Origin of the sequence: Streptococcus parasanguinis (assembly GCF_015557775.1) — a bacterium.
Taxonomy (GTDB): domain Bacteria; phylum Bacillota; class Bacilli; order Lactobacillales; family Streptococcaceae; genus Streptococcus; species Streptococcus parasanguinis_AA.
In genome coordinates this window covers 1-57,671 of the sequence record NZ_JADNOY010000008.1, presented here as the reverse complement: position 1 = coordinate 57,671, position 57,671 = coordinate 1, and the positions used below count along the sequence as shown (strand labels likewise).

Annotated in this window: 55 protein-coding genes, 1 tRNA gene and 2 pseudogenes; 11 read left to right on the top strand and 47 right to left on the bottom strand. The window is 41.4% G+C overall.

Annotated features, from left to right (window positions below; genetic code table 11):
• Positions 1 to 49 precede the first annotated feature (49 nt).
• The 9 genes from trxB to rsmH all read right to left on the bottom strand — a co-directional run bounded on the left by trxB (position 50) and on the right by rsmH (position 9,113).
• Positions 50 to 961 (bottom strand): thioredoxin-disulfide reductase, encoded by a 912-nt coding sequence (gene trxB / locus I2F76_RS09740; RefSeq protein WP_195487756.1) that lies wholly within the window; start codon positions 959 to 961, stop codon positions 50 to 52.
• Between the two features lie 58 nt (positions 962 to 1,019).
• Positions 1,020 to 1,247 (bottom strand): DUF4059 family protein, encoded by a 228-nt coding sequence (locus I2F76_RS09735; protein WP_003003995.1) that lies wholly within the window; start codon positions 1,245 to 1,247, stop codon positions 1,020 to 1,022.
• A gap of 81 nt (positions 1,248 to 1,328) precedes the next feature.
• On the bottom strand, positions 1,329 to 2,072 hold the full coding sequence (locus I2F76_RS09730) for an amino acid ABC transporter ATP-binding protein (RefSeq protein ID WP_070664876.1): 744 nt from the start codon (positions 2,070 to 2,072) through the stop codon (positions 1,329 to 1,331).
• The gene (locus tag I2F76_RS09725; protein WP_195487755.1) at positions 2,072 to 2,872 is read right to left on the bottom strand and encodes an amino acid ABC transporter permease; all 801 of its coding nucleotides are present in this window, start codon (positions 2,870 to 2,872) and stop codon (positions 2,072 to 2,074) included. The genes I2F76_RS09730 and I2F76_RS09725 overlap by 1 nt, the downstream gene beginning before the upstream one ends.
• Positions 2,873 to 3,068: 196 nt before the next feature.
• Positions 3,069 to 4,412 carry a DEAD/DEAH box helicase gene (locus tag I2F76_RS09720; RefSeq protein WP_195487754.1) on the bottom strand — a complete coding sequence of 448 codons (1,344 nt, stop codon included), beginning with the start codon at positions 4,410 to 4,412 and terminating at the stop codon, positions 3,069 to 3,071.
• A 134-nt stretch (positions 4,413 to 4,546) separates the two neighbouring features.
• On the bottom strand, positions 4,547 to 5,539 hold the full coding sequence (mraY, locus tag I2F76_RS09715) for a phospho-N-acetylmuramoyl-pentapeptide-transferase (protein ID WP_195487753.1): 993 nt from the start codon (positions 5,537 to 5,539) through the stop codon (positions 4,547 to 4,549).
• Position 5,540: 1 nt separating this feature from the next.
• A complete protein-coding gene (gene pbp2X / locus I2F76_RS09710) occupies positions 5,541 to 7,823 on the bottom strand; it encodes a penicillin-binding protein PBP2X (protein ID WP_195487752.1) in 2,283 nt (760 codons plus the stop codon).
• The gene (gene ftsL / locus I2F76_RS09705) at positions 7,816 to 8,151 is read right to left on the bottom strand and encodes a cell division protein FtsL (RefSeq protein ID WP_021154536.1); all 336 of its coding nucleotides are present in this window, start codon (positions 8,149 to 8,151) and stop codon (positions 7,816 to 7,818) included. Before ftsL ends, pbp2X begins: the two co-directional genes overlap by 8 nt.
• 11 nt (positions 8,152 to 8,162) lie before the next feature.
• Positions 8,163 to 9,113 carry a 16S rRNA (cytosine(1402)-N(4))-methyltransferase RsmH gene (rsmH, locus tag I2F76_RS09700; RefSeq protein WP_024054758.1) on the bottom strand — a complete coding sequence of 317 codons (951 nt, stop codon included), beginning with the start codon at positions 9,111 to 9,113 and terminating at the stop codon, positions 8,163 to 8,165.
• 150 nt (positions 9,114 to 9,263) lie between these two features.
• Here rsmH and I2F76_RS09695 point away from each other — a divergent pair, with 150 nt between their 5' ends.
• Positions 9,264 to 9,443, top strand: coding sequence for a hypothetical protein (locus I2F76_RS09695; RefSeq protein WP_195487751.1), 180 nt, complete (start codon positions 9,264 to 9,266; stop codon positions 9,441 to 9,443).
• A gap of 260 nt (positions 9,444 to 9,703) precedes the next feature.
• Here I2F76_RS09695 and I2F76_RS09690 read toward each other — a convergent pair whose 3' ends face one another.
• From I2F76_RS09690 to I2F76_RS09600, 20 genes and pseudogenes are all read right to left on the bottom strand, one after another.
• Positions 9,704 to 11,086, bottom strand: coding sequence for an amino acid permease (locus tag I2F76_RS09690; protein ID WP_195487750.1), 1,383 nt, complete (start codon positions 11,084 to 11,086; stop codon positions 9,704 to 9,706).
• A 163-nt stretch (positions 11,087 to 11,249) separates the two neighbouring features.
• Positions 11,250 to 11,507, bottom strand: coding sequence for a DUF896 family protein (locus I2F76_RS09685; RefSeq protein ID WP_023920274.1), 258 nt, complete (start codon positions 11,505 to 11,507; stop codon positions 11,250 to 11,252).
• A gap of 33 nt (positions 11,508 to 11,540) precedes the next feature.
• On the bottom strand, positions 11,541 to 13,577 hold the full coding sequence (gene glyS / locus I2F76_RS09680; protein WP_195487749.1) for a glycine--tRNA ligase subunit beta: 2,037 nt from the start codon (positions 13,575 to 13,577) through the stop codon (positions 11,541 to 11,543).
• A 208-nt stretch (positions 13,578 to 13,785) separates the two neighbouring features.
• Positions 13,786 to 14,703, bottom strand: a complete 918-nt coding sequence (glyQ, locus tag I2F76_RS09675) for a glycine--tRNA ligase subunit alpha (RefSeq protein ID WP_002886077.1) — start codon at positions 14,701 to 14,703, stop codon at positions 13,786 to 13,788.
• A gap of 509 nt (positions 14,704 to 15,212) precedes the next feature.
• Entirely contained in the window at positions 15,213 to 19,631 is a 4,419-nt protein-coding gene (locus I2F76_RS09670; protein ID WP_195487748.1) for a S8 family serine peptidase, read from the bottom strand.
• A 269-nt stretch (positions 19,632 to 19,900) separates the two neighbouring features.
• A complete protein-coding gene (locus I2F76_RS09665; protein WP_195487747.1) occupies positions 19,901 to 20,743 on the bottom strand; it encodes an aldo/keto reductase in 843 nt (280 codons plus the stop codon).
• Entirely contained in the window at positions 20,740 to 20,958 is a 219-nt protein-coding gene (locus I2F76_RS09660) for a hypothetical protein (protein ID WP_003018530.1), read from the bottom strand. The genes I2F76_RS09665 and I2F76_RS09660 overlap by 4 nt, the downstream gene beginning before the upstream one ends.
• A 131-nt stretch (positions 20,959 to 21,089) precedes the next feature.
• Positions 21,090 to 22,247, bottom strand: coding sequence for an N-acetylglucosamine-6-phosphate deacetylase (nagA, locus tag I2F76_RS09655; protein WP_042760248.1), 1,158 nt, complete (start codon positions 22,245 to 22,247; stop codon positions 21,090 to 21,092).
• 153 nt (positions 22,248 to 22,400) lie between these two features.
• Positions 22,401 to 24,032, bottom strand: a complete 1,632-nt coding sequence (locus tag I2F76_RS09650) for a Na/Pi cotransporter family protein (protein ID WP_195487746.1) — start codon at positions 24,030 to 24,032, stop codon at positions 22,401 to 22,403.
• A gap of 449 nt (positions 24,033 to 24,481) precedes the next feature.
• Positions 24,482 to 24,832 (bottom strand): 30S ribosome-binding factor RbfA, encoded by a 351-nt coding sequence (gene rbfA / locus I2F76_RS09645; protein ID WP_003003976.1) that lies wholly within the window; start codon positions 24,830 to 24,832, stop codon positions 24,482 to 24,484.
• A 73-nt stretch (positions 24,833 to 24,905) separates the two neighbouring features.
• Positions 24,906 to 27,401 (bottom strand): annotated as a pseudogene (gene infB, locus I2F76_RS09640) (translation initiation factor IF-2); the annotation flags it as partial.
• A 95-nt stretch (positions 27,402 to 27,496) separates the two neighbouring features.
• Positions 27,497 to 27,620 (bottom strand): annotated as a pseudogene (locus tag I2F76_RS10730) (translation initiation factor IF-2 N-terminal domain-containing protein); the annotation flags it as partial.
• Positions 27,621 to 27,636: 16 nt separating this feature from the next.
• Positions 27,637 to 27,936 carry a YlxQ-related RNA-binding protein gene (locus tag I2F76_RS09635; RefSeq protein WP_045760253.1) on the bottom strand — a complete coding sequence of 100 codons (300 nt, stop codon included), beginning with the start codon at positions 27,934 to 27,936 and terminating at the stop codon, positions 27,637 to 27,639.
• A complete protein-coding gene (gene rnpM / locus I2F76_RS09630) occupies positions 27,929 to 28,225 on the bottom strand; it encodes an RNase P modulator RnpM (RefSeq protein WP_003010401.1) in 297 nt (98 codons plus the stop codon). Before rnpM ends, I2F76_RS09635 begins: the two co-directional genes overlap by 8 nt.
• Positions 28,226 to 28,239: 14 nt before the next feature.
• Positions 28,240 to 29,382, bottom strand: coding sequence for a transcription termination factor NusA (gene nusA / locus I2F76_RS09625; protein ID WP_031575236.1), 1,143 nt, complete (start codon positions 29,380 to 29,382; stop codon positions 28,240 to 28,242).
• Between the two features lie 44 nt (positions 29,383 to 29,426).
• On the bottom strand, positions 29,427 to 29,906 hold the full coding sequence (rimP, locus tag I2F76_RS09620) for a ribosome maturation factor RimP (protein WP_023920253.1): 480 nt from the start codon (positions 29,904 to 29,906) through the stop codon (positions 29,427 to 29,429).
• Positions 29,907 to 30,003: 97 nt separating this feature from the next.
• Entirely contained in the window at positions 30,004 to 30,639 is a 636-nt protein-coding gene (gene trmB / locus I2F76_RS09615; protein WP_003010406.1) for a tRNA (guanosine(46)-N7)-methyltransferase TrmB, read from the bottom strand.
• Entirely contained in the window at positions 30,636 to 31,430 is a 795-nt protein-coding gene (gene ccrZ / locus I2F76_RS09610) for a cell cycle regulator CcrZ (RefSeq protein WP_003003852.1), read from the bottom strand. The genes trmB and ccrZ overlap by 4 nt, the downstream gene beginning before the upstream one ends.
• Positions 31,431 to 31,470: 40 nt before the next feature.
• The gene (locus tag I2F76_RS09605; RefSeq protein ID WP_195327271.1) at positions 31,471 to 32,526 is read right to left on the bottom strand and encodes an ABC transporter permease; all 1,056 of its coding nucleotides are present in this window, start codon (positions 32,524 to 32,526) and stop codon (positions 31,471 to 31,473) included.
• Complete coding sequence (locus tag I2F76_RS09600) at positions 32,523 to 33,254, bottom strand: ABC transporter ATP-binding protein (protein ID WP_024056396.1); 732 nt, start codon at positions 33,252 to 33,254, stop codon at positions 32,523 to 32,525. Before I2F76_RS09600 ends, I2F76_RS09605 begins: the two co-directional genes overlap by 4 nt.
• Positions 33,255 to 33,321: 67 nt before the next feature.
• Here I2F76_RS09600 and I2F76_RS09595 point away from each other — a divergent pair, with 67 nt between their 5' ends.
• A complete protein-coding gene (locus I2F76_RS09595) occupies positions 33,322 to 33,735 on the top strand; it encodes an HIT family protein (RefSeq protein ID WP_024056395.1) in 414 nt (137 codons plus the stop codon).
• Between the two features lie 12 nt (positions 33,736 to 33,747).
• The gene (locus I2F76_RS09590) at positions 33,748 to 34,038 is read left to right on the top strand and encodes a hypothetical protein (protein WP_003012641.1); all 291 of its coding nucleotides are present in this window, start codon (positions 33,748 to 33,750) and stop codon (positions 34,036 to 34,038) included.
• A gap of 21 nt (positions 34,039 to 34,059) precedes the next feature.
• Here the strand turns inward: I2F76_RS09590 and brpA are convergent, their stop codons facing one another.
• From brpA to I2F76_RS09570, 4 genes are all read right to left on the bottom strand, one after another.
• Entirely contained in the window at positions 34,060 to 35,253 is a 1,194-nt protein-coding gene (gene brpA / locus I2F76_RS09585) for a biofilm formation/cell division transcriptional regulator BrpA (RefSeq protein WP_195487744.1), read from the bottom strand.
• Positions 35,254 to 35,266: 13 nt separating this feature from the next.
• Positions 35,267 to 35,797 (bottom strand): GNAT family N-acetyltransferase, encoded by a 531-nt coding sequence (locus I2F76_RS09580; RefSeq protein WP_070594437.1) that lies wholly within the window; start codon positions 35,795 to 35,797, stop codon positions 35,267 to 35,269.
• Positions 35,790 to 36,245 (bottom strand): tRNA (adenosine(37)-N6)-threonylcarbamoyltransferase complex ATPase subunit type 1 TsaE, encoded by a 456-nt coding sequence (gene tsaE / locus I2F76_RS09575; RefSeq protein WP_031575203.1) that lies wholly within the window; start codon positions 36,243 to 36,245, stop codon positions 35,790 to 35,792. The genes I2F76_RS09580 and tsaE overlap by 8 nt, the downstream gene beginning before the upstream one ends.
• Before the next feature lie 178 nt (positions 36,246 to 36,423).
• Entirely contained in the window at positions 36,424 to 37,845 is a 1,422-nt protein-coding gene (locus I2F76_RS09570) for an NCS2 family permease (protein ID WP_049471728.1), read from the bottom strand.
• A gap of 175 nt (positions 37,846 to 38,020) precedes the next feature.
• Here I2F76_RS09570 and I2F76_RS09565 point away from each other — a divergent pair, with 175 nt between their 5' ends.
• The 7 genes from I2F76_RS09565 to serS all read left to right on the top strand — a co-directional run bounded on the left by I2F76_RS09565 (position 38,021) and on the right by serS (position 45,114).
• The gene (locus I2F76_RS09565; protein WP_070586275.1) at positions 38,021 to 38,833 is read left to right on the top strand and encodes a Cof-type HAD-IIB family hydrolase; all 813 of its coding nucleotides are present in this window, start codon (positions 38,021 to 38,023) and stop codon (positions 38,831 to 38,833) included.
• Between the two features lie 190 nt (positions 38,834 to 39,023).
• Entirely contained in the window at positions 39,024 to 40,046 is a 1,023-nt protein-coding gene (gene adhP / locus I2F76_RS09560; protein ID WP_003003874.1) for an alcohol dehydrogenase AdhP, read from the top strand.
• A 373-nt stretch (positions 40,047 to 40,419) separates the two neighbouring features.
• Complete coding sequence (locus I2F76_RS09555) at positions 40,420 to 41,409, top strand: PTS sugar transporter subunit IIB (protein WP_003010431.1); 990 nt, start codon at positions 40,420 to 40,422, stop codon at positions 41,407 to 41,409.
• A gap of 27 nt (positions 41,410 to 41,436) precedes the next feature.
• A complete protein-coding gene (locus I2F76_RS09550; protein WP_048789380.1) occupies positions 41,437 to 42,240 on the top strand; it encodes a PTS mannose/fructose/sorbose transporter subunit IIC in 804 nt (267 codons plus the stop codon).
• A gap of 18 nt (positions 42,241 to 42,258) precedes the next feature.
• Positions 42,259 to 43,170 (top strand): PTS system mannose/fructose/sorbose family transporter subunit IID, encoded by a 912-nt coding sequence (locus I2F76_RS09545; RefSeq protein WP_061604608.1) that lies wholly within the window; start codon positions 42,259 to 42,261, stop codon positions 43,168 to 43,170.
• Positions 43,171 to 43,250: 80 nt separating this feature from the next.
• Entirely contained in the window at positions 43,251 to 43,619 is a 369-nt protein-coding gene (locus I2F76_RS09540; RefSeq protein WP_195487743.1) for a DUF956 family protein, read from the top strand.
• A gap of 217 nt (positions 43,620 to 43,836) precedes the next feature.
• Entirely contained in the window at positions 43,837 to 45,114 is a 1,278-nt protein-coding gene (gene serS, locus I2F76_RS09535) for a serine--tRNA ligase (RefSeq protein WP_195487742.1), read from the top strand.
• Positions 45,115 to 45,156: 42 nt separating this feature from the next.
• Here the strand turns inward: serS and I2F76_RS09530 are convergent, their stop codons facing one another.
• From I2F76_RS09530 to I2F76_RS09470, 13 genes are all read right to left on the bottom strand, one after another.
• A complete protein-coding gene (locus I2F76_RS09530) occupies positions 45,157 to 45,927 on the bottom strand; it encodes an acetyl-CoA carboxylase carboxyl transferase subunit alpha (RefSeq protein ID WP_021154504.1) in 771 nt (256 codons plus the stop codon).
• Positions 45,920 to 46,786 (bottom strand): acetyl-CoA carboxylase, carboxyltransferase subunit beta, encoded by an 867-nt coding sequence (accD, locus tag I2F76_RS09525; RefSeq protein ID WP_003003810.1) that lies wholly within the window; start codon positions 46,784 to 46,786, stop codon positions 45,920 to 45,922. Before accD ends, I2F76_RS09530 begins: the two co-directional genes overlap by 8 nt.
• A gap of 103 nt (positions 46,787 to 46,889) precedes the next feature.
• On the bottom strand, positions 46,890 to 48,254 hold the full coding sequence (locus I2F76_RS09520) for an acetyl-CoA carboxylase biotin carboxylase subunit (RefSeq protein WP_045760281.1): 1,365 nt from the start codon (positions 48,252 to 48,254) through the stop codon (positions 46,890 to 46,892).
• Positions 48,255 to 48,267: 13 nt separating this feature from the next.
• Entirely contained in the window at positions 48,268 to 48,693 is a 426-nt protein-coding gene (fabZ, locus tag I2F76_RS09515; protein ID WP_003004019.1) for a 3-hydroxyacyl-ACP dehydratase FabZ, read from the bottom strand.
• Positions 48,690 to 49,178, bottom strand: coding sequence for an acetyl-CoA carboxylase biotin carboxyl carrier protein (gene accB, locus I2F76_RS09510; RefSeq protein ID WP_049485573.1), 489 nt, complete (start codon positions 49,176 to 49,178; stop codon positions 48,690 to 48,692). Before accB ends, fabZ begins: the two co-directional genes overlap by 4 nt.
• Positions 49,179 to 49,181: 3 nt before the next feature.
• Entirely contained in the window at positions 49,182 to 50,414 is a 1,233-nt protein-coding gene (fabF, locus tag I2F76_RS09505; RefSeq protein ID WP_003010454.1) for a beta-ketoacyl-ACP synthase II, read from the bottom strand.
• 61 nt (positions 50,415 to 50,475) lie between these two features.
• Entirely contained in the window at positions 50,476 to 51,210 is a 735-nt protein-coding gene (gene fabG / locus I2F76_RS09500; RefSeq protein ID WP_003010456.1) for a 3-oxoacyl-[acyl-carrier-protein] reductase, read from the bottom strand.
• A gap of 12 nt (positions 51,211 to 51,222) precedes the next feature.
• Positions 51,223 to 52,143, bottom strand: a complete 921-nt coding sequence (fabD, locus tag I2F76_RS09495; RefSeq protein WP_195487741.1) for an ACP S-malonyltransferase — start codon at positions 52,141 to 52,143, stop codon at positions 51,223 to 51,225.
• Positions 52,144 to 52,165: 22 nt separating this feature from the next.
• Positions 52,166 to 53,131 (bottom strand): enoyl-[acyl-carrier-protein] reductase FabK, encoded by a 966-nt coding sequence (fabK, locus tag I2F76_RS09490; RefSeq protein WP_037608323.1) that lies wholly within the window; start codon positions 53,129 to 53,131, stop codon positions 52,166 to 52,168.
• Between the two features lie 114 nt (positions 53,132 to 53,245).
• The gene (locus tag I2F76_RS09485) at positions 53,246 to 53,470 is read right to left on the bottom strand and encodes an acyl carrier protein (RefSeq protein WP_003003892.1); all 225 of its coding nucleotides are present in this window, start codon (positions 53,468 to 53,470) and stop codon (positions 53,246 to 53,248) included.
• A 58-nt stretch (positions 53,471 to 53,528) separates the two neighbouring features.
• Positions 53,529 to 54,503 (bottom strand): beta-ketoacyl-ACP synthase III, encoded by a 975-nt coding sequence (locus I2F76_RS09480; RefSeq protein ID WP_070659615.1) that lies wholly within the window; start codon positions 54,501 to 54,503, stop codon positions 53,529 to 53,531.
• Positions 54,503 to 54,937: a MarR family winged helix-turn-helix transcriptional regulator gene (locus tag I2F76_RS09475; RefSeq protein ID WP_009732277.1), complete on the bottom strand. Its 435-nt coding sequence runs from the start codon at positions 54,935 to 54,937 to the stop codon at positions 54,503 to 54,505. The genes I2F76_RS09480 and I2F76_RS09475 overlap by 1 nt, the downstream gene beginning before the upstream one ends.
• A gap of 96 nt (positions 54,938 to 55,033) precedes the next feature.
• A complete protein-coding gene (locus I2F76_RS09470; RefSeq protein WP_195487740.1) occupies positions 55,034 to 55,825 on the bottom strand; it encodes an enoyl-CoA hydratase in 792 nt (263 codons plus the stop codon).
• A 240-nt stretch (positions 55,826 to 56,065) separates the two neighbouring features.
• Here I2F76_RS09470 and I2F76_RS09465 point away from each other — a divergent pair, with 240 nt between their 5' ends.
• Positions 56,066 to 57,421, top strand: a complete 1,356-nt coding sequence (locus I2F76_RS09465; RefSeq protein WP_195487739.1) for an aspartate kinase — start codon at positions 56,066 to 56,068, stop codon at positions 57,419 to 57,421.
• Between the two features lie 94 nt (positions 57,422 to 57,515).
• Here the strand turns inward: I2F76_RS09465 and I2F76_RS09460 are convergent.
• A tRNA-Asn gene (locus tag I2F76_RS09460) sits at positions 57,516 to 57,589 on the bottom strand.
• Positions 57,590 to 57,671: the final 82 nt, after the last annotated feature.

Genomic DNA, 57,671 nt, shown 5'->3' with positions numbered 1-57,671 from the left:
AAGGAAAGCACAAAAAAATCTGAGACACAAACCTCAGATTTTTAAAAGATTAAAAGTTTTCTGTGATATATTTATAAACTTCTTGGCCAGCAATCGCACCGTCTCCGACGGCTGTCGTCACTTGACGTAGGTCTTTTTGACGAACATCACCAACCGCAAAAATACCTGGGACTGTGGTTCTCATATGATCATCCGTCACCACCCAGCCATTTTCATCTAAAATACCAAGTTCCGTCGCAAAATCACTGACAGGATCTAAACCGACATAGATAAAGACACCACCAAAGGCCTGCTCTCTAACCTCTCCTGTCTTCACATCTTTTAAAAGGACAGACGTTACTTTTGGTTCCCCCTTAATTTCTTCAACAACCGTATTCCAAGCAAAGTGAATTTTATCATTGGCAAAGGCACGGTCTTGAAGAACTTTTTGGGCACGCAACTGATCACGACGATGGGCAATGGTCACTGTTTTTGCAAACTGAGTCAAAAAGACAGCTTCTTCTACCGCAGAATCGCCACCACCAACGACCAAGAGATCCTCGTCTCTAAAGAAAGCACCATCACAAACAGCACAGTAGGAAACCCCTCTACTATTCAGCTCCTCTTCACCAGGGACATTTAATAAACGGTGGTTGGAACCTGTTGCAATCACAATAGTTTTAGCTTCAAATTCTCCGTCATCTGTGACAATCTTTTTGGTTGCTCCGTGGTCTTCGATGCGCTCTACCTGTCCAAACAAATGTTCTACACCAAGATTCTCTAAAGGCTCGAACATTTTTTCAGCCAAGTCTGGACCACTAATATTCGCATAGCCAGGATAGTTTTCAATGTCAGACGTATTGTTCATTTGACCGCCTGGAATTCCTCTCTCAATCAATGCGACTTTTAAATTGCTTCGTGCTGCATAAAGGGCAGCAGTCATCCCTGCAGGACCTGCCCCAATAATCACTGTATCAAACATACACAACCTCTTTCTGTTTCGTTGTAATCATTATAATTCTAACACGGTCTTTTTGCAATTATCGTGCTTGAAAGATAAACAAAATCCCTATGACCGCAAAGGTTAAAATAGGAATCGTCATGATATCAATTAAAAGGATATCATACAAATGGGCTTGTCGTTGCTTGGCTGTTTTATCTTTCTTCTTAAGGGCACGGTAGCCAATCCAAATACAAGAAGCGATCCCAACTAAAATCGTTGTCGTCACTAAACTTTGTAAATATAAGGACAATAATTTATTTAACATCACGACTCCAAATATTTTTACATTTTCAGAAAACAAACCCAGCTAGCATCGCCAGCTGAGTCTTACCTCTCCTCTATTATATCAAACATAGGTCCGTTTGTAACTAGCAAAGAATTCTTTTGTCCGTTCTTCTTTTGGATGTTGCATGATTTCCTCTGGTGTTCCAGATTCAATAATCCGTCCTTTATCCAAAAATAAGACCTTATCTGCTACTTGCGCTACAAAAGACATATCATGACTGACCAGTACCATGGTTTGTCCTGATTTTGCTGCATTGGCAATGGATTTTTCAACTTCTCCAACCAATTCTGGATCCAAGGCTGAAGTCGGTTCATCCAACAAAAGAACTTCTGGTTTCATAGCCAAGGCACGGGCCAAAGCCACCCGTTGTTTTTGTCCACCTGAGAGGTGACGAGGATAGTGATTTTCACGATCCGATAAACCGACTTTTGCCAGTTCTTCTCGAGCAATTTTCGTTGCTTCTTGATCGGATAAGCCCTTCACAACAACGAGCCCTTCTTTCACATTTTCAAGGGCTGTTTTTCTACCAAACAAATTAAACTGTTGGAACACCATGGCCAATTTTCTTCTTAAGGTTAAGATTTGATCTTGAGTAATGTGCTCAAAATCAACTTCGAAATCATCAATCTTAATTCTACCACTATCTGGTGCTTCCAAATAGTTTAAACTGCGTAAGAAGGTTGATTTACCAGCTCCCGAAGACCCGATTAGGGCCACGACTTCCCCTTTTTGAATTTCTAAACTTAGATTATTTAAAACCTTTTGACCTGAAAATGTCTTTGATAATTCTGAAATATAAATCATTAGATCCGGACCTCCTGATCTGGTAAATCAATTGCTACGGGAGTCTCAATATCCAGTCGACGTTCAATGTGTCGGCCTAGCATTTCTATGAGGATATTCACAATCCAGTAAACAATCGATACCGTGATAAAGCGTTCAAAATACTTCAAATCGCTCCCCCCAATAATCCGTGCTTGGGCAAAAATTTCAACCACACTGGCACTAAAGGCTAGCGATGTCCCCTTGGTTAAACCAATGAGAGAGTTGATTAAGGTCGGGGTTGCAACAACTGCTGCATTGGGAATAATAATCCGGCGGTATACTTGACGGTTAGTCATCCCAAGACTACGTGCTGCCTCTATCTCACCAGGATCCACCGATAAAATCGCTGCCCGGATGGTCTCGCTCGCATACGCCGCCTCATTAAAGGCAAGGGCCACAATTGCAAATAGCTCAGCTGGAATGGCATTAATATTAAAAGCTGTTCCATAAGACTGATTGATCGCTTTTAAAATAAGAGGAATCCCATAATAGGTCAACATCAATTGAACCAACAAAGGAGTCCCACGTAAAAAGCTGACAAAAACAGCTTGAAGCGGGTAGAGGATTCGTACACGATTAATTTTGACCAGAGCAAAAATCATGGCAAAAATAATCCCCAAAAATGCTCCTCCCAGGGCTAGTAAAATCGTCACAGGCAGTTTCCCTATGACAGCCGGAAATGCATCCAATACAGCTCTCAAACTAAACAGCTTGCTATCTGGAACATGTTTTAAAAAGTCAGCATACCAGTTGGCTGTTAAAAGATTAGTTGTAAACATTTTTGTTACTTCCTTTCTCGAACATAAACATTCTATCATATTCATTATTGGAATTCCAAAAATTGCTACAGAAATAGAAAAATGATAGACTACACAAGTTTAGTCTATCATAATTTTAGACAAGTTCCCAATAGATTTTCTTTATGGAGTTCATAAAGAAAATCTATGTTTTCTTTTAAACATTTGAAACAAGGGATCAGAAAGTTTGGCGTTTGGCCTTTCGTTCTGCCCGACCACGCGCACGGTTTTCCGCTCGCTTAGTTTTTCTTCGCTTCTCATCAACTGCCCATTTGATTTTTTTCTTGTAGCCTGGTTTGATTTTTTTCTTTTTCTTCTTCACCAGACCAATCATTTCGATATCAAGTTTCTCTTGCTTTTTCTCACGATTCGCCCGTCTATCCCGATCATAGGTATCTTCAATAACCCCATTTTTCAACACTTTCGGTACGAAACGAATGCCCATTTTTTCTAGTTCACGGATATCTGAATCATCACTTGGTTGATAAAGAGTAATGGCTACACCTGGTAGGCCATTGCGACCTGTCCGACCAACACGGTGGACAAAGAAGGAAAGATCTTGAGGAATGGCATCGTTGATGACATGGCTCACCCCTTCGATATCAATTCCACGCGCCGCCAAATCTGTGGCCACAATATACTCAAAATCAAGATTTTTCACCTGATTCATGATCCGTTTTCGTTCACGTGGTGGGATATCTCCGTGAATCTTCGCCACTTTGAGTCCCTGAGCTACTAAATAGGCATGAAGATCATCTGCTCTTGTTTTTGTATTGACAAAAATCATGGCCAAATAAGGCTGCAAGGTCTTGGTCAATTGGAAAACTTGCTCATTTTTATCCCGTCCCTTGGTGGAAACCAGCCAATTATCAATGGTATCTGAAATCACCGTCTTGGTCTTAATTTGCTCCATAACTGGGTTTGAGAGATATTTTTTTAAGAAAGGCTGTAATTTTTGTGGAATGGTAGCTGAAAACACCAAAAACTGCAGTTGTTGCGGTAGTCTTGAAGCAATCTTATCTACGGTGGACAAAAATCCCATATCCAGTGTCATATCTGCCTCATCTACCACAAAGGTATGAGCCTTATGAATAGCCAGATCACCGGATGCAACTAGATCATAGATCCGACCTGGAGTTCCAATCACGATATGCGGTTGTTTGACCTGCAATTTTTCAATCTGACGACTTTTATCCGTTCCTCCAACATAATTGGCAATCCGAATCTCTTTTTCAGAATGACTAGCGATTTGACGAGCAGCTTGGTAAATTTGCGTTGCTAACTCCCGACTAGGAGCCGTAATCACCGCTTCAACTTGATCGTTGTCTTCATTTAACGTTTGAAAAATCGGCAAGAGGAATGTATGGGTTTTTCCAGATCCTGTCTTAGATTCCCCAACCAAATCATTCCCAGCTAAGACAATCGGAATTAGTTTTTCCTGTACTTCAGTTGCTTCTCTAAAATTGATTTCTTTCAGTGCCTCTTGAATATAAGGCTTAAAATTAAACTCTGTAAATTTCATTTTCTCAGTTCCTTTCATGATCTCTATTATTATATCAGAAAAGCTGCCTTCTTGCCTCTCTTATGAGTCATTTTTCCTAACCAACAAAGTCTCTCTGAGTCAGCAAAAAACGATGGGCAAGCCCACCGTCTTTTTTATAAGTAGAGAAGAACAAGAGTGATGACACTTGTTACCAAGGCAATGGACCACATAAAGGCATCCACTTTCCATTCTGACCAGTTTTGGCCATTACCAGAAAGGCCACCCAGTTCTAAATGATGGTGGAAAGGAGTCATTCGGAAAATCCGACGTCCTTCCCCGTAACGTTTCTTGGTCCATTTGAAATAGGTCACTTGTAGCATCACAGAACCTGTTTCAATGACATAGACAAGACCAATCAGGAGCAGGGTCCACTCTACATGCAGAGCCATTGACAAAGCTGCAAGCATCCCTCCAAGAGCAAGACTACCGACATCTCCCATAAAGATTTTAGCTGGCTTGTGGTTGAAGACAAAGAATCCAAGCAAGGCCCCAATCATACTTAAGGTGACAAAGAGAATATCCCATTTTCCTTGCATATAGGCAATAAAGGAATAGGCACTCAGGCTAATGGCAACGGAAATGCTGGCTAATCCATCAATCCCATCTGTCAAATTGACCGCATTTGAAAAACCAACCAACCAAAATAAAGCAAAGAGAATGTAGAAATGGCCCAAGTAAAGATCGTAACCAAAGACATTCAAAAGGCTTCCTGCACCGTGGCGTTCAGAAAAAATATAGAAGATGATTCCACCAACGAGTTGAAGAGCTAGTTTTTGCTTTGGATTGAGCCCTTCATTAATCTTACGAAAAACTTTTAAAAAGTCATCCAAAAATCCAACAATTCCATATAGAATCAAGATAAATAGAGTAAGTTGAACAGGGCGCGTGAAATTTCCAGTCAATACGGTAACGACAAAACTGACTAGAACTGCTGTAATGAGAAACACCACTCCACCCATTGTCGGAGTGCCAGCTTTCGCTTTGTGTTGTTTCACATCTTCATGCATTTGTTGCCCAGAAATATGAGCACGATGGTAAAATCGAATAAAGGCTGGAATAGCAGCCACTGTTAATAGAAACGATACAAGGATCGTAGCAATATACATCTTAGTCTCCTAATGTTAACGTAATCTTTTTAGTTTTATTGAGCGAGGTGTTCATTTTGACAGTTTGTTTGGTTACTTTCTTTCCACTACCTTTATAGGTAATTTCAATTCCAGTCCATTCTCCAAAGATATCTGCATTTTTCTTGGTCCACCCATACATATCTGGAACAACATCAAAGTCTTCTGTCAATAACAATACTTGTTGATTGGCTTTGACTTTAGAGCCCACATCCACAGACATCTTGCGGATATTTTTACCGGTCCCTAGTACAATTGGTTGCACCAAATTGCGACGCAATTCCTCTGAATAAGCACCTGGGCTTAGATTTTGTTTCAGATTCAACTCTTTAGAGAGAGTTTCCACAGAAGGGATTTTGTAGGTCGTTTCTTTGGTCACATCATCCAACGTTGGCGCCTCTGATGTCAAATGCAATTCGTCTTTTAAAGCAACTGCATCTTCCAAAATAGGATTGACCAGCTCTTCCCAGCTAGTGGCTGAGAATTTCACCTCTGGTTGTTGGACCGTCACATACATGATGAATTCAGGATCTTCTGCAGGTGTCATGGCTACAACCGAGTTGATATAATCATTTTCTCCTTGCAAGTATCCTTGATCTGTCGCCATCTGGGCAGTTCCTGATTTCACTGCAACGTTTTGACCTGGTACCTGAATGATGGGTCCATCGCTGTACAAGGTTCCATACTCTGGATCTGTTCCGACGGTGATCATATAGTTCCGTGTCTGTTGCGCAGCTGATCCTGAAACTGGTTTTCCAACAACTTCTTTTTTTGATTTGCGGGCTGTGTCTGATTTTTTATCGTAAATAGCACTAATAAACTTCGGCTCCAACATTTCCCCATCATTTGCAATGGCAGAAAATGCACGCAACATCTGCGTTTGGGTCACCGAAATCCCTTGACCGAAGGAAGACATGGCTTGAGTGACATAGTTATCACCTGGTAGCCCTCCAAAACCTTCGTCTCCCATTCCAAAACGTGTAGGAAGTCCGAACTTAAAGAGTGTGAGGTAATTCATCCAGACATTATTGCCCATCTTCTGTTCAAGCTTGGTCATCCCAATGTTACTTGAATAGGCAAAACCTTGAGCAATATTCATATAGCGACCTTCTGACAAGCCCATATTGACATCCCAGTCACGGATCGTCGCATCTTTTACTTGTAGTTCGTTACTGTAGTATCCTTCATTATAGGCTGGGAAGGTTCCATGATCAATCGCCGAAGCTAATAACATGACCTTCATCGTTGAACCCGGTTCATATTGATCTTGATAAAGGATGGTATTCCAGGTTTTCAAGTTTTTCAGATCCAACCCTTGTTTGGTATCCGCATTATAGGATGGACGTTGCGTTGTCGCCAGGATTTCTCCAGTTTTTGCACTCACAAGAGTCGCACTAACATACTTTCCTTTTACTTTTTCTTGGAAAACATCCATTCGCGTCTCAAGGTAGGTTTGTAATTCTGCTGAAATGGTCGTATAGACATCTTTTCCATCTTCTGTTTTGACAGAAACCTTATCTGAACCAGGAACGATATTGCCGTTTCGGTCTTTATCATAGGTGATAACCCCATTTTGTCCAGTGAGAATACGATCGAGGGATTTCTCCATCCCTGATTGTCCCTTCAGGGTTTTATTCCCCTCTTTATCTTCTTGAAGAGAGGCCTGACCTATAAATTGAGAAGCAAAAACTCCATTTTTATAGCTTCGATTTGGACTGGTTGTAAAAGCAACCCCTTCAATCTTCGCCGCTTCCATGGCCTCACGGATGGCTGTCATATTACTATAAGTTATGCCGTTTCCGTTCGAGCCAAAAGAAACTTGTTTCAATTTCTTTTGCGACAACTGTTGAATGACGTAATCCTCATCCATCCCTAAGTACTGCTTAAAGATTTCTGCTACTTTTTTAAATTGGCTCTCTTCTACATAGAGGATTTTCCCGGTTGCTGATTTGTACTTTTTATCAATAATGGCATAAACATTATAGGTCGTCGCATCTTCAGCAATTACTGCTCCATTTCGATCATAGATCGTTCCACGTTTTGCAGGAACAATGACCGTCTGCTCATGGACTTTTTTGGCTTGATCCGATAAGGTCACACCAAATTTTTTGTCAGTCCCAATGATCATTGCAAAATTAATCAGAAAGAGAAAAAAGAGGAAAATCGCCAGTACACTGAGATTTTTCCCAACTTGTTTTCGATTCTGATCCGGCAAGCGACGTTTCTTTATCGAATACCCGATCAAAAATTTTTTGAATTTATTCATCACTACTTGCACTCACTGTTTTTCGATTTTCTTTTTGCAGCTTCATTCCTTGGGAGCTAGCCAACTGTGATAAGCGGTCATAACGTGTTAATTCATTGACCTCTTGACGAACATCTGCCAATTCCGTCTTTTTGGCTTCTAGTTCCGTATTCAAATCAGTCAATTCACTTTGAACTTGTAAAATCCGTGTCTGCATAAAGACGATACTAATGGCTAAAATAACAGCTGTTAGGACAATCGACCCATAAAAAGCCTTTTCTACTCTAGAGAAACGGCGAAAGCGGTCTTGTAGTACCTGTGTTCTTGTTCTCTCATTTCTTGCTGCCATATCAATTCCTCTTACTTGTGTATTTTTCGAGCAACCCGTAGTTTTGCTGAATGGGATCGATTATTATCCTCAAGCTCTTCATCACTTGGCAAAATAGGTTTCCGGTTGACCAACTCCATCTTTGGTTTCAAATCATCTGGAATAAAGGGAAGTCCCTTTGGAACCTCAACCGTCGAAGCTTCTTTAAACAATTGTTTGGTCAATCGATCCTCTAACGAATGAAAGGTAATCACAGAAATACGACCATCGAGGGCCAACAAATCCATGGCTTGCTGAATTGATTCATCTGCAGCTCCCAGTTCATCATTGACTTCGATACGAATGGCTTGGAAAATCTGTTTAGCAGGATGGCCCTTTTTCTTGAGCTCCTTAGCTGGTTTAGCAGATTTAATAATCTCTGCTAATTCAGTCGTCGTTTCAATCGGTTTAATTGCTCGTGCTTGCTCAATTTTCCGCGCAATTTGCTTGGAAAATTTGTCCTCTCCATATTTGAAAAAAATACGGACTAGATCATGGTAATCGTAGCTATTTACGACCTCATAAGCCGTTAAGGAAGCTTCTTGATTCATCCGCATGTCCAGAGGCGCATCTTTCTTGTAAGAAAATCCGCGTTCCCGTTCATCTAACTGAGGACTAGAGACACCTAGGTCATAACAGATTCCATCAATTTCAGTCACACCCAATTCGTTTAGACGTTCCTTCAAATGACGAAAGTTATCCTTAATGAAGGTCACCATGCCTTTCTCGATGAATGGAGCTAAACGAATCTTAGCATTCTCAATTGCATGCTGATCTTGGTCAAAGGCATAAAGATGGCCCGATTCATTTAATTTTGTTAACAAATATTCGCTGTGGCCTGCCCCACCCAATGTGGCGTCTACATAGATACCATCTGGCTTAACATCCAGCATATCGATCGTTTCATGAAGCAAAACCGTTACATGATGAAATTCTTTACTCATATCTTTACTATTTTACCACAAATGGGACCAAGATGCACTCCTGAAAGAAAATTCACTAACTAATCCTATCGGGCCTTTTCGGATCCTACAAAATACCTAGACAGGCTTGATTTCACTTGTTTCCTCTAGGATTTATGATACAATATTCTTATGAAAATAAGAAAACAGATTCTCATCCCACTTTTATTGGTCGATGCTATCGCTCTCTACTTTTTTCTAACCACTATTGAGGCTGGGATTTTTTGGCTTGCTGCCCTGATCCTAGCCGGCTCACTTTGGTGGCTCAAAAAAGCCATTCAAGGACAAAAAACAGAGATGGAAGAAAAATAATTTCTTCCACCTCTGTTTTTCTTTTATTCCCTCCAAGTAATTCCTTAAAAGAAAGCAAACTAGCTCTGAAATAATAAAGAGGCTGGGACAAAAGTCCTAGCCTCTCAATTATTTTTGGATTGTCGAGCAAGACGCAGTGGTTGAGTGGGCTCTACTACGCTGATTTCATCAGCTTTTACAGCCCTACTCAACTGTGCGGAGGTGGGACGACGAAATCGAATTCTAACGAATTACCGATTTCTGTCCCACTCTCTTGCGGTTTATTTACTATGTTTCCAATTGCTGTAAATCCCAAAAAGAATGATCCAGATGGTTGCTCCAATCGCTCCAATGTATGTTGATTCTTGCAAGAAGAGACAAACGAATACAAAGAGGAAGAAAACGATGGTCAATGGATTCAACACTTTATAGGCTGGCATGATAAAACCATCTGGCATAAATTCTTTCGATTTACGGTACTTAAGATGGGCAAGCATGGTCAAAATGTAAATAGCAATGTAGACACCAGAAGAAGATGCCGTAATCAAGGCAAAAGCATCTGAGACACCTGGCAAGACATTGATAAAGGCTGAAACAGCAACCACAATCGCAGAAAAAATAATCGCGCGACTTGGAATCCCCATACGAGATAAGCTATTCAGTTTCAAACGATTCATCACTTTACTGTTTGGTGTTTCCTTTGCAATCTGGTACAAGTGACGCCCTGTTGAATAGAGGGTAGAATTCAAGGAAGATGCAGCAGCTGTCAGTACGACAAAATTAATCAATCCTGCTGCCCACTTGATTCCTACCATCTGAAAGACCGTTACAAACGGTGACTTATTGACAGGAAGCTGTTGCCAAGGGAAAATAGCCATAATCGCTAACAAAGCCCCTACATAAAAAATTACAATTCGGATTGGAATTTCTTTAATAGCTTTTGGCAATACTTGGCGAGGATTAGCTGTTTCAGAAGTGGTAATCCCAACAAACTCAATCGCTTGATAAGCAAAGAAGACCATTTGGAAGGCCATGACGAACTTGACCCAACCATTTGGAAACATTTGAAAACCACTAGTAATATTAGTTAAACTAGCGTGTCCAGCTGGTGTTTCAAAGTTCGTCGTCACCATAAAGATCCCTGTTGCGATCAGGGCTAAAATCGTGACAATCTTGATCATTCCAAACCAGAATTCAACCTCTCCAAAAACCTTCACAGCGATCAAGTTTACACAACTTAAAAGCGCTAAAAAGATAATTTGAATCTGCCAGGCTGGCCAATTTGGAAACCAAAGTTGGACATAGTTGGAAACAGCCGTGATCTCTGCCATTCCCAAAAATACCAAAGAGACCCAATAGGACCATCCTGAGAAATAACCCCAACCTTTTCCTAGATACTTGGTGATAAAGTTGATAAAGGTGTGTTGATCAGGGTCCATATAGAGCATTTCTCCGATTGCCCGCATCATCAAGTACATGAAGGCGCCAGTCAGCATATAGACTAAAATAATAGAGGGTCCTGTCAAAGAAAGGGAACGACCGGCTCCAAGAAAGAGTCCTGTCCCGATGGTTCCTGCAATAGCGATCAGCTGAACATGCCGATTTTGCAGACCACGAACCATCCCATTTTCGGTTTCTTGACTAGGATGATGTTTTTTTGACATATGATTACTCCAATTCTTTTTCTGTACATTTTCAGAAAAGTATACTTCAAATTTTCACACAATCTACTATACCATGTTTTTAAAAATTGGTCAATCTAGTCCAGAATATTCTGAATTTTAAATATACAAAAGAGTGCTGGAGTCTCTTCCAGCACTCTTTTGCTTATGAATTGGGATCATCCAAACTACGGCCATGCAAACCTTTTTCCCGTTGCACTTGGCGTAGTTTTTCAGGTGTCACATCGTTACCTTCTTCGTCCACCACCTTAATTCCTTCGATATGGTGACGAACGGAACGACGATAGCCTTCAATGTATTCTTCACGAAGTTTTGCTTGCTCCACTTCTTCTTCTGGCGTCAAACCTTCGGTTTTTTTCTTTTTAGCAAGCTCATTGATACGAGCGATTTTTTCAGGTGTCATAATAAGACCTACTTTCTACCTGTTACCAGGTACTTATTTTGTGTTCAATTGGTTGAAGGCTGCAACAGCGTTAGCTTTGGCTACAAGACCTGCAAGAAGGGCCAAACGGTTGTTTTTAACAGCCTCATCTTCTGCCATTACCATAGTATTGTCAAAGAAAGCATCGATGACTGGGCTAAGAGCAAAGAGTTGAGCCAATTTGTCGCTAGCTGAACCAGTCAATTCAAGATCTTCAATTGCTTTAGCAAGGGCTTTTTCTTGATCGTTTTCAAAGAGACTGGCATCGACTGCTACTGAAGCATCTGCTTTTTCTGCCAAGTTAAAGGCACGAGAGAGGGACTCAACAGCCGCCTTATAACCATCGGTCTTCGCAGCTTCTGAAAGAGCTTCAGCTGCTTCCAGCATATCAGCCACGACAAAGTTTGAACCAGCAAGAACAGCGTCTTTGATATCTTTTGGTGTGCGTCCCATCATCTTGTCCACACGCGCCTTGATGAAGTTGAGCACTTCTGCTTGATTGTCATAGGAAAGGCTATCAAATGAAAGTCCGTAAAGGCTGTCAATCAACTCATCCATAGGGATATGCCAACCAAAGGCATCCAAGATACGAACAATCCCTTGTGTTGCACGACGAAGCGCATATGGGTCATTGGAACCTGATGGAATCAAGCCAACTGAGAAGAAGGAAAGAAGTGTATCCAATTTATCTGCAAGGGCAAGAATGGCACCAACCTTAGTCTCTGGAAGGACTCCGTCTGCTGAATCAGGAAGGTAGTGCTCACGGATAGCTGTCGCTACCGCAGAATCTTCACCAGCAAGGAGAGCGTATTTTTCACCCATGATTCCTTGCAATTCATCGAACTCTCCGACCATACCCGTCAAGAGGTCAAATTTGTAGATTTCAGCTGCACGAGCGACAGCTGCCGTTTCTTCAGCAGTCAAACCAGCTTGCTCAGCTAGTGACGCTGCAATGACACCAGCGCGCGCCATGTGTTCTGAAAGAGAACCAATTTTTTCATGGAAGGTCACGTTCGCCAATTTAGCAACGAGGTCTTCAATCTTAAGTTTTTGGTCTTCACGCCAGAAGAATTCACCATCTTCGAGACGCGCCACCAAGACTTTTTCATTTCCTCGGATGACATTTTCCAAGTGCTCAGCGTTCCCATTACGGACGGAGATGAAGTTTGGTTTGAGCTTACCATCAAGGTCACGTACAACAAAGTAACGTTGGTGCGTTTCCATTGAGGTCACCAAAACTTCTTCTGGAACGTCCAAATATTTGGTGTCAAAACTTCCCATAAAGGCAGTTGGGTATTCGACCAAGTTCAAAACTTCATTCAAAAGTCCTTCTTCGATTTGGACCTGAACACCTTGATCTGCCTCGATGGCTTTGATTTGCTCACGAATCATGTTTTCACGTTCTTTGCTATCCGCAATCACGTAAACGGTACGAAGGTCTTCTTCATAAGAATCCGCATTAGTAATTTCTACTTCATGTCCAAGGAAACGGTGCCCACGGCTCACACGACCTGAGTGGATATCCAAGAAGTCAAGGTCGAGCGCTTCGTCGCCCAAAAGAACGATCAAGGTGTGAACTGGGCGAATGTATTCAAAGGTGTTGTTAGCCCAGTGCATGCTAACAGGAAAGGTCAATGAAGCAAGCACCTCTGGAACGCCAGCCAAGACTTCTTTAGCTGGTTTTCCAGCTTCGTGCTTCGTAACATAAACGTACTCTTCCCCTTTGACTTCACGGAATTCGATATCATCAACCGTCAAGCCTTTCCCACGGACGAATCCTTGAGCCGCTTTTGAGAAGTTTCCATCTGCATCCAAGGCGATTTTCTTAGAAGGTCCTTTAAAATCTTCAGTCAAATCAGATTGTTGATCCGCCAAACCAATCACACGGACAGCTAAACGGCGTGGTGTTGAGAAGGTTTGAATGCTTTCGTATGAAAGACGGTTGTCATCCAAGAAGGCTGCCATTTTCTCACCCAGTTGTTTTTCACTTGGTGTGACAACGTAGGCTGGCAACTCTTCAAGTCCAAGTTCTACTAATAAGTTTTTTGTCATGTTTTTTCTCCGAAAAATATCTTTTTTTTCCAGTTTGCCTTATGTGATTGGCACGCAGCAACCGACTTCGTCGTTTCATTGCTAAAATTGGAGCCTAAGGTCTCCAATTTTGCCTGGTATCGTTAGTTTCTCTAACGATACCTTTATCACTGCGGCAACTGGTTCTGTAGGATTGCTCTATCAGTCAATCCCATCTAATACGCTCTCTTTATTCTTCCTCTTCTGCTAGGAGTTTGGCGCGTGTGGCTTCGTCGAGAAGTGGGTAACCGAGTTTCTTGCGTTCTGCGACGAAAGTTTTGGCTACGACACGGGCCAAGTTACGGATGCGGGCAATATAGCCGGCACGTTCTGTAACGGATACAGCACCACGAGCGTCAAGCAAGTTGAAGGTATGCGAACATTTCAAAACGTAGTCATAGGCTGGGTGAACAAGGCCCAATTCCAAAGCACGTCCTGCTTCTTTTTCAAATTTTTCGAAGTTTTCAAGAAGCATATCTTGGTCAGAAACTTCAAAGCTGTATTTTGAGTGTTCATATTCTGGTTGAAGGAAGATTTCTCCGTACTTAACGCCGGGAGCCCACTCAATATCATAAACAGAATCGACTTCTTGGATGTAAGAAGCCAAACGTTCCAAACCGTAAGTGACCTCAGAAGTTACCGGACCAGTTGCCAAACCACCAACTTGTTGGAAGTAGGTGAACTGAGTGATTTCCATACCGTCCAACCAAACTTCCCAACCAAGACCAGCTGAACCAGTTGATGGGTTTTCCCAGTTATCTTCAACGAAACGGATATCGTGTTCCAAAGGATTGATCCCCAATTTTTCCAATGACTCAAGGTAGAGTTCTTGAATATTTGATGGTGATGGTTTCATCACCACTTGGAATTGGTGGTGTTGGTAAAGACGGTTTGGGTTTTCCCCGTAACGTCCATCTGCTGGACGACGTGATGGCTCTACATAAGCCGCATTCCATGGTTCAGGACCAATGGCACGAAGGAAGGTGTAAGGACTCATGGTTCCCGCACCTTTTTCATTATCATAAGCCTGCATGAGCATACAACCCTGGTCATTCCAGTATTGTTGCAAAGTCAAAATAATTTCTTGGAAGGTTAGTTTTTTTGACATCTTCTTCTCCTTTTTATAAATTCTTGCGACATGAGTCTGCCTCGTCGATTTTACGAAGCAAGACGAGTTAGTACTGCGTCTAGCTCAGGCACCAGGGTGCCTGAGCTTGGGGCAGTCCGACTGTAAGGAGGTATCTGCCACTAACGCAGTGAAAGGTTAGTTTTTTTGACATTGAATACTCCTTATTCATAAAGTTTCTTGTGACTTAGGATACAAAAAGAACCGTGTCTCTGCTCCTAAGTCCTTTGACCTAGGGGCGTCAGAAACGCGGTTCCACCCTAATTTATTACTTCATTTTATTTTACTTTACTCAGCTTTTTACTGAGAGAAAGCGCCACTTGCTTACTTTGCTCTACTTGGCTCTCACTATCCCAAGCTCGCTAGAAAAACGCCGTAAGCCCTTCTTTCTTGACTAGTATTATAGCAGATTTTTAGTGACTTGTAAATTAAAATCCGCATGAAACAATCGTTTCATACGGATTTTAGGCTAACAAACAATGTTGTTTTTCTTATGGACGTCTTGCAGCTTTTGGTTTTTTACCATGAAGTTTTTTCTTGGCATTCTTCAAGGCTGTCAAAGCATCTTTCACATCTTGTTGGCTTGCTCCTGGATTTGAAAGGATAGTTTGTGCATCCTTGAAGGCTGCTAGGTAAGCTTCTTTTTCTTCATTTCCAGCATAGATAAATTTAGCATTCTTTTCTTGGAACTTCAATTCTTCCTTGATGTATTTTTCAAGGCTTGAAAAATCAGTTGCTTTCCCGTTTAATTTTCCTTCCGCACGGCTAAGCTCAGCAAGTGCTTGATTGATTTGTTCTTGTTTCACAGTTGGATCAACTGCAAGCAAGGCAACTGTTTGGAAAGCACGATCGTAGTCGCGACGTACTTTTTCTTTGGCATTGGCATAACGACCAGTTTTAGTCGTAGCATCGTAAGCCTGCATGGCTTCTTTCAAGGCCGCAACGTTTGAATCTTTCCCATCCAAAGCTTGGCTGGCAGCTTCAAGACTAGCTAGAGCTTGGTTGACTTGCTCTTGACTAACCTTGTTGGTCAAGGCTGCTTGGGCAGCTTGCAAGGCTTGATCATAGGCTTCCTTCTTATCCGCACTGGCATTGAAGTATTGCGCTGTCTTTGTAACATCTGCTTGGTTGTTCAAAGCAGCTAAGAGATCCACTTTTGAGATCACTCCAATACGATAATTGTTGTTGCGCCCTGCGACAACTGAGATCACTGGTGCTTCCTCAGCTAATTCATAGCCTGTAGGAAGAGTTGCAACCAAGGTATATTGACCAGTTGCTACCGATTTACCAAAGCTATTTTTACCATATTTTTCAGCAGGCAAGACAAAGTTTTCACCATCTGCCCCTTTTAATACGATCGTAGCTGCTTTTGAAACCGGTTGATCAAAGCTGATGCTAACTGGTGCATATTCTAAAGTATTGGCAAGGAAAGCGATCGTTTGGAAACTATTATCCTCTGTCAAATCAAATTCTTGTGTCAAGCTGCTGACAAATTTCACTTCTGTACGATCATACGTAAAGATTTCTGCAGTATAATGACCAAAGTTCAAGAAGTTAATATCTTTTGTCTTATCAACTGATACGTATTGGCCATTGCTATCTTTGATTCGGTAAACATACATAGTATCCAAATCTTTGTTCGTTTTAGCGTCACGAACTGCAATTTGAACCCGACCACTATTTTGATCCCGAACTAAATCAGCTAGTGAAACATAATCTACGTTACCCGCAAAGTCTTCTACATAGTAGTAGATATTCTTCTTATCGATGTTTTCAGGAAGATCGAAGCTACCATCTGCATTGGCCTTGATCACATGGTAATTTTCAAGCGCACGTGTACCATTCTTATCTTCACTGGTTTGGACCATTGTCCCCTGATCATCGAATGGAGTCACGTAGACGAGTTTTTCAGTTAAGATACCACCTTCACCAACATCTTTGGCTTTACGTGCTACAAACTGTTGTGCTCCGTCTTTAAAGCGAATATAGCCAGATGTGATCACTGGTTTTTGAGTATCGACTTGAACCTTGAAGGTTGTTGATTGCTCCTCGGCTCCAGGAACCATTGGTGTGTAACGAATGACATAATCATATAGACCATCTGCTACTGCTTTCCCATTTGCATCGGTACCATTCCAAGCAGTATTATCTAACGTGTAGCTACGTGGGTTCTTTTGATCACCGTTGAAGAAGTTCTTACGATGGTCAGATGGAGTTCCTTCCCACAGTGGATTTTTATGTTCCGTATCACTTGCTGCGTAGACGGTTGCACGAAGATTTTCAATATTCCGAAGAGCAACTGTCTTGTATTCGACCAGGTCTTTATTTCCATCTTCATTTGGTGAAATGGCAATGCGAACATTTCCATTCTCATCTAGTTGAAGAGAGTGAGTTCCTTCTGCATTTTCTTCAATACCAAGGACTGTAATGCGACGTCCATCTCGTTTTCCTTGTGTGAGGAGAAGGTCATTTTGAAGGGTGACGAGGGCAGAAACATTGGCACTAGAGGAGATATTCAAATCTTTTGGAACATGATAGTAGAAGCCATCTTTTCCTTCGCGAACCAAATCATAGATTGGTTTTTCAACAGCTGGAAGGTTTTGGAATTCTCCCTTGAATCCCATAAACGGCAAGCTGACCACATCCCCATCATCTGCCGGATCTACAAAGCGAACAAATCCTTCAAGGAAATAGCCGTTCGGCATTTCTTTGCTCAACTCTTCTGTGAATTTACTTGTATCGACTTTCACCGTAACCGTTTCAGAGCTATGTGCTTTCACGGTTACTTCAGGCCAAGCTGTTTCAGTCAATTTACGTGGACGGAGGGTAAATTTACCATCCTTCACTTCATCTGTGTCAGTATTCACCAACATTTTCAAGGTACGATCGGTATCTGAAATATTGTGAACCGTCACATCAAAGGTAAAGCTATCTCCAACATTTCCAAGAGTAACGCTTGGATAGTTGTTTTCACCAGTCACATACAAGTCTGTTGAAACGGCTGCAGCTGTGTCTACAACCCCTGCTCCTTGTTGACGTGGAGAAGTATAAACACCGGTTTCTTTATTAACATGTGGTTTAGCCGTAGACATAATCAAGGCTTTGACAGTTTCAGAAACTTGTTCTGGAGTCAATTCTGGGTGGTTCTTCACAAGGTATTCTTTGACCAAAGCTGCCACACCTGCTACATGAGGAGAGGCCATACTTGTACCACTCATATCTCCGTAGGTATTATCATTCAAAGAAGAAAAGATATTTCCACCAGGTGCTGTGACATCTGGTTTCAACTGACCATCTGTTGTTACTCCCCAACTTGAGAAATCAGACAATTGATCTGCCTCTGGAGATGGACGGTTGGCCATAGTATTGTTAAAGACAATTTTGTAGGAACCTGCCTTAAGAGCTTCCCCATAACGTTTTGAAATAAAGACAGATGGGATCTTTTTCGCATCTCCTTCAATTGCCATTCCAAGGTTCGATCCTTCCACATTATTGTAGACCAAAGCTCCTGCTGCACCATGATGGAAGGCATTGGCAATCTTTTCTGAGAATGGAATTTCCCCGCGTTGGATTAAGGCTAATTTACCGGTAAGATCCAGATCTTTGAAATCATCTTCTTTTCCAAGACCAACTGACACATATTCGTACTCTTTGCCTTTTTCAAAATCAGCGTCTGCAGCAGATTTACTGTAATCAAACTTACCGTTATCCGCTTCCGCATTGCCTTCAAGGCCTTTGACTTCAAACACTTCTGTCGTAATAACATTATTATTGATAGAAGCAACAGAGATGGAGTCCTCTACTGTTGAAGGATTTCCGACCAAACCATAATCTGGATTTTCAGCAGAAGGTCTTGAGTAACCATTTCCAAAGCTATTGCTATTTCCTGCAGAAATTAAGACAGATACGCCTTTAGCGCGCGCCCGTTTAATGGCATCCACAATATCTGAATCCGCATTGACCGTAGAACCAGTCGTAGAACCAAGACTCATGTTGATAGTATCTGCACCAAGAGCTACAGCATCATCAATTGCTTTTACATAAAGAGCAGATCCCGTTGTTTTTTGGCGATCTGAGAAGACACGCATAAACATAACTTGCGCTTCTGGTGCTACACCATAGATCTTTTCTCCGTTTCCTGCTGCTTTATCAGGATTCCCTGTTGCAATCCCTGTAACGTGCATCCCATGAGAATCTCTTTCGGCCTCTTTGATATTGTCGGTACCATCAAAGTAGTCATAGGCATAGACAACCTTGTCGTTGTACCATTTACCATAATCAATTCCTGCTGCTTTCTTAGCAGCTTCTATTTCTCCTTGGTTTTTAAACTTAGCTTTTGAAGGATCGGTAATCCGAAGAACCTCGTGGTTCACATCCAAACCAGAGTCGATGACGGCGACAACCATCCCTTCCCCTTTATAACCTTGCTTCCAGGTTTGGGGAACAGTAATAATTTCGTCACTTTCGATGCTTTGAGGTTTTTCAGCTGCCTCATGGCGATTCGTTGTTTCTGAACTTGTCGCAGTAGCCACTGCTGTTGCTTTTTCTACAGGTTTTTCCGCTACTTCCGGTTTTGTTTCTGGAACAGTAGCTGCCTCTTTCGGAGCTTCTGTTTTTTCAACAAGAGCTGCTTCTGTTGCATTCGTTGTCTTTGCAGCAACTGTTGCTTCTTTTGCAACTTCTACTTTCTCACTAGCAACTGCTGTACTTGCTTCTGTTGCTTGTGAATGCTCTTCTTCAGCAGGTGCCTGTTGAGTAGTGGCTACAAGCTGTGTTCCAGCACTCGTTTGGCTGGCCGCTTGTTCTTCAGCACTCGCTTGTGCAGATCCAAATACCAAAACAGCCCCTAATAAAACTGAGGCTACACCAAATTTGTATTTTCTTAATGAAAAACGTTCTTGTCTATTCATAGAAACTCCCCTTTTATTTTAATAGCAACTATTATAACGCAAAATTATCTGAAAATTCATTCAAAAAACAAATTGTAACACAAATGTAACATTCACGAATGTTACTAACTATTAATTTATTTTCGTTCGGAAAAATGTAAATTAGTATGGGAAGGTATTATAGAACATCTGTTTTTATTAGAGTTTTAAAATTATTTAATCATTGAAAGGATTTTAAAAACCGAGAACGAAACTGTCCTCGGTTTTCATTAATGAATAGATATTCTTTCTTAAAAATCTTTGGTGTCTGGATCTGGTGCACCTGCTTCAACCGGAAGATGGCGAAGGAGTTCCATATCATCTGCCGTCAATTCAAAATCAAAGCAATTTAAATTACTCGCAATCCGCTCAGGCGTAACCGATTTTGGCAGTGGAAGGAAACCTTCTTGCAAACTCCAAGCCAAGGCTAGTTGAGCGACCGTCTTTCCATATTTAGTAGCCATTTCTTTTACTTGTTCATTTTGGAACAATTCTCCTTGGCCAAAAGGTCCCCAAGCCTCTAGTAAAATGCCATGCTTACGACTCGCTGCAATGGCTTCGCTTTGGTAAACCCCAGGTGCTAGACGAATTTGGTTCACAGACGGAATGACCCGAGCTGTTTCAAGGAGGGCCTCCAAATGATGAGGCAGAAAATTGCTAATACCAATAGCTCGAACCTTGCCAGCAGCTAGCATATCTTCCATTGCCCGCCAAACCTCAGCATTTCGTTGTTTCCAAGCATCATTTTCTCGAAGAGGTTTTGGATTTGGCCAATGAATCAAATAAAGATCTACATAGTCCAAGCCTAGTTTCTCAAGAGACTCTTCCAAAGCAGCTTGAGCGTCTTCATAGGTGTGATGAGTATTCCAAAGTTTGGTGGTAATAAACAGGTCTTCGCGCGCAAGACCACTGTCTTTAATGGCCCGACCCACACTCTCTTCATTCTGATAAATCGCAGCTGTATCGATATGGCGGTAACCTGCTTTTAAAGCAGCTAAGACAGCTTGATAGGCTTCTTCTCCATCTGCTGCTTTCCAGGTTCCAAATCCTAATACAGGAATCTCCACCTCATTATTTAAACGATAATTGTTCATTTTTTCTTTCCTTTCTTCGATTTCGGTTTCTTAGGCCCTCGAAGCTTGAGCTCTGGCTTAAAAATATTCTTCTTGGTTGGCTCCATCTTCTTGCTATAAAAACTATAGAGTAAAAATGCCCCACCAACAATCACAATAAAGATATTTTTTCTTACAATCCCATAGAGCAAGAAAAAAATTCCCATCAATAAAAAACGTATATCAATTGCCTTCATAAGCTACCTCACATTTCAATTCCCATTATAGCATGAAAAGACAGCATTCACAAAATTGCACTACCATCGGTAAACAAAAACCTCTCTAAGTATGACTTAGAGAGGAAGTATTCTATCTTCGATTCTTGAATCTAATTGGTAGCTTGGTAACGTTTGACCCCATCGAGATAGGTCGCAACCAGATCCAAATTTTGATCAAGCACGATGAAGTCCGCGTCATATCCTTCTCGAATTTGACCACAAACATCATCAATATGGACTGATTTTGCCGGATTGAGGCTGGCCATCATCACTGCTTCGTGAGGGTTAGCAATCCCCCACTCTACAACATTTTTTAATCCATCTTTCAATTTCAAGATTGAGCCAGCTAGATTACCAGTTGATTTCAAGCGAGCCGTCCCTTCAGCGACCACAACCGGGAATTCCCCAAGCATGTAGTCCCCGTCTTCTAAGCCCCCAGCTGTCATACAGTCCGTAATCAAGGCAACATTTTCTTTTCCTTTTTGTTTCATCAGGATATCACACGCTAGTGGATCCACGTGATGGCCATCACAGATCAACTCTGCTGTAGTATGAGGCAACTCATACATGGCACCAACCATACCGAGTTCACGGTGCGTCAAACCACGCATACCATTGTAGGCATGCACCCAGACACTCGCACCTGCATCAACCGCTTTTTTAGCTTCTTCAAAAGTAGCATTAGAGTGTCCCAGAGCGACAGTCACCCCTTCTCCTGTAATGGTCCGAACAAATTCTTCTACCCCTTCACGCTCGGGAGCAAGGGCAATCTTATTCAACAGACCATTGGCAGCTTTTTGCCAAGCCCGGAATTCTTCCATACTTGGATCCTTCATATAAGATGGGTTTTGAGCTCCCTTGTATTTTTCTGTAAAATAAGGTCCTTCAAAATAAATCCCGCGAATCTTAGCTCCTGTTGCTTCTTTGTATCGTGCACCGATATTTTCAGTTACTGCCAAAAGTTGTTCGTAAGAGGAAGTAAGGGTCGTAGGCAAAAAGCTCGTAACCCCTGTACTCAAGAGCCCTTCACTCATGGTATGGAGAGTGCCTTCGATATTATTATCCATCACATCTACCCCACCAAATCCGTGAATATGGGTATCTACGAGGCCAGGCGCAATGCTGTAACCAGAATAATCCAGCACATCCGCACCTTCTGGTAAGCTTTCCACATGTTTTCCAAACTTGCCATCAACAAGCTCCAAATAGCCTCCGCGGCGAACCCCATGTGGATAATAAAATTGATCTGCTTTAATATATGTAGACATAAAATCGTCCTTTCCATTGTAGGAACTGTGTTCCATTTATATTCATACATATTATAACGCTTTCACTTCCATTTGTAAATGGTCTAGACCTATTTTTGAATAGAATCCAACAAAAAACAGAGTAAGCTTCCTACTTACTCTGTTTGACGTTCCTTAAATTTGCTCGATTTGTACTTTTTCAGCGAGATTCATGGCATGGTCTGCAACACGTGTATAGTGAGAAATGATATCAATAAAGTTTACTCCGGCTTGAGGTGTACATTCGCCTTGGTTCAAACGACGAATATGGGTTTTCCGAAGTCTTTTCTCCAACTTTTCAATTGCCTCGTGACGTGCTACCAATTGGTTTGCAAGACTCACATCATTGTTCTCAACAGATTTTAAGGCATCCTCTACAAATTGATGGGTTTGGTTGTAAATATCTTCCAATTCAGCCAAGGCCGCTTCTGAAAAGACCACTTTCTTACGAATTAAATAATCGGTCAGATTGATCAAGGCTTCCGCGTGATCTCCAATCCGCTCCAAATCCCGTGAAGAATCCAAGATATTGGTGAGAACTTCACTTTCTCTCGGACTCAAGGCTTCACTTGACAAACGAATCAGGTAGCGAGTCAAATCATCATCAATGGTATTGATGGCTTCTTCTGTCTTATGACCCTTTTCAGCTGTTTTTTCATTTTGATGAACAATATAATCATAAGAGAGATTAAAAGCTTTGTCTGCATATCCACCTAAATGAAGCAACTCTTTTTTCGCATTTCCAAGAGCAATCGAAGGCGCTTGGGTGATCAAGTTTTCATCCAAGTAGAGCGGTTCATATTTGACAACCTCATCCTCACCAGGAATCAGCTTGGTCACAAAGTATGCCAAAGCTCCAATGAATGGGAACTGGATGATGGTATTGGTTATATTAAAGGTTCCGTGAGCAAAGGCTATGGTCATTTCTGGGGATAAATGAAGAGTCGTTTCAAACCATTGAATCAAAGAGGTAAACGGAACAAGGAAGACAAGACAGATAATGGTTCCGATAACATTAAAGGCTACATGGGCACCTGCCACACGTTTGGCCGCAATATTAGCTCCCAAGGAAGCAATGATAGCTGTAATGGTCGTTCCGATATTATCACCAAAGAGAACTGGGAGGGCTCCTTTCAGGTCAATCAAATGACTAGCATAGAGATTTTGCAAGATACCAATGGTTGCAGAAGAGGCCTGAATCAAAAGTGTTAAGCCTGATCCAACAAAGACACCCAAGATAGGACTTTTACTTAACTGCACCATATAGTCACGAAAGACTTGCAAATCTTTAAGAGGTTCCATAGCCCCACTCATCAAGTTGAGGGCAAAGAAGATACCACCGACACCAAAAACGATTCGTCCAACATTATTAACCAAACGATTTTTGGTAAAGAAGAGACAAACCGCTCCGATAAAGAGCATGGGAAGAGCGTAGTCTCCTAATTTAAAACCAATGATAAAGGAGGTAATAGTCGTTCCAATATTGGCCCCCATAACAATACCAATAGCTTGACGGAGGGTTAGAAGTCCTGCACTCACCAGACCGACCGTAATCACTGTAACCCCTGAACTCGACTGAATCAAGGCAGTCATCCCAATCCCTACTAGAACCCCTAGAAAGGGATTACTCGTATATTTATCAATATAGTATCGAAGTCGATCTCCTGCAGCCTGTTGCAAGCCTTCTCCCATGGTTTTAATACTATAGAGAAAGAGCCCCAGGCCTCCCAAAAAGTTAAATACAATTTCCTGCCAGTTAATCGACATGTTCATTCCTCCAAATTTGAGATCAGAAATAAAACTCCTCTCCTATTGTAAAGGATAATTTCCAATCACACAAGAGATTTCTGTAAATTTCTATTATTTTTTGAAACCGTTTTTCCTTCTGTTTTATTTTCCTCGTTTTAAGAGCCAAAAAAAGAGGGTGGAAAATTTCCAACCCGAGACTGTAGACAAACTATTCTTTTTTATAAATCTAATAAATTCTATAAAAAGAAATGTTACTCGTTAGAGTGATTCAATCATCTACTGAAACTTTTCGTCGTGAGAAAAGTACCTGAAACTTAATAGTTTCAGGTACTCGGAATTATTGAGACCTTAGGCTCAATAATTAGTCATGGAACTTCGAAGAAGTTCGCTGACGTCCGTACTCACCTAAGGAAAGTTTCTAAGAAGACTTTGTCTTTCAATCTGGGCGTGGAAAATTTCCAAGCTCTCTAGTCTTTGTTCAAATTGCGTAACATCTCATCGATCTTGTTACCGTATTCGATAGACTCGTCTTTGACAAAAGTAAGATCCGGAATCTTGTACAGTTTCAAATTCCGACCTAATTCACGCTTGATGGTTCCTGTTGCTTTTTCAAGGCCTGTCTGAGCCTTTTGATTGTCTGAAGCCAAATCACTCATAATTGAATAATACACTTTGGCCATAGACAAATCACCTAGCATTTGAACATCCGTAATAGTAACGCCTTGAACACGCGGGTCACGGACTTTCTTTTGTAAAATCTCATTGACTTCACGCTTGATTTCCATCCCTACTCGATCTGTCCGAAAATGACTTGCCATAGGAACTCCTTTCTGCTTTGTGTTTAAAAACTAGGAAATCAGAGAAAATTCCTCTTTTTTCCTAGTCAGCCTCTTATTTTTTAATTTCTTCCATGATGTAGGCTTCAATGGTATCGTCTGTCTTGATATCATTGTAGCCTTCAATCATCAATCCACCTTCACGACCATTTGTCACTTCTTTGACATCATCTTTGAAGTGTTTCAAGCTTGCAAGAGCACCGTCATATATCACGACACCGTCACGAATGACACGAACCTTGGAATCACGAGTGACCTTACCACTGAGGACCATAAATCCACCGATGGTACCCACTTTAGAGACCTTAAAGGTTTCACGAATAACTGCTTCCCCGATGACTTTCTCTTCGAACTCAGGATCCAACATACCCTTCATGGCATCTTCCATTTCTTCAATCACTTTGTAGATAATTGAGTGAAGACGGATTTCTACCTCATCAGCTTCAGCTTGTTGACGTGCTTGTGGCGTAGGGCGGACGTTAAATCCGATGATGAAGGCATTTGAAGCTTCTGCAAGGGTCACGTCTGATTCGTTGATGGCACCAACTGCTGAGTGAACGATGGTCACTTTCACACCTTCTACTTCAATCTTTTGAAGGGAAGCAGCAAGGGCTTCAACCGAACCTTGTACATCGGCTTTAATGATGACATTAACAGATTTCACTTCCCCAGCCTTCAAGGTATCAAAGAGATTTTCAAGGCTGACGCGGTTGGTTGCTTGACGTTGTTTCATCAGCGCACGTTTGGCACGTTCTTCACCCGCTGCACGCGCAGATTTTTCATCTTCATAAACCGCAAAGTGGTCACCCGCCATTGGCGCTTCGTTCAAACCAGTGATAGAAACTGGAGTAGATGGTCCAGCTACTTTCACACGACGGCCAAGGTCATTGGTCATGGCACGGACACGTCCAAAGGTATTTCCGACAACGATTGGGTCTTGGACATTCAAGGTACCTTGTTGAACAAGGAGGGTTGCCACCGCACCTTTTCCTTTATCCAAACGGGCTTCGATAACGGTACCGATCGCACGAACAGTTGGGTCTGCCTTGAGTTCTTGGATCTCAGCCACAAGAAGGACTGTTTCCAACAACTCATCGATGTTTTGGTTAAACTTAGCTGAGATTTCTACAAACTCAGAATCGCCACCCCAGGCAGTTGACATAACCCCATGCTCTGCCAATTCACCGATCACACGCTCTGGATTAGCGCCTGGTTTATCAATCTTGTTAATGGCCACAATGATTGGAACATTGGCAGCTTTTGAGTGGTTGATGGCTTCGATTGTTTGAGGCATCACCCCGTCATCTGCCGCTACGACCAAGATGGTAATATCGGTAACAGATGCACCACGTGCCCGCATAGAGGTAAAGGCCGCGTGTCCAGGTGTATCCAAGAAGGTAATTTTCTTGCCATTTTCCACGATTTGGTAGGCACCGATGTGCTGAGTGATTCCTCCCGCTTCACCTGTTGCTACACGTGAATTACGAAGGGTATCCAAAAGGGTAGTCTTCCCGTGGTCAACGTGTCCCATGATGGTGACAACTGGTGGACGTTCTACTAACTCATCTTCGTTGAGATAACCATCTTCCACGAAGAAACGTTCAATATCGGCATTGTCCACTTCAACCTTTTTCTTGGCTTCAATTCCATAATCCACCATCAAGAGTTCAATCGTATCTCCATCCAGCGATTGATTTTGAGTCGCCATGACTCCCATCATAAAGAGTTTCTTGACGATTTCAGCCGGTTCACGCTTGATGCGTTTTGCGATTTCGGCAACCGTCATTCCATCCGTATACTCAAATTCACTTGGTAATTCATGGAATTTACGCTCTGTTACTGGTTTTGGAGCATCATTACGGTTGTTCTTTCCTTTTTTATTTTTCTTATTGTTATTCCAGTTACTATTTCTCTGATTTCTCACTTGATTTTGACTATTTCGATTCCTTTGTTGTTTTCTTGGACCATCTTCTTCACGATCAAAATCATCGCGTTTCTTATCTGGTCGCGCTTGTTTCTTCCGACGTGTATCGACTTGAGCTGGAGCAGCAGCAACAGCTGGTTTTGTATGGTTCTCAACAGCTGGCTCCTGTACAGGTGCTTTCACTTCTGGTGCTTCTACCCGTTTCCGGCGCTGTTGACGTTCTTGTTCTGCTTTTGCAGCTTGTTGTTTGTAGCGATCTTCACTTCCACGTGCGTACTCAGCATTTTGTTCAGCTTTCAGTGCTGCTGCACGCGCTTTGAAATCAACTTTTGGTGCCACTTGGGGCTGTGCACCACGTCTTTGATCTGGTCGGTTATTGCGACGCTCAGAACCTTGATTTCGTTGTTCATTTCTCTCTTGTGGTCGTTGATTTCGGTTGTCACCATGACGCTGATTATCTTTGCGATCACGTTTTGGACGATTGTCTTGTTGTTTCCTACGTTCAGCCTGTTCTTTTGCACGCGCTTCTCGTTCCGCTTTAAAGTTACGACTCTTTGGTTTAGCAGCTGGCGTTACTGATTTTGTCTCAGTTGCTCCTTCTTTTTTGACAGGCGCTGCTTCTTTTTTCTCTGCGACAGCCGTTGTCTTGGCAGCCACTTCTGCTACTTTCTTTTCGACTGTTTCTTTTTTCGCTGCAAAGCTCTTGATCAACTTTTCAGCAACATCAGTATCGACACTAGATGCATGACTCTTGACGTCAAAACCTAATTCTTTCGCACGAGTGACGACTTCTTTACTTTCCTTGCCCAATTCTTTGGCAATTTCGTATAATCTTTTCTTAGACAATTGCTGTCCTCCTCTTCTATTCCATAAGAGACCTCATTTTCTTTGAAAATCCAGCATCTACAACAGCGACGACCTTACGAGAACGTCCAATTGCAGTGCTTAATTCTAGTGTTGAAAACACGGTAGATACTTGAACCTCATAATAGTGACCCTTATCTGTCACCTTTTTTGTCAGGTTACTAGCTGCATCATTTGCCAGAAAAACTAATTTTGCTTTTTCTTCCTGGATTGCTTTGATCACGAGTTCTTCTCCAGAAATGAGTTTTCCTGCTCTTTGCGCCAAACCCAACAAATTACTTATCTTTTGCTTATTCAAGGCCTAACTCTCTTCTCTTCACCTTATGATCTACATAAGCGATCAATTCATCATAGAAAGCTTCTTCCACTTCCATATTAAAGCTACGATTAAAAACTTTCTTTTTCTTAGCAAGTGCCGCTTCTTCATTGTCTAGCTTGATGTAAGCACCTCGACCATTGGCTTTGCCAGTTGGATCGATAAAGACTTGTCCTTCTTTATTTTTGACAATGCGGAGCAAATCGCGCTTATCAATAATTTCATTTGAAACGACAGATTTTCTTAAAGGGATTTTTCTTGTTTTTACCATTTTCCCTCCCTCTCTTAATCGACTTGCTCTTCGTCACTTTCTACTTGGTCTTCAAAAGTTTCCTGAGCTGCTTCCATTTCTTCGAACTCACTAGCAGATTTGATATCGATGCGGTAACCAGTCAAATGAGCTGCTAAACGAACGTTTTGACCACGACGACCAATGGCAAGAGATAATTTGTTGTCTGGGACCACAACGAGAGCATGTTTGCTATCTTCATCATCAAAAATAACTTGGTCCACTTCTGCAGGAGCGATCGCATTGTAGATAAATTCAGCTGGATCTGGAACCCATTCGATGACATCGATATTTTCTTCTGTCGGAACCATACGGTCTAATTTTTGATCGTATCGAGCTGGGTGGAACTTGCTGGTAATCTTTTTAATATTCGATCCACCACGACCAACGATAGTCCCAATCGCATCTACGTTTGGGTTATGGCTACGAACCGCAACTTTTGTACGATCTCCAGCTTCACGCGCTACACTCATAATCTCAACAGTTCCATCATAGACTTCAGGAATTTCCTGTTCCATCAAACGTTTGATCATTTCAGGGTGGCTTCGACTAACAAAGACATTGACACCACGTGGATTATCTTCTACCTTGTAGACAAATACTTCAATTCGATCATGAGATTGGAACACTTCTCCTGGAATTTGGTCTTGCTTAGACAATTGTGCTTCGATTGAACCAAGATTGACATAGATAAATCGATTGTCAAAGCGCTCCACCGTTCCACTCATGATTTCATTTTCATGTTCTTTATAAGTATTATAGGTTATGGTGCGCGTTTGCTTCCGCATTTTTTCCATGATGGTTTGTTTGGCAGATTGAGCTGCTACACGACCAAATTCAGCTGGTGCTTCTTCAAATTTGATCTTGTCACCCAACTCATAAGCAGAGCTAATGGCTAAGGCATCCTTCAAGCTGATTTCTAAACGGCTATCAAAGACTTCATCCACCACTTCACGAACCGTATAAACACGGAAATCTCCAGTTTTTTCATTGAATTCAATCGCTGCACTTTCTGATTGTCCATAACGACGGCGATAGGCTGAACGCAATGATTCTGTGACTGCTTCGATGATATCTTCTTTTTTGATCCCTTTGTCTTCTTCCAAAATGCGGAAGGCTTCTAGCATTTCTTTACTCATGTTTTTCTTGCCTCTACTATAAAGGCATCCTTTCTTTCATTCTGTTACAATTTTACAGCCAACCTTGCTTTGGACACAAGGTTATAAGGAATTTCTACAGTTTTCTTTCGTGTTTTATCCATATACTCAATGGTCAAAACATCCTCTTCAAAACCTACCAAGTTCCCCTCAAAGACCTTTTGCTTTTCAACAGCCTTATACAAGCTGATATTGACATACTTGCCAACAGCTCCCTCGAGTGCTTCCTTGGTTTTCAAAGGTCTCTCCAAGCCAGGACTGGTAACTTCTAAAAAGTACTGTTCTGGAAATGGATCTGGTTTGATTTGATCCAATAGCGGGCTAATGATTTCTGTCAAATCCGCTGTATCATTCAGTGTGATCCCTTCTGGTTTGTCTACGAAAATGCTTAAGACGTAGTCACCACCCATTTTGCCATATTCAACATCGACCAATTCAAATGGTTCCTGGATGGCAGGCTGAATCACTTCTGTTACTAAATCAACAATCGTTGCGATGGTTGCCACCTCCTCATAGATAAGAGGCGAAGATATTTCCCCGCCTCTCCTTTTCTATTCATTTAAAGTATTATAACACGATTCCCCAATGATTGCAAGGAATATGCTAAAACTGTGCTTCTACACGGTAAATGACCTGGCCTTTACTTGAGAACTTTTTCTCATATTCCGTCATGACATTCCCCTCAAAATCACTATCATGAAGATCTAGCCAGACTCCCTTCAAAGTCATACCATACTGTGAAAAGCTCACCAAACTGTATTCAAACAGACCTCGATTATCTGTTTTAAAGTGAATCTCCCCATGTTCTGGAAGAATTTGCTTGAAGGTATCCAGGAAGGTCTTGTAAGTCAAGCGACGCTTCTCATGACGTTTCTTAGGCCAAGGATCTGAAAAATTCAGATAGAGTTGATCAATTTCCCCATCTTCAAAATAGTTGGTCAAGCTATCTCCGTCTACCCAAAGCAATTTAATGTTAGGAACATCAGCTTCTAAGACCTTATCTAAAGCATAACTCAAGACCGATTTTTGAATATCAATTCCGATGTAGTTGATCTCTGGATTGGCCTTGGCCATCCCAGTAATAAAGGCCCCTTTCCCGCTGCCCACTTCGATATGAATAGGATGGTCATTCCCAAAAATTTCATGCCACTTTCCCTTGGCATCTTCTGGATTTAGGACCACATATTGCGGATTCGCTTCTAATAATTCAGTCGCTCCCTTGCGATTTCTAACTCTCATATTTCCTTTCCATATTTCAACCGGAAATTGCGCAGAGCATAGATCTCGCGATTGACATTTTCTAAATCATTATTTTCATAGTATTTAGCAATTTGGCACAAGAAAGAGTATTGACCAAACCAATAGAGTTTATCAAATACTTTTTGATTGTACTTGTAGCCATAATAGCCTAACCAATCGCGCCAATTAGAATCTGGGATATAGTGACTCAAGATATGCGCCACATCCAACATCCGGTCTGTCAAACGAACAGAGTCCCAATCGACTAGATAAATCAAGCCGCTCTCTGTCTCAATCCAGTTACTATGACGAACATCTCCGTGGACGATCGTCGCATAATCCTCCCGAAAGGCAGGCACTGTCTTACGTAAATTCTTTACGACTGATTGGATATAGTGGTTCTGACGTAGGGCAATTGGCAACCGGTTACTCCAAGAATTGAGCAATTCTAATGGAGATTCCACAGGATAGCCAAGTTTTTTTAATTGAGTCATCAAAGGTCTAGAACGGTGCAATCTCGTTAAAATATTGACGACTTGTTTTTTCGACATCCCATTTGGCGTGAGAATTTCCCCATTCAACCATTCTTGGGCACTCATCACATTTCCATCTGGCAAGCGTCGACTCCATAACAATTGAGGAGCAATCTGTTCTTTTGCTAGACCCGCAAGGATTGGGGTCGTATTCATTTTTACAAAAACGCGCCCACCATCTGGGTAGGTCCCCATGTAGGCCTTCCCACTCTTCCCAGGAATTGGGGTGAGGCTTAGCTCTTTTTCATTCGAGTCCATCTTTTCCTCCGTAAAAAGTTTCCAATCTATTTTACTAATTTTAACGACTTTCGTCAACCAAGCGCGCCATCTTAAATGGAAGATAGAGTAGGATTAAAGCAACTGTATAAGCCAGTAGGCCTAACAACAGGACTTTATCTGAAATAAAGACCAGGCCAATTCCTCCTTCTATCACCGTTATCATCCCCATGACCAGCTGAATCGTTTTGTTCAACCCTGCCTTTTTACTGCCCTTTTTCATCGGGAAAAGGAGGGTCAAGGGTTGGTAATCAAAAGCACTGTAAAGCCCCAGTAATTGAAAAATAACCAAGTAATTGAGCAAGGCTACAAGGGCAATCACTACGAGAGGCTGGGGAATAAAGATGATAGCGAGAATGGAAAGAGCCAAGAGTCGTAGAGTCATAGAGAAAAGATCTCCATTCCGTAGGAAGGAGCGCATATATAAGTGCAGCCACGTATTGCCATGTGTTTTGGGAAGAAGCCCTAAGAAACCATCCAAGTACGCTCTTCTTTTGACACTGTTAGTAATACCTTTCACCGTTGTAAACAAGGCAAAGAAGCGAAGAATCAATTGTTTCCTTGCATTCTCACGAGCAATAGCCAAGGGCCAATTTAAATTTTCATCCTGGTAGAAACGCGCTTCCTTCCAGCTAAAAACAGCCCCTTTAGCCACCCCTAAGACAAGGATATAAGCTACAATAGCAAGTTTATCCAGCCCTGTTGCCAGAAGAAGAGGCACAAATAATAGAAGGACAAAACTTTGAATCAAAAACCAAAACACAAAAGACTTCTTGGCCTGCCCTTTGACATAACGTTTCACTTCCTCTTCCTTTACCAAAAGGAATAAAGCATCGGGCTTCTCTAAGTAGGTCGCAATGGAGCCTATCGGAACCAAGAGGAGCAAGCCAATCATGAGACTCCAGCGGATCAGGCTTGTATCTTTGGGTAGATCTTGCAAGAATTGGCTGTATTGAACCGCCAAAAATCCTATGAAAATCAGCATAAAGAGGACGAAATGATCATTGAGAACATAGCGGCTATATTTTACACATTGAGTTCGAAACGTTTCTTGCCGTTTTTTCATCAACTCTTTCATGCTGTTTCCTCTTCTGTCAAGGTCATGTAGATATCATTTAGACTTGCTTTCTCATCCCCAAAAGTTGAGCGCAGCTCGTCCAAGGTCCCTTTTGCTCGGATCTGACCCTTATGTAGGATCACAAAACCATCACACATCTTTTCAGCCGAATCCAGAACGTGGGTACTCATCAAAATCGATTTTCCTTTTGCTTTCTCATCGGCCAATAACTGAATCAAATCTGCAATCGCAACAGGATCCAATCCCAAAAAGGGTTCATCGACAATATAAAGACTTGGATCCACTGCATAGGCACAAATAATCATGACCTTTTGCTTCATCCCTTTTGAAAACTGGGTCGGGAACCAATCTAATTTTTCAGCCAAACGGAATCGTTCCAACAAAGGCTGGACGCGCACCATGACCTGATCCATGTCTAAATCATAGGCCATAGCTACGGTCTCGATATGCTCTCTCAGGGTTAATTCTTCATATAGGCTAGGGGTTTCTGGAATATAGCCGATTTTTTTACGATAGTCAGTTGGAGCTTCTTGAAGACTCAAGCCGTCAATCCGTACTTCCCCAGCATAAGGATGCAGGAGACCAATAATTTCATTAATCGTGGTTGACTTCCCAGCTCCATTTAGTCCAATCAAACCAATCAATTGGCCATCCGGAACTGAAAAACTCACCTCTTTCAGGACAGGGATGTTGACATAGCCCCCTGTCAACTTGTTGATTTCTAACATATTTTCTCCGATTTCTGGTATAATGTTCTTATATTATAACAAAATTTAGTCTAAATGAGGTGTATTTATGGTTGATGATTGTATTTTTTGTAAGATTATAGCTGGTGACATTCCTTCCTCCAAAGTCTATGAGGACGAGGAAGTCCTCGCATTTTTGGACATCTCTCAGGTTACACCAGGTCATACGTTAGTGGTTCCAAAAAAACACGCTCGCAACCTCCTAGAGATGGACGAAACCACCACAGCTCAACTATTTGCACGTGTTTCTAAAGTTGCTAAAAAAGTAGAAGCTGCTACCCAAGCTAAGGGAATGAATATCATCAGCAACATGGAAGAAGTTTCTGGACAAACCGTTTTTCACACACATGTCCACATTATCCCTCGCTATTCCGATCAAGATGAGCTTGGCATTTCATTTACTGAACACGAGCCTAATTTTGAACAACTAGCAGTTCTCGCAGAAACCATCAAAAACAGTTAAAAAGGAGGCCATATGAAACTCAAAAATCTCTTTTGGTTTGCAACAGGAGCTAGCATTAGCTACCACCTAGTAAAAAACCGCAAAGAAATCAAAACAGAGGTGACTGAATCCAGCCAATTGGTCAAGGGAATTCAAGATAACCTAGCAAAAATCCAACGCAATCTGGATATTATCCAAGACCAAAAGACCAATCTTCAAGAATTGGTAACGGATTTCCAATACAAGACCAAATTATTTAGTCAACAAGCAACAGCCTCTCTAAAAGAAATTCAAGACATCTGGCAACCAAGTAAAAACGATTGAGAAAACTCAATCGTTTTTTTCTTATTCTGAAGGTACCGTAGGTGTCACACTGCTCGACTCTGTAGCTGCAGGAGCAACTGGTGTCACTGGTGCAACAGAACTTTGAGGCGTCACCACTCCCGTATCCTGGGTCGATGGTACAACTGGTAGTTGGTTAAACTCTTGGTAAACAGGTGCTTCCTCAGATGATGCCGCTGGCGTATCATTTTGAGAAGAAGTATTCTTCAACTCTTCATCTCCATCTAATAGGTAAGCATTGGTTTTCAATGTTTTAATTTCTTTCATCCCCAAAGCTTTGCGGATGATATTTTGAATTTTCAAGATATGTTTTGAAGTGACAATCTGATAACTTCCACCATCTGCTAAGGTGGCATCTTCTCCTTTCAGCTGGTACTGATGAATCGTTGAAAGAGCATCTTTATATCCTAGCAATTGAAGAAGGCTATTACTGTCAAGCGCTATGTTGGTTTGCATATTGTCACTAACAGACTCAATGATTCCTTTGTAGTGACTCAAACTATTGAGGCTTAAAACTTTCTCAACAATCTTTTTGATCACTTCACGTTGGCGTTTTTGACGTCCGTAGTCTCCTTCTGGGTCTTGGTAGCGCATGCGTGAATAAACGAGAGCTTGATCCCCATTAATCTCCTGACGTCCTGGTGCGATCTTAGCCGTATATTCTGGCTCATTATCCTCGATCGAGATATCGAAGTCAAATGGATTGTTAACCGTGATACCACCAACCTTATCCACTAATTGAACCAATCCCTTCATATTGATCATGACATAGCGGTCAATATGGATATTCAAAAGATCTTGAATGGTCTTAATGGCTAACTTGGCACCACCTTGAGCATAAGCCGAATTCAATTTTGCTTGGACCGTTTCGCCATCTGAAGTAATATTGGTTAGGATATCTCTTTCCAAGCTCGTCATGGTTGTTTCTTTTGTTTGAGGATTGACAGTCACCAAAATCATGGTATCACTATTGCCGGCCCAAGGATCTTCCCGAGAACCGCTACCTGTATCAACCCCCATCAAAAGGATAGTCATCGGCTTGTTTTCTGCAATGACATTGGTCTCATTTCCAAAGCCTTTATAGGTCTTACTGAGAGTCCCAGTCGTTTGGTTTAGGATGGTAAGGCCATAGGCCCCAATCCCAATCACTGTTACCGTCAATAAGCTCAAAAACATCAAAATAATTTTTTTAACCATTTAGAATCTCTCTCTAATCTATCAGTTTCCCCATAAGGTAAACATCTAAGAATTCTCCTTCAGCTGAACAAGCTCCACGAGCTTGACAACCTTCGATCTCAAAACCTAACTTTTTATACAGGTGAACTGCTCGTTCATTGCGCACTTGGACATTCAAGACTAGTTTCCTAAGAACACCCGTCGAGTGCGCCCACTCAATTCCTTCTTCCAACAAGATCTGTCCAAGTCCTTGATTCCAATAAGTTTTTCGAACCACAATAAAGACATCACCAATATGCCGAACAGACCGTTGAGAAGCTGCAGTGATATTTAACAAAGCTGCCAGTTCCTGATCTAGAAATAGCAAGAGGCAAATCCGATTTTCCGCCATTTCTTGCACCATTAGAAATTGCTCCATGTCTGCTGGAGACATGCCAATTCCAGCTTCATCTAGCGTCATGTAATCTGACTCTTTCCCAACTTGATTTAAGAAATCAACGACAAGAGCCGCGTCTGCACTTTCAGCTTGCCGAATTTCTACTGTCACTTCCTTTTCCTTAGTCATCGGTTTTTTCCACCTGCTCAAAGGATGCCAGTAAAGCTTCTGCACGCGCTCCATGAGCTTCAAAAGCTAACTCTCGACCATCTTCTAATTTTCGGATAAAAATTTTTAGATAAGCATCCGAGAGACTCGGCTCAATCAGCTCTCCCCATTCAATAATGGTAGCACCATCTCCAAATAGGAAATCATCTAAATCAATAGAATCTGGATCATTCCCAATCCGGTAAACATCCAAATGGTATAAAGGCAAGCGGCCTTCGTATTCACGAACAATGGTATAGGTCGGGCTTTTAATCATCTGATCAATCCCTAACCCCTTTGCAATTCCTTTGGTAAAGGTCGTTTTTCCTGCTCCTAGATCACCTGATAAGATAATCACGTCTTGCTTTTCTAAGAGTTTTCCTAGCTGTTTTCCTAGAGCGATCAGCTCCGTTTCATTATGACTAATCATTTCTCTATTATACCAAACTTTTTAAAAATCTGCTCTTTCTTTTAGAAATTGTTCGACTCCGGTTTGTTTTTGAGAAAAAGGAATCAAAGAAAACAGGAAATTCTCCCATTCATTCCCTCGATCTAACTAAAAAGGAATGGGAGACAACTCCCATTCCTTTTTGGCACTTTCTTGATGCTTAATTCAAGGCCATGCTAACGTAGTTTAAAATAAAGAGAACATCTAGGATCCAGATCATGCTGTGCACTTCTTTGGCTTCTCCTTTAACCACTTTCACTAAGCTATAGGTGATAAATCCAGCAGCGATCCCTTGAGTAATCGAGTAGCTGAAGCCCATAAAGATAGAGGTGAAGAAGGCAGGAACTGCTTCTGACATATCTTCCCAATGGATATTTTTCAAGCCACTCAACATCATGATCCCAACAACAATCAAAATTGGAGCTGTAGCAGCGGTCGGTACAATCGCCAACAACGGACTAAAGAGACTTGAAATAGCAAAACAGATCGCTACAACCAAGGCTGTCAGACCAGTGCGTCCACCAGCTCCAATACCAGCTGCAGATTCAACATACGTCGTTACGTTTGAAGTTCCTGCAATAGCTCCGACTGAAGTCGCTACAAGGTCTGAATAGAGGGCCTTATCTAATTTCGCTGATTGATGGTTTTCCCCATTTGTCGCAACAATCCCAACTTTTTCACCCGTACCGATTAAAGTTCCAATTGTATCAAAAATATCCGTCAAGGAGAAGGCTAAGATTGCCATTAAGGTCTCAGGCAAACGAGACGTATTGGAAATCAAAGAACCCAATCCTTTTGATCCCAAAGCTTGACCAAAGATCTTGCCTAAATCATTAAAGGCAGCTCCTAGATGATTACTTGCAAAGTCGATTTTAGTGATATCAACCACATGGATGAGAATTCCAAGCACAGTCGTTGCTAAGATAGAAAGGATAATCCCTCCCTTAATCCCTTTGACAACAAAGAAAATAGTAATCGCAAGACCAACAAGAGCCAAGAGGACAGCCGGATTGTTAAAATCAACCAATCCAGGAACAGCAGATGCATTGGCTGAGATCGTTGCATTCGCCTTATCTGCTCCTTCTCCAACCACTGTATAGGTATGAGGGTCAATCGTGAATTTCAAAAATCCCGCATTCTTAATTCCAACATAGGCCAAGAAAATCCCGATCCCAGCTGAAATAGCAGAGCGAAGAGCGGTCGGAATCGATTCGATGATCATCTTCCGAACATTTGTCAATGTGATAATCAATGAGATCACACCACAAATGAAGACCATTCCCAAAGCTTCCTGCCATGAGTAGCCCATACCAAATACAACGGTAAAGGTAAAGAAGGCATTCAAGCCCATCCCAGGTGCTTGTGCATAAGGTAAATTGGCATAAAAAGCCATCATCAAGGTTCCGACAACGGATCCAATAATCGTTGCAAGGAAGACTCCTTGAGCTGGCATACCTGTTTGTGACAACATTTGAGGGTTTACGAAGAGGATATAACTCATCGCAAAAAAGGTTGTCAAACCAGCAAGAACCTCTGTTCGAACAGTGGTTCCATGTTCTGAAAGTTTAAAAAACTTATCCATTTCAGAATAAACTCCTTTTTCATCATTCTCGCTCCCAATCAATTTGCGAACGTTATTTCTATTTTACCAAAAGATCTTTCGCCTTTCAAGAAATCCTACTTCTCTTCTCGATTTTTGAGCGCTTTTCCGATTTTTCTGATATAATGGTCTCATTCTTCTCGAAAGGAACTGAAATATGCATAAAAAGATGATCGCTCTAGATCTAGACGGCACTCTCTTAAATTCCGAAAGCAAATTGAGCGACTTTACCATTGATACGATAAAAAAAATTAGTGCTCTTGGCCATAAAGTCATTATTACAACAGGCCGCCCCTACCGTATGGCACATACCTATTACAAACAACTAGAGCTAGATACTCCGATGATCAATTTTAACGGCTCCCTTACGCATCTACCTGAGAAAAAATGGGGGGATGAACAATGTTTGACTTTAGATAAAAAATACCTGCTAGATATGGTCGCTAACCGGGATACCATCCAAGCGGACTTTATAGCAGGCGAATACCGCAATAAATTCTTTATTACCGATCCAAATGAGCACGTTGCAGACCCTAAATTATTCGGTATTGAATCTTTCCAACCAGAAAATCAATTCAATCCCGAGCGGGTAACGAGCGACCCAAACTGTATCCTCTTTCAAACGAAAGCGGAAGACAAATATGCTCTGGCAGATGAAATGAATCGGCATTATGACTACAATCTGTCTATCAATACTTGGGGTGGTCCCTTAAATATTTTGGAATGCAATCCAAAAAATGTGACCAAAGCATCCGCTCTAACCTACCTTCTGGATAAACTCAATATGGATCAGAAGGATTTGATTGCCTTTGGAGATGAGCACAATGATACTGAGATGCTAGCTCTTGCTGGTTATGGATACGCCATGAAAAATGCCAGCTCCATCCTTCTCCCCTATGCAGACTCCATCACTGATTTCACGAATAATGAAGATGGTGTCGCGCGCCAACTCATTCAATTATTCTTATAAAACTAACAGACATGAGTTATCCCCTCATGTCTTTTTCTGCGCCAAATCCTTAATCGGTTAATCAATACCGCCCCTTTTTTCCATTTTTTTCATTGCCTCGTCATCTGGTTTGTGATATTATTAACATAGTTATTAAAGAAGCGCTTTCAAAAATTTTAAACCGCTTCTCGTTCACTTAAGGAGGAACAAAATGAAAGCTGTTGTTGTAAATCCAGAAGGTACTGGTGTTGAAATCGTTGCAAACAAAGACATGCGTCCACTTGAAACAGGGGAAGCTCTTGTTCAAATCGAATACTGTGGTGTCTGCCACACTGACTTGCACGTTGCTCACGGAGACTTCGGTAAAGTTCCAGGCCGTGTTCTTGGACACGAAGGAATCGGTATTGTTAAAGAAGTTGCTCCAGATGTCAAGAGCCTAAAAGTTGGGGATCGTGTCAGTGTCGCATGGTTCTTCGAAGGATGTGGAACTTGTGAATACTGTACAACTGGTCGTGAAACTCTTTGCCGTACTGTAAAAAATGCTGGTTACTCTGTTGATGGAGGGATGGCTGAACAATGTATCGTTACTGCAGATTACGCAGTGAAAGTACCTGAAGGATTAGATCCAGCCCAAGCATCTTCTATTACGTGTGCAGGTGTTACCACTTATAAAGCCATCAAAGAAGCCAAAGCTGAACCAGGACAATGGATTGTTATCTATGGAGCTGGTGGACTAGGAAACTTGGCTGTTCAATATGCTAAGAAAGTCTTCAACGCACATGTCATCGCTGTCGATATCAACAATGATAAACTAGAATTGGCGAAAGAAGTTGGTGCAGACTTTGTCATCAACGGTCGCGAAGTTGAAGATGTCCCAGGATTGATTAAAGAAAAAACAAATGGTGGAGCTCACTCTGCTGTCGTAACAGCTGTTTCTAAAGTAGCTTTCAACCAAGCAGTAGATTCTGTTCGTGCAGGCGGCCGCGTGGTTGCAGTTGGTCTTCCTTCTGAAATGATGGATCTCAGCATTGTGAAAACTGTATTAGATGGTATCCAAGTCATTGGTTCTCTTGTAGGAACTCGTAAAGACTTGGAAGAAGCCTTCCAATTTGGTGCAGAAGGCTTGGTAGTCCCTGTCGTTCAAAAACGTCCAGTAGAAGATGCTGTCAAAGTCTTTGACGAAATGGAAGCCGGAACCATTCAAGGACGTATGGTACTTGACTTTACAAACTAAACAACTGAACCTACAGGACTAGCCCAACTGGGCTAGTCTTTTTGAGTGCTCTCAATCACTCTCATATACAATTTGTTATATATTTATTTTTGTTTTCGAGAATATCGTTTGATTCTCGGAAACTTTTCATTGAGAACAAAATCCTATAAAACATATCTATTATTGATTTTTTAAGCATCAACAAGTAATAAACAAAATTCATTCAAGAGCATTCTTTTTCTATCTAACGATGATTTAATATAATAAATCAATGTTTTTACATCGAGATTTTGATAGAAAAATTGACTTAAGTGTGGAAACGATTTATAATAAAGTAGCTTAAAGTTTTCTTAAACTGAAAGTCAAACAAATTTTATAAGGAGGAATGTCAATAATGAGTATTGGTATCATTATTGCTAGCCACGGTGAATTTGCAGCTGGAATCCACCAATCCGGCTCGATGATCTTTGGGGATCAAGAGAAAGTTCAAGTGGTTACGTTCATGCCAAGTGAAGGCCCGGATGATCTCTATGCTAAATTTAATGCAGCTGTTGCCGCATTTGATGCAGAAGATGAAGTCTTGGTTTTGGCTGACCTTTGGAGTGGTTCTCCATTTAACCAAGCAAGTCGCGTCATGGGAGAAAATCCAGATCGTAAATTTGCGATCATCACAGGATTGAACCTTCCGATGTTGATTCAAGCTTATACAGAACGTTTGATGGATGCAAATGCCGGCGTTGATCAAGTCGCTGCAAACATCATCAAGGAAGCAAAAGACGGTGTCAAAGCCCTTCCAGAAGAATTGAATCCTGTTGAAGAAGCTAGTACTGCCGCTGCTGCTCCTGTAGCCCAAGCTGCTATTCCAGAAGGAACGGTTATCGGAGATGGAAAACTCAAGATTAACCTTGCCCGCTTAGATACACGTCTTCTTCATGGACAAGTCGCAACTGCTTGGACACCTGATTCAAAAGCCGATCGGATCATTGTTGCTTCAGATTCTGTTGCCAAAGATGAACTCCGTAAGGAATTGATCAAACAAGCGGCACCAAATGGTGTGAAAGCAAACGTTGTCCCAATTCAAAAATTGATCGACGTTGCTAAAGATCCACGTTTTGGAAATACCCATGCTTTGATCTTATTTGAAACACCTCAAGATGCTCTTCGCGCCATCGAAGGTGGTGTTCCGATTAAAACCTTGAACGTTGGTTCAATGGCCCACTCAACTGGTAAAACCATGGTTAACAATGTGTTGTCAATGGATAAAGATGATGTGGCTACATTTGAAAAAATGCGTGATCTTGGAGTTGAATTTGACGTCCGTAAAGTGCCAAATGACTCTAAGAAAGATTTGTTTGACTTAATTAACAAAGCTAACGTTCAATAATCGATTACTTACGAAAGGATTTTAAACATGTCTATTATTTCTATGGTATTAGTGGTCGTTGTTGCCTTCTTAGCAGGTCTTGAAGGTATCCTTGACCAATTCCAATTCCACCAACCCCTTGTTGCTTGTACCTTAATCGGTTTGGTAACAGGTAACTTGACTGCTGGCATTATGCTTGGTGGTTCACTTCAATTTATTGCACTTGGCTGGGCAAACATTGGTGCCGCAGTTGCACCCGATGCTGCCCTTGCATCTGTCGCTGCTGCCATCATCATGGTACTTGGGGGAGACTTCAGTACAAAAGGAATCGCTGTCGCTCAAGGTGTCGCTATTCCACTTGCAGTTGCTGGTCTTTTCTTGACCATGATCGTCCGTACCCTTTCCGTTGGTTTGGTTCACACTGCCGACGCTGCTGCTAGAAAAGGGGATATCAAAGGTGTAGAACGCGCTCACTTTGTGGCCCTTCTTCTTCAAGGTCTTCGTATCGCCATTCCTGCAGCCCTCTTGTTGATGATTCCTGCTGAAACTGTCAAAACTGCTCTTGAACAAATGCCAAAATGGCTCTCTGATGGAATGCAAATCGGTGGTGGTATGGTTGTAGCCGTTGGTTATGCCATGGTTATCAACATGATGGCGAGCCGTGAAGTATGGCCATTCTTTGCCATCGGTTTTGCTCTTGCAGCCGTTAGCCAATTAACTTTGATCGCTCTTGGAGCAATTGGTGTTGCCCTTGCCTTGATCTACCTTACTCTTTCTAAGAAAGGTGGCAATGGAGGTGGCGGTGCCGCTACTTCTAACGATCCAATTGGCGACATTCTCGAAGACTATTAAGAAAGGTGTGACACTATCATGACTGAAAAATTACAATTATCTAAATCAGATCGTCAAAAAGTTTGGTGGCGTTCAACCTTCTTGCAAGGTTCTTGGAACTATGAACGGATGCAAAACTTGGGTTGGGCATACTCATTGATCCCAGCTATCAAAAAACTCTACACAAAGAAAGAAGACCAAGCGGCTGCTCTTGAGCGTCACATGGAATTCTTTAACACTCACCCATACGTTGCCGCTCCTATCATCGGGGTAACGCTTGCTCTTGAAGAAGAAAGAGCAAACGGTGCTGCTATTGACGATGCTGCTATCCAAGGGGTTAAAATTGGTATGATGGGTCCTTTGGCGGGTATCGGAGATCCAGTCTTCTGGTTTACAGTACGTCCAATTCTTGGGGCTCTTGGTGCATCACTTGCTGCGTCTGGTAACATCCTTGGCCCACTCATCTTCTTTATCGCATGGAATGCGATTCGTATGGCCTTCTTGTGGTACACGCAAGAACTTGGCTACAAAGCAGGTTCTGAAATTACCAAAGATATGTCTGGTGGGATCTTGCAAGACATCACTAAAGGGGCTTCTATCCTTGGGATGTTCATCCTCGCTGTCTTGGTAGAACGTTGGGTATCTATTAAATTCGTCTTCAATGTTTCTTCTGTCAAATTAGACGACAAAGCTTATATCCACTGGGATAAACTTCCTGAAGGATACAAGGGTATCCAAGAAGCCTTCGCTCAAGTTGGTTCAGGTCTATCTCAAACACCTGAAAAAGTTACAACTTTCCAACAAAACTTGGATTCATTGATTCCTGGTTTGATGGGATTGCTTCTTACTTTCGCTTGTATGTGGTTGCTTAAGAAGAAAGTATCTCCAATCACTATCATCATCGCCCTCTTTGTAATCGGTGTCTTGGCACACGTTGCTGGCTTGATGTAAGCAAAGATCAACAAAAAAGAAGGTTTCGACCTTCTTTTTATTATGATATAATGGAATGAATAGCAATACAGGAGGATCTCATGGCTCAATCATTGAATAAAACCGTTGAATTCCATACTACAGGGGTTTCTTACCTTGGAGTGGGGGGAAAGGTTGGAAAAATCCTAGTCGGGAATGCCGCTTTTGAATTTTATGCGGATGCTAATGTTGAAGACTACATCCAAATTCCCTGGCAAGAAATCGATCAAATCGGAGCCAATTTATCCGGACGTAAAATTAGCCGCCATTTTGAAATCTATACTAGAGAATCAAAATTTCTCTTTGCTTCAAAAGACTCTGGAAAAATTTTAAAGATTGCTCGGGAACATCTAGGAAATGATAAAATTGTCAAACTTCCTACATTGATCCAAACCATCACGGCTAAAATTAAAAATCTATTTGCAAAATAGGATCTTTTCTTGTATAATAGACGCAAACGGATAAGTAAGTTAAGAGGCTCTTTCAGAAAGTCTGCGGTTGCTGCGAGCAGATAGAAATCTTAATTGAAATTCTACCGTTTCTTTAAAATACAATATTGAATCAAGTGCACACCTGTGAAGTTGGATGGAACCGTGGCTCTGCCACTCCAACACTCTAACAGGTGTGTTTTTTGTTAAAGGAGAAGCTATGTTAGATATTAAACGGATTCGTACAGACTTTGATGCGGTTGCTAAAAAATTGGCAACACGTGGCGTAGATGCAGCTATTTTGAATGAAATGAAAGAAATCGATGCCAAACGTCGAGATATCTTAGTCAAAGTAGAAAATCTCAAAGCAGAGCGTAACACTGTATCTGCTGAAATCGCACAAGCTAAACGCAACAAGGAAAATGCAGATGATAAGATTGCTGCCATGCAAACCCTCTCTGCTGAAGTCAAAGCCCTGGATACAGAATTGGCTGAAATCGATGCAAAATTAACTGAATTCACTACTACCCTTCCAAACATCCCTGCTGATAGTGTCCCTGTTGGAGCAGATGAGGATGACAATGTTGAGGTTCGTCGTTGGGGAACACCGCGCGAATTTGGCTTTGAACCAAAAGCTCACTGGGATTTAGGTGAAGACCTTGGTATCCTTGACTGGGAACGCGGGGCTAAAGTCACTGGTGCTCGTTTCCTCTTCTACAAAGGACTTGGAGCTCGCTTAGAACGTGCTATCTACAACTTCATGTTGGATGAACATGGCAAGGAAGGCTACACTGAAGTCATCCCTCCTTACATGGTCAACCATGATTCTATGTTTGGTACTGGTCAATATCCAAAATTCAAGGAAGATACTTTTGAACTTAGCGATACCAATTATGTCCTCATTCCAACAGCTGAAGTTCCTTTGACAAACTACTATCGCGATGAAATTCTTGATGGGAAAGATCTTCCAATCTACTTCACCGCTATGAGTCCATCTTTCCGTTCAGAAGCTGGTTCAGCCGGTCGTGATACCCGTGGCTTGATCCGTTTGCACCAATTCCATAAGGTTGAAATGGTGAAATTTGCCAAACCAGAAGAATCATATGATGAATTGGAAAAAATGGTTGTCAATGCTGAAAATATCCTTCAAAAACTCAACCTTCCATACCGTGTGGTAGCTCTCTCAACGGGAGACATGGGCTTCTCAGCTGCCAAGACTTATGACTTGGAAGTATGGATTCCAGCGCAAAACACCTACCGTGAAATCTCAAGCTGTTCCAATACAGAAGATTTCCAAGCTCGCCGTGCGCAAATCCGCTACCGCGATGAAGCAGATGGCAAGGTAAAACTCCTTCACACTTTGAACGGTTCTGGATTGGCAGTCGGACGTACCGTCGCTGCTATTCTTGAAAACTACCAAAACGAAGACGGTTCTGTGACCATTCCAGAAGTCCTTCGCCCATACATGGATGGCGCAGAAGTCATCGCACCAAAATAAAGTTTAAAAAAACTGAGTCTTGCAAATTGCAAGCTCAGTTTTTTAATATTTACGAAAACGTTGGTAGCGTTGCTCCAGAAGCTCTTCGAGAGGTAAAGCTTGTAAAACCTTTAACTCTTCCTGTAATTCCTTCTTCACTTGAGCCAGTAGTTCTCCATTTGAAAATCCATGCTCGGGAATCACCTTATCGACAATTTCCATATTTAACAATTCATGAGAAGTAATCTTCATCAACTCTGCTGCTTCCATGGCACGACTTCCATCTTTCCAAAGAATAGAGGCAAAACCTTCTGGACTCAAGACCGCATAGATGGAGTTCTCAAGCATCCAGACCTTATCTGCCACAGCAAGAGCCAAGGCACCACCAGAGCCACCTTCTCCGATGATAATCGCGATAATTGGAACTTTTAGATCACTCATTTCCATGAGGTTGCGGGCAATGGCTTCCCCTTGTCCTCGTTCTTCAGCACCAACACCGGGATAAGCACCCGCTGTATTGATAAAGGTCACAACTGGACGGCCAAATTTCTCCGCTTGCTTCATGAGACGCAAAGCTTTTCGATAGCCTTCTGGATGTGGTTGCCCAAAATTACGTTTTAGATTATCCTGAAGATTTTTTCCTTTTTGGATTCCAACGACTGTAACCGTTTGATCGCCTAAGCGTCCAATCCCACCAATCACCGCACCATCATCACGGAAGTTTCGATCTCCATGCAATTCGATAAAATCATCAAAAATTCCTTGAGCAAAATCAAGCGCAGTCAATCTTCCTTGGTCACGTGCCTCTTTAATAATCTGTGTTATTTTACTCATGTTTACCTCCATGAAGGGCTAATAATTGTCCAACTGTCGCTCGGATTTGACTTCTCTCCACGATCAAGTCTACAAATCCATGTTCTTGTAGAAATTCTGCTTTTTGGAAATCATCAGGCAATTTTTCACGCACAGTTGATTCGATCACGCGTCGACCAGCAAACCCGACCAAGGCTTGACTCTCTGCCATGATAATATCACCTTCCATAGCAAATGAGGCTGTCACCCCACCAGTTGTCGGATCTGTCAATACCGTCAAATAGAATAATTTTTCTTTGGAATGGCGTTGAACAGCCGCAGAAATTTTTGCCATTTGCATCAAACTCACGATTCCTTCTTGCATCCGAGCACCACCGGAAGCGGTAAAAAGAACAACTGGCAATTTTTCTTTTGTCGCAAATTCAAATAAACGAGTAATTTTTTCGCCTACTACAGAACCCATTGAAGCCATGATAAAGTTGGAATCCATGATCCCAAGCGCAACTTTTTGACCTTTAATCAAGGCAGTTCCAGTCAGGACAGCTTCATCCAGTCCTGTCATTTCCCGCACTGCTGCTAGTTTCTTCTTATAATTTGGGAAATTCAAAGGATCTGTCGTTTCGATTCCTGTAAACATTTCTTCAAAGCTAGCTGGATCCACTGTCAGCGCCAAGCGTTCTTTAGCAGAAATACGGAAGGTATAGCCACAATTCGGGCAGACACGCTCACTACCTAAATCCTTTTGGTAAATGGTATGTTTACAACCTGGGCATTGTGAAAATAGTTCATCAGGAACTTCAGGTTTTGGCTGAGGCTCCTTCCAGGCTGACCTATTCGGATTGATCCGAATATATTTATCTTTTTTAGAAAATAATGCCATTACTTACTCCTTATAATATGCTACAGTATCTGCAGCATTACTATAAAAGCCTGAAACTGTGAAGATGATGTTCATACTTCCCTCACAAGTCCAGGCTTTTTCATCATTCCTTATTATAATTTGGAAGGAATTGTTCCATCAAAAATGCAGTGTCGTAATCACCAGCGATCACATGCGAATCTGAGATCAAATCCAACTGGAAACTACTATTGGTGGTGACACCATCGATTTCCAACTCATAAAGAGCACGCTGCATTTTCATCAGTGCATCAAAGCGATTTTCCCCATGGACAATGATCTTGGCAATCATACTATCATAGTATGGTGGAATCGTATAACCAGGATACACAGCAGAATCCACACGCAAGCCAACCCCACCACTTGGAAGATAGAGATTAGTGATCTTACCTGGGCTTGGTGCAAAGTTAAAGGAAGGATTTTCCGCATTGATCCGGCATTCAATCGCATGGCCTTTAATGACAATATCCTCTTGAGTAACGGATAATTCTTGGCCAGCTGCGATTTTAATCTGTTCCTTAACAATATCCACTCCCGTTACAAATTCCGTGACAGGATGCTCTACTTGCACACGGGTATTCATTTCCATAAAGTAGAACTCACCCTTGCCTTCATCATACAAGAATTCAATCGTTCCAGCATTCTCGTACCCAACTGATTCAGCTGCACGAACAGCTGCAGAACCAATCCGATCACGAAGAGTTTTTCCAATAGCAATCGAAGGGGATTCTTCTAGAACTTTTTGGTTATTTCGTTGAAGAGAACAATCGCGTTCACCTAAGTGAATGACATGTCCATGCTGATCCGCTAAAATCTGTACTTCAATGTGGCGTGCCGGATAAATCACCCGCTCCATATACATGGCCCCATTCCCAAAAGCAGCTTGAGCTTCTGAGGAAGCAGATTCAAAAGCAGCAACCAAATCTTCTGGTTTTTCAACCTTCCGAATTCCTTTACCACCACCTCCTGCAGATGCTTTCAACATCACAGGGTAACCAATACGCTCTGCAATCTCGAGGGCTTCTTCAGCAGTATACACTTCACCATCTGATCCAGGAATAACAGGTACTCCTGCTTTGATCATCTGTTTACGAGCATTAATCTTATCCCCCATCAAATCCATGACTTTAGCAGAAGGACCAATAAATTTAATGCCCACTTCCTCACACATGGTCGCAAATTTTGAGTTTTCACTTAAAAATCCAAAACCAGGATGGATAGCTTCTGCTCCTGTTAGAACAGCTGCAGACAAGACAGCACTCATATTCAAATAAGACTCTGTTGATTTAGCAGGTCCAATACAGACTGCTTCATCCGCTAGTAAGGTATGCAAGGCTTCTTTATCAGCAGTAGAATACACTGCAACCGTCTCGATGCCAAGTTCACGAGCCGCACGAATAATACGAACTGCAATCTCACCACGATTGGCGATTAAGATCTTACGAAACATAGATAGGCCTTTCTTAATTTCCAATTGCAAACGTAAGCGTTCCTGAAGCTGCAAGCTTACCGTCTACTTCTGCTTTCGCTTCAACAACAGCAATTGTTCCACGACGTTTGACAAAAGTAGCTGTCATCACCAGTTGATCTCCTGGAACGACTTGTTTTTTAAACTTCACCTTGTCCATCCCTGCATAAAAGACTAATTTTCCTTTATTTTCAGGTTTTGACAACTCTAGTACACCTGCTGTTTGTGCCAAAGCTTCCATGATGAGAACACCTGGCATAACAGGATATTGTGGAAAATGTCCATTAAAAAATGGTTCATTAATTGTCACGTTCTTAATGGCAACAATCGTATCTTCGCTTGTTTCCAATACGCGATCCACCAAAAGCATTGGGTAACGATGCGGCAAAGCCTCACGAATAGCATTAATATCAATTGTCATTTGATTCGAACCAATCCTTTTCCAAATTCAACCATTTCTTCATTCGTTACCAAAATTTCAGTGACTACCCCATCTTTAGGTGCTGGGACTTCATTCATCACTTTCATGGCTTCGATAATCAAGAGTGTTTGACCCTTAGTAACTTTGTCTCCTACAGATACAAAGGCTGATTTATCCGGTGCTGGCGACAAGTAAGCCACCCCAACCAATGGACTTTCAACCACATCACCTTCTGCAGCCTGAGCTGGAGCAGCAACTGGTTCAGTCGCTACAGCTGGAGTTGCTGGAGCTTCAACAACAGGGGCTACTACAGGAGTTTGAGGAGTTGCTACCACTTCAACTGCAGGAGCAACCGGTGTAGCCGCAACTGAACTCGTTTGGTTTTTACTCAAATTCAATTCTTCGCCATTATTTTTATATGAGAATTCACGCAAAGTTGACGCATCAAATTGAGCCAACAAATCTTTGATTTCAGAAATATTCATGAATTAACCCTCCCAACGTTTAAAGGCCAGAACAGCATTGTGTCCTCCAAAACCAAAGGTATTTGAGATAGCATACTGAATATCCGCTTCTTGACCTTCACCATAAACAACGTTTGCTTCGATATAGTCAGACAATTCTTTGGTACCAGCAGTTTTTGGTACAAAGCTGTGACGAATCGCTTCGATGGTAGCAATCGCTTCAACCGCACCAGCAGCACCAAGCAAGTGTCCTGTAAATGATTTAGTAGATGATACAGGAACTTCTTTACCAAGTACAGAAACAATAGCTCCGCTTTCACCTTTCTCATTGGCAGGTGTAGAGGTACCATGCGCATTGACATAATCGACATCTTCAGGTTTGATACCAGCTTCATTGATCGCTAATTTAATCGCTTTAGCCGCACCTGAACCATCTGGTGTTGGTGTTGTCATGTGGTAGGCATCACAGTTTGAACCGTAACCAACAATCTCAGCTAAAATATTAGCACCACGTTTTTGGGCATGTTCCAAACTTTCGATGACAAGAACCCCTGCACCTTCCCCCATCACAAAACCATTGCGGTCTTTGTCAAATGGAATAGATGAGCGTTCTGGGTCTTCCGTTGTTGAAAGGGCCGTAAGGGCATTGAAACCACCGATACCAATCTTAGTAATCGAAGCTTCAGCACCACCTGCCAAAACAACATCATGCATACCAAATTTAATTTCACGGAAAGCTTCACCAATTGCATCATTGGCAGAAGCACAAGCTGTTGTCACGGATTTACATACCCCTTGAGCCCCAATCTTAAGTGCGATATTTCCAGCACCCATGTTTGAAAGAGCTTTTGGAATAAACATTGGTTGGATTCTCTTCATCCCACGTTCATGCATCCGGATAATTTGATCTTCCAATTCTTGCAAACCACCGATACCAGATGATACAATCACACCTACACGATCGCGGTCTTCTTCTTCCATGTTCAAGCCTGAATTTTCAATAGCTTCCATCGCAGCATAGATTGCATACAATGAGTAAGTATCCATACGATTTTGATCTTTTTTTACAAAATATTTATCGAATGGGAAATCTTGAATTTCACCAGCATTAAAGACTGGAATTTCAGAAGCATCAAATTTCGTAATAGGTTTGATCCCAATTTTTCCTTCATGAAGGCTATTCCAAAATTCTTCTGGTGTATTTCCGATTGGTGAGGTTACACCATAACCTGTAACAACAACACGATTTGTAGACATATATATTCTCCTTTTGTCGGATGGATATTTAAGTAAGTGATTTTCGATCAGTGAGCATTCATTATTGCATAGTCATTCCGCCATCAATGGCAATTGTTTGACCAGTTAAATATTCTTGACCTGCTAAGAAAGCCGCAACTTCTGCCACTTCTTCAGCTTGACCAATTCGTTTCATTGGCACTTGAGCTAGCATGGCATCTTTCATTTTCTCTGGAATAGCATCAGTCATATCTGATTCAATGAAACCAGGTGCAATGGCATTCACACGAACGCCACGAGCCGCAACTTCACGCGCTACTGATTTAGTGAAACCAATCAAACCAGCTTTTGAAGCCGCATAGTTCGCTTGACCGATATTCCCCATTAGACCAACAACAGAGGACATGTTGATAATGGCCCCTTGACGAGCTTTAGACATCGGTTTTAAGACAGCTTGAGTCATATTAAAGGCACCTGTCAAGTTGATTTTCAAGACCCGTTCAAAATCTTCTTCAGTCATTTTCAACATCAACTTGTCGTTTGTGATGCCAGCGTTATTGACCAAAACATCAACACTTCCAAGCTTTTCAATTGCTTCAGCTACCATACGTTGCGCATCTTCGCCATTAGAAATATCCCCAGAAATACCAACAACAGTCACACCATAGTCAGCAAACTGCGCAAGCAAGTCCTCAGAAATTTCAGAACGTCCATTTAGGACAACATTAGCACCGAGACTCGCAAATTTATGAGCCACAGCCAATCCAATTCCGCGTGTTGAACCTGTTACAAAAACATTTTTATTTTTAAGTTCCATCTTTACCTCGTTTTAAGCATTCAGAAGTGCATCTAGACTAGCCTGATCTTCGACGTTATGAGTTGGAAGAGTTTTATCAATTTTCTTCAAGAATCCTGACAAGACTTTTCCAGGTCCAATTTCGATGACCTCATCTACACCAAATTCTTGAATCGTAGCAATTGAATCATAGAAACGAACCGGTTCTTTTACTTGACGGGCCAAAAGTGCTTTCACATCTTCTGACTTCATGATAGTAGCTTCTGTATTCCCAACTAAAGGAAGATCAAAATCATTAAATGATACTTTTTCTAGTTCAGCCGCCAATTTTTGACTAGCTGATTTAAGTAAAGCTGTGTGGAATGGACCTGACACATTCAAAGGGATCAAGCGTTTGGCACCTGCTTCCTGCAATAGTTCCACAGCATAGTCCACAGCCGCAACCTCACCACCAATCACAATTTGTGCTGGCGTATTGTAGTTAGCTGGTGTTACTACACCCTTTTCGGATGCTTGTTGACAAATCTCCTCGATCAAACTTGGGTCTGTATTCATAACAGCAACCATTTTCCCACTTCCAGCGGGAGCTGCCGTTTCCATGAATTCACCTCGTTTCGCAACCAAAGCTACTGCATCTTCAAACGAAAGAGCTCCAGCCGCAACCAGGGCAGAATATTCCCCCAAAGAGAGACCGGCAACAATATCAGGAGTGATACCATTTTCTACTAAGAGACGATAAATGGCTACTGACATTGTCAAAATAGCTGGTTGAGTATAGCGTGTCTGATTCAGTTTTTCTTCGTTAGAATCAATCAATTCACGCAAATCATAGCCTAGAATACGACTAGCCGTATCAAATGTCTCTTTAACAACGGGATAAGCCGCATACAAATCGCTCGCCATGCCCAATTTCTGAGCCCCTTGACCAGCAAATAAGAACGCACGTTTTGTCACTATCCTAATCCTTTCGACGTTTTTAGACGTTTACATCTGCCCAACGAGCAGCTTCTTCTTTAATCACCTTGGCAGCACCTGTGTAAAGGTCTTCCAAGATTTCTGCACATGTTTCTTCTTTACGAACAAGACCTGCAATTTGTCCAGCCATAACTGAACCATATTCCACATCTCCATCAACAACAGCGTTACGAAGGGCACCTGCACCAAGCTCTTCAATTTCCTCTTGAGTCTTCTTACCAGCCAAGAAATCTTTTTCAGCTTGGTTATATTCTGTAGCCAATTTATTCTTAATCGCACGAACTGGGTGTCCAACAACTGAGGCTGAAATAACAGTATCAATATCTTTAGCCTTCAAAATCTTATCTTTGAAGTTTTGGTGTGCATTAGATTCCTTAGCAACAGCGAAACGAGTACCAACCTGAACAGCTTCTGCTCCAAGCATAAGAACAGCAGCCATACCACGTCCATCTGCAACACCACCAGCACCAATAACTGGGATAGATACCGCATCCGCAACCTGGCGAACAAGTGCCATGGTTGTCAATTTACCAATGTGACCACCAGCTTCCATACCTTCTGCGACAACAGCATCAGCTCCAAGTTTTTCCATACGTTTAGCAAGTGCTACCGATGGAATAACTGGGATTACTGTAATTCCAGCTTCGTGGAAACGCTCCATATATTTACCTGGGTTTCCGGCACCTGTTGTAACAACCTTAACACCCTCTTCGATAACGAGGTCGACGATGTCATCTGCAAATGGTGACAAAAGCATGATATTAACACCGAATGGTTTGTCAGTGATTTGTTTTACTCTATCAATATTAGCTTTTACCACTTCTTTAGGGGCATTACCACCACCAATAATTCCGAGTCCACCAGCATTTGAAACGGCTCCAGCCAAGTCACCATCAGCGACCCATGCCATCCCACCTTGGAAGATTGGATATTTAATATTCAATAGTTCAGTAATTCGTGTTTGCATTATACCTACCTCTTTTTTCGCTTAAGTAATAGTTTGAGTTTAAAAGATTGTTTCTTTGAGCCTCAAACTATTACCTAAACAAGAGAGAATATCTTTCGATACTCTCATCTATCATTATTTTGTTTTTTCTTCTACGTAAGCGACAAGATCACCAACTGTAGACAATCCTTCTTCAGTTTCGATTTGGATATCAAAAGCATCTTCGATTTCAGAGATCACTTGGAACAAATCCAATGAATCAGCTTCTAAATCTTCGAATGTAGATTCAAGAGTTACTTCTGATGGTTCTTTACCAAGTTCTTCAACGATAATTTCTTGTACTTTTTCAAATACTGCCATGACAGGCCTCCTTAAAAAAAAATATATAAATTTTTAAAATGTGTTTCCACATGTTTAACTAGATTGTAACAAGAAGTGTGCCCCATGTCAAACCTCCACCGAATCCTGTAAGAAGAATTTTTTGACTTCCATCCATCTTGATTCGATGATTCTCGACACACTCCGATAATAGAATGGGGATACTAGCAGCACTAGTGTTCCCATATTCCATCATATTTGCTGGGATCTTCTCTCTAGAGACACCCAGTTTTTTTGACATCTTATCTAACATTCGGTCATTCGCCTGATGTAAAAGAAAATAGTCAATCTCTTCTGCTTCCATAGAGGCGTCTGCTATAATCTTTTGAATGCTTTTCGTGACATCACGAATAGCAAAATCAAAAACTGCCCGCCCATCCATCGTCAGATATCTTCGATCGGTAACTTCCTCTGAATAAGGAGAAGACAGACCCAAATAGCAAGATTCAAGACTAGAACCACGGCTACCATCCGTAAAAAGACTTTCAGCTAAAAACGATTTTTGATCGCTCGCTTCAAGCAAGACACCGCCAGCTCCATCTCCAAAAAGTACTGAAGTAGAGCGATCTGACCAGTCTAATACTTTTGAAAGCGTCTCACTACCGATCACAATCCCTCGCTGGTACATCCCTGAAGAAATGTATTTTTCAGCAGTGGCTAATGCAAATACAAATCCGCTACATGCTGCAGTCAGGTCAAAAGCAAAGGCTCGAGAAGCTCCAATATTAGCTTGTACCCGGGCTGCGGTCGATGGCATTAAGCTGTCTGGAGTAATTGTAGCGACAACGATAAAATCAATTTCTTCAGCGTCTAAGTTTGCTTTTGCTAATAATCTTTGTGCGACAACTGTTGCAAGATCACTGGTCGTCTCATCTCTTGAAATGTGACGACGAAGAATGCCTGTCCGACTACTGATCCATTCATCACTTGTATCCATAATCTCAGCTAAATCATCATTCGATACGACTTGGTCAGGTACATAATGAGCGACTTGACTAATTTTAGCAAAGACCATTATTTAATTTCCTCCAAGAAACGATACAGATTTTGCAATCCTTTTTGCATCACTTTCTTCTCTTCAGGACTCATATCTCCAATAATCTGGTTGACCATCCGTTTATGGAATTGTTGATGAAGTCGATAAAGTAGACGACCATTCTTTGTTAAACTCAAGTGTACAACCCGGCGATCAACTTCAGATCTTCTTCTTTCGATATACCCTTTGCGCTCAAGATTATTCAAACTTGTCGTGACAGTCCCCAAAGTCACCATCAACTCCCGTGAAATATCACTCGGGGTTGCATTCGGTGTCGAACCAATCACGTCGATCGTATGCATTTCTTTAATAGAAACATCTTTAAATCGACTTGCTCTTAGGCTCGTCTCCTCGATAACCAAAACATTATTAAAGATGGATGTTAAATAGTCATTAACTAATTGGTAATTCAAAACTCCACCTCCTAATTTTACTTTGATAGTCAAATTTTATCAAAAATGAAAATAATTTGCAAGCTTTTTTCACAAAACATAGAAAAAAATACAAATTTATTTTCCTTTAAATTGTGGCCGACGTTTTTCAGAGTAGGCAATAACCCCCTCTTTAAAATCTTCTGTAAATGCTAGTTTCTTTTGCAAATTTAATTCAAGATTCGCATATTGATCCCATTCTTTCAAGAAGGCTTCCCAAACCATTTCTTTCATGGCAGCATAAGAATTTGAAGATCCTCTTCTTAATTTTTTAAGCAATTGATCAACCGTTTTCTCAAGTTTTTCAGATTCACAAACACGGTAAGCTAGGCCATATTCCAATGCTTTTTCTGCGGTCAAAGCTTCACCCGTCATTACTAAATGAGTAGCCCGAGACATACCAATAGCTTTTCCTAATAAGAATAAGCCACCCGCATCTGGTGCTAAACCAACCCCAACAAAGGCTTGAATAAATTTAGTACGATCACTAATAATACAAAAATCAACAGCTACTGCTATGTTGGCCGCCGCTCCTGCGACCGCTCCATCAGCTACCATAATAACCGGCTTAGGTAATTGCTTAATCTTCTTAGAAATAGTATTAACTAATTCAGCAATTAAAACAAGAGACTCAATGTCATCTGCATCGACTGCGCGTTTCATTTCACTCAAATCTCCACCAACTGAAAAGATTTTCCCTTCTGCTGATATAATAATGAATTTTACTTCCTCATTTTTTTCTGCATCTTCCAAGGCAGCTAAAATTTCCTGACACATTGGAATGTTAAAACCATTGGAAACTTCAGAACGATTTAAAGAAATTGACGCGAGATCGTTTTCGACAGAATACAAAATTGTTTCAAACATCACAGACTCCTTTTGTTTAAATATAAAATATTTTGATATTAAAACTTTTTAATTATAACATATCATACCATAAAAAATAAGAATAGTAAAATATATCTATAAGATGTAACAAAATTGTAAAATTTAAATCATGAAAATTTCTAGCCTCATAAGATCCACCTATTCTATGCCCTATTTATAAATACATTGTATCAACAACTGAAGTTTGGTATAATGTACTAATGAAACTATTAAGGAGAAAATATGAAAGTAACTAAATTCGGTGGAAGTTCTCTAGCATCAGCTCCACAATTAAAAAAAGTACTTAATATCATTAAAGATGATCCAGAAAGAAAATTTGTAGTTGTATCAGCTCCTGGTAAGCGAAATGCAGAAGATACAAAAGTAACAGATGCACTGATCCGTTATTATAAAGAATTCACTTCAGATAAAGATGTTACGCAAACACAACAGTGGATTATTGAGCGTTATCGTGCCATTACAGAAGAATTGGGTCTCAAAGATTCTATTATTCAGGAAATTGCTGAAGATATCTATGATTTAACAAATTTACCTAAAAAAGGGAATCCATTCACATACGATGCATTCCTAGCAGCAGGCGAAAATAACAATGCTAAACTCATTGCTGCTTATTTCAATCAAAATGGATTAGAAGCAAGATATATCCATCCAAAAGAAGCAGGAATTACGGTCACTGCTGAACCTTCCAACGCTCGTATTTTACCATCTAGTTACGATAAAATTGAAGAACTAAAAGATTCAAGTGAAGTGATTGTCATTCCAGGTTTCTTTGGTGTTACTCAGGATGGCGACATTTGTACATTTTCTCGTGGAGGATCTGATATTACAGGATCAATCATTGCAGCAGGTGTAAAAGCAGACTTATACGAAAACTTTACAGATGTAAATGGTATTTTTGCGGCACATCCAGGTATCATTAAACACCCACATTCTATTCCTGAATTAACCTACAAAGAAATGCGTGAATTGGCCTATGCTGGTTTTTCAGTCTTGCATGATGAAGCACTCGTTCCAGCATACAGAGGTAAAATTCCATTAGTCATTAAAAATACTAATAATCCAGACCACCCTGGAACCCGCATTGTTTTGGAACATTCAAATGATCATGTGACTGTTGTAGGAATTGCAGGTGATTCAGGATTCGTTAGTATTAACACTACAAAATACCTTATGAACCGTGAAGTCGGTTTTGGTCGAAAAGTCCTTCAAATTTTAGAAGATCTCAATATCAGTTGGGAACATATGCCAACAGGAATCGATGACTTGTCCATCATTTTGCGTTCTCGTGAACTGACTCCAATCAAAGAACAAGAAATTTTAAAACAATTAACGCAAAAGCTCGAAGTTGACACAGCCGAAATTGAACATGATCTTTCCATCATTATGATTGTTGGTGAGAAAATGAAGAGTCAGGTAGGGGTTACTGCCACTGCAGCCAAAGCACTATCAGAGAATGAAGTGAATATTCAAATGATCTCGCAAGGTTCTAGTGAAGTTTCCATCATATTTGTTGTAAGTAAAGATCAAGAAGAAAAAGCAATTAAAGCCTTATATCAAGCATTTTTCCCAAATAACTAAATAGAGAAAAGCTCCGTTAACTAAACGGAGCTTTAATTAACATTAAAATGAAAAGTAAAAAAGAGATCAATTACTTGATCTCTTTTATTCTATACTCCGCCAGTAGGACTCGAACCTACGACATCATGATTAACAGTCATGCGCTACTACCAACTGAGCTATGGCGGAATCAAGCTAAGCGACTACCTTATCTCACAGGGGGCAACCCCCAACTACTTCCGGCGTTCTAGGGCTTAACTGCTGTGTTCGG

What these genes read in the sequence shown, in the direction of transcription:
- I2F76_RS09665 (WP_195487747.1), bottom strand. Translation starts at nt 20,743, where the DNA reads ATGAACAATTATCGTTTAAATAATGAGGTGGAGATTCCTGTATTAGGA.
- fabZ (WP_003004019.1), bottom strand. Translation starts at nt 48,693, where the DNA reads ATGACAATTGATATTAATGCTATTCGTGAGGCTTTGCCGCATCGTTAC.
- I2F76_RS09605 (WP_195327271.1), bottom strand. Translation starts at nt 32,526, where the DNA reads ATGAAAGAGTTGATGAAAAAACGGCAAGAAACGTTTCGAACTCAATGT.
- I2F76_RS09600 (WP_024056396.1), bottom strand. Translation starts at nt 33,254, where the DNA reads ATGTTAGAAATCAACAAGTTGACAGGGGGCTATGTCAACATCCCTGTC.
- accD (WP_003003810.1), bottom strand. Translation starts at nt 46,786, where the DNA reads ATGGCATTATTTTCTAAAAAAGATAAATATATTCGGATCAATCCGAAT.
- fabG (WP_003010456.1), bottom strand. Translation starts at nt 51,210, where the DNA reads ATGGAACTTAAAAATAAAAATGTTTTTGTAACAGGTTCAACACGCGGA.
- fabF (WP_003010454.1), bottom strand. Translation starts at nt 50,414, where the DNA reads ATGTCTACAAATCGTGTTGTTGTTACAGGTTATGGTGTAACCTCACCA.
- I2F76_RS09685 (WP_023920274.1), bottom strand. Translation starts at nt 11,507, where the DNA reads ATGACACCTGAAAAAATCGCTCGTATCAATGAGCTTGCTAAAAAGAAA.
- I2F76_RS09695 (WP_195487751.1), top strand. Translation starts at nt 9,264, where the DNA reads ATGAAAATAAGAAAACAGATTCTCATCCCACTTTTATTGGTCGATGCT.
- nagA (WP_042760248.1), bottom strand. Translation starts at nt 22,247, where the DNA reads ATGTCTACATATATTAAAGCAGATCAATTTTATTATCCACATGGGGTT.
- I2F76_RS09670 (WP_195487748.1), bottom strand. Translation starts at nt 19,631, where the DNA reads ATGAATAGACAAGAACGTTTTTCATTAAGAAAATACAAATTTGGTGTA.
- pbp2X (WP_195487752.1), bottom strand. Translation starts at nt 7,823, where the DNA reads ATGAATAAATTCAAAAAATTTTTGATCGGGTATTCGATAAAGAAACGT.
- I2F76_RS09550 (WP_048789380.1), top strand. Translation starts at nt 41,437, where the DNA reads ATGTCTATTATTTCTATGGTATTAGTGGTCGTTGTTGCCTTCTTAGCA.
- accB (WP_049485573.1), bottom strand. Translation starts at nt 49,178, where the DNA reads ATGAATATTTCTGAAATCAAAGATTTGTTGGCTCAATTTGATGCGTCA.
- I2F76_RS09555 (WP_003010431.1), top strand. Translation starts at nt 40,420, where the DNA reads ATGAGTATTGGTATCATTATTGCTAGCCACGGTGAATTTGCAGCTGGA.
- I2F76_RS09465 (WP_195487739.1), top strand. Translation starts at nt 56,066, where the DNA reads ATGAAAGTAACTAAATTCGGTGGAAGTTCTCTAGCATCAGCTCCACAA.
- I2F76_RS09660 (WP_003018530.1), bottom strand. Translation starts at nt 20,958, where the DNA reads ATGAAGGCAATTGATATACGTTTTTTATTGATGGGAATTTTTTTCTTG.
- tsaE (WP_031575203.1), bottom strand. Translation starts at nt 36,245, where the DNA reads ATGATTAGTCATAATGAAACGGAGCTGATCGCTCTAGGAAAACAGCTA.
- fabK (WP_037608323.1), bottom strand. Translation starts at nt 53,131, where the DNA reads ATGCAAACACGAATTACTGAACTATTGAATATTAAATATCCAATCTTC.
- I2F76_RS09485 (WP_003003892.1), bottom strand. Translation starts at nt 53,470, where the DNA reads ATGGCAGTATTTGAAAAAGTACAAGAAATTATCGTTGAAGAACTTGGT.
- serS (WP_195487742.1), top strand. Translation starts at nt 43,837, where the DNA reads ATGTTAGATATTAAACGGATTCGTACAGACTTTGATGCGGTTGCTAAA.
- nusA (WP_031575236.1), bottom strand. Translation starts at nt 29,382, where the DNA reads ATGAGTAAAGAAATGCTAGAAGCCTTCCGCATTTTGGAAGAAGACAAA.
- glyQ (WP_002886077.1), bottom strand. Translation starts at nt 14,703, where the DNA reads ATGTCAAAAAAACTAACCTTCCAAGAAATTATTTTGACTTTGCAACAA.
- I2F76_RS09730 (WP_070664876.1), bottom strand. Translation starts at nt 2,072, where the DNA reads ATGATTTATATTTCAGAATTATCAAAGACATTTTCAGGTCAAAAGGTT.
- rsmH (WP_024054758.1), bottom strand. Translation starts at nt 9,113, where the DNA reads ATGAGTAAAGAATTTCATCATGTAACGGTTTTGCTTCATGAAACGATC.
- I2F76_RS09650 (WP_195487746.1), bottom strand. Translation starts at nt 24,032, where the DNA reads ATGTCGATTAACTGGCAGGAAATTGTATTTAACTTTTTGGGAGGCCTG.
- I2F76_RS09595 (WP_024056395.1), top strand. Translation starts at nt 33,322, where the DNA reads ATGGTTGATGATTGTATTTTTTGTAAGATTATAGCTGGTGACATTCCT.
- rbfA (WP_003003976.1), bottom strand. Translation starts at nt 24,832, where the DNA reads ATGGCAAGTCATTTTCGGACAGATCGAGTAGGGATGGAAATCAAGCGT.
- I2F76_RS09580 (WP_070594437.1), bottom strand. Translation starts at nt 35,797, where the DNA reads ATGACTAAGGAAAAGGAAGTGACAGTAGAAATTCGGCAAGCTGAAAGT.
- glyS (WP_195487749.1), bottom strand. Translation starts at nt 13,577, where the DNA reads ATGACAAAAAACTTATTAGTAGAACTTGGACTTGAAGAGTTGCCAGCC.
- I2F76_RS09690 (WP_195487750.1), bottom strand. Translation starts at nt 11,086, where the DNA reads ATGTCAAAAAAACATCATCCTAGTCAAGAAACCGAAAATGGGATGGTT.
- I2F76_RS09570 (WP_049471728.1), bottom strand. Translation starts at nt 37,845, where the DNA reads ATGGATAAGTTTTTTAAACTTTCAGAACATGGAACCACTGTTCGAACA.
- I2F76_RS09720 (WP_195487754.1), bottom strand. Translation starts at nt 4,412, where the DNA reads ATGAAATTTACAGAGTTTAATTTTAAGCCTTATATTCAAGAGGCACTG.
- trxB (WP_195487756.1), bottom strand. Translation starts at nt 961, where the DNA reads ATGTTTGATACAGTGATTATTGGGGCAGGTCCTGCAGGGATGACTGCT.
- I2F76_RS09520 (WP_045760281.1), bottom strand. Translation starts at nt 48,254, where the DNA reads ATGTTTCGTAAGATCTTAATCGCCAATCGTGGTGAGATTGCAGTTCGT.
- I2F76_RS09565 (WP_070586275.1), top strand. Translation starts at nt 38,021, where the DNA reads ATGCATAAAAAGATGATCGCTCTAGATCTAGACGGCACTCTCTTAAAT.
- ccrZ (WP_003003852.1), bottom strand. Translation starts at nt 31,430, where the DNA reads ATGGACTCGAATGAAAAAGAGCTAAGCCTCACCCCAATTCCTGGGAAG.
- ftsL (WP_021154536.1), bottom strand. Translation starts at nt 8,151, where the DNA reads ATGGCAGCAAGAAATGAGAGAACAAGAACACAGGTACTACAAGACCGC.
- I2F76_RS09725 (WP_195487755.1), bottom strand. Translation starts at nt 2,872, where the DNA reads ATGTTTACAACTAATCTTTTAACAGCCAACTGGTATGCTGACTTTTTA.
- I2F76_RS09540 (WP_195487743.1), top strand. Translation starts at nt 43,251, where the DNA reads ATGGCTCAATCATTGAATAAAACCGTTGAATTCCATACTACAGGGGTT.
- I2F76_RS09590 (WP_003012641.1), top strand. Translation starts at nt 33,748, where the DNA reads ATGAAACTCAAAAATCTCTTTTGGTTTGCAACAGGAGCTAGCATTAGC.
- trmB (WP_003010406.1), bottom strand. Translation starts at nt 30,639, where the DNA reads ATGAGAGTTAGAAATCGCAAGGGAGCGACTGAATTATTAGAAGCGAAT.
- I2F76_RS09480 (WP_070659615.1), bottom strand. Translation starts at nt 54,503, where the DNA reads ATGGTCTTTGCTAAAATTAGTCAAGTCGCTCATTATGTACCTGACCAA.
- I2F76_RS09545 (WP_061604608.1), top strand. Translation starts at nt 42,259, where the DNA reads ATGACTGAAAAATTACAATTATCTAAATCAGATCGTCAAAAAGTTTGG.
- I2F76_RS09530 (WP_021154504.1), bottom strand. Translation starts at nt 45,927, where the DNA reads ATGAGTAAAATAACACAGATTATTAAAGAGGCACGTGACCAAGGAAGA.
- mraY (WP_195487753.1), bottom strand. Translation starts at nt 5,539, where the DNA reads ATGTATATTGCTACGATCCTTGTATCGTTTCTATTAACAGTGGCTGCT.
- rnpM (WP_003010401.1), bottom strand. Translation starts at nt 28,225, where the DNA reads ATGGTAAAAACAAGAAAAATCCCTTTAAGAAAATCTGTCGTTTCAAAT.
- brpA (WP_195487744.1), bottom strand. Translation starts at nt 35,253, where the DNA reads ATGGTTAAAAAAATTATTTTGATGTTTTTGAGCTTATTGACGGTAACA.
- adhP (WP_003003874.1), top strand. Translation starts at nt 39,024, where the DNA reads ATGAAAGCTGTTGTTGTAAATCCAGAAGGTACTGGTGTTGAAATCGTT.
- I2F76_RS09735 (WP_003003995.1), bottom strand. Translation starts at nt 1,247, where the DNA reads ATGTTAAATAAATTATTGTCCTTATATTTACAAAGTTTAGTGACGACA.